Origin of the sequence: Vibrio sp. Isolate32, from assembly GCF_022397955.1 — a bacterium.
Taxonomy (GTDB): domain Bacteria; phylum Pseudomonadota; class Gammaproteobacteria; order Enterobacterales; family Vibrionaceae; genus Vibrio.
Genome location: NZ_JAKEUQ010000018.1, coordinates 1 through 57,671 on the forward strand (window position 1 = coordinate 1; position 57,671 = coordinate 57,671).

Here is a 57,671-nt window from a genome sequence, read left to right on the forward strand (position 1 = left end):
TCCCTTGGCTGTGCCTGATTTACCACTACACACTTCCCGTCGAGGCATTGGACTATTCTATCTATGGCTAGGTTGCCCAAGTTGTAATGGCCTACTATCAGATTTCTGTTCGTCACAACCAAGTTTTGCCATTTGCTTCCTTCAGATTTCACCTCACGGTGAACACCCTTGCATAGGCTAACGGTTCTCGCTCGACTGAGCCCGTAGAGGACTTTCACCTCCTAGATCAACGCCATGCTCGGCGCACCAAGTAAAAAGGCAGAGCGTGAACTCTGCCTTTTTGTTTTTTTTGTTTTTTGTATTCTCGTATCTTTAATCGTTTAGGCGAGGCACCTTGTGACTGCGCTAAGTGTGTTAAACAGCAAGGCTATTTCTCTGTGTCGAATTGGTACTTATGAAGCATCGCTTGTTGATGACCTGCGATTTCACCCACTTGCTCAGAGCTTTCAATCATAGATTCAAGTTGCAGCTTGGTGTTTTCTCCCTGCTCGGATACGCGCGTGATTGAGTGTGTCACATCAACAGTTGCACGAGCCTGTTGCTCAGTTGCGACCATAATTTGCTCGACACGGCCTTTAATCTGGTTAACTGCAACTTCAATCTTCTCAAAAGCTTGCTTCACATCACCGCTAGCTTGAAGTGCGTTCGCCATTTCGGCTCGTGATTCAGTAACCGACGTACGAGAACGATCCGCCGCAGCCACCAGCTCATTCATCATGTTTCGGATATTGGTGGTTTGTTGGGATGTGCCACTCGCTAATTTCCTTACTTCATCTGCGACTACCGCAAAACCGCGGCCCTGTTCTCCCGCTCGCGCTGCTTCTATTGCCGCATTCAATGCCAACAGATTGGTGTTTTCTGCAATACCACTGATCATGTCGACCATTTCACGAATTTGCTTCACTCGTCCATCAAGGTCAGCCATCGACTGTTCGTTCATGTTCAAAGAATGTTCTAACGCTTGTAAGCGCTCTTGGTTTAAACCAATAACTTGACTACCACTCACTGACTCATCTTCTGCGACTTGAGCATCATCATTCGATGCGTTTGATATACGAGCGATTTCGCCAATGGACGCTTCAAGTTGTGTGATCGTGGTGATCATATTCTGTAAAGATTCGTTCTGTTCATGCAGACTTAAGTTGGTTTGCTCTGCAGCGTCGTGACTGACTTCCGCGGTCTGATAAAGAGTTTCACAGTTTCGAGTAACTAAACGTATAGAATCCGCAGTCGAACCGACAACCGTATTAAGTTTAGAGCTGATGACTTGTAGCTCGAGTGGGCCAAACAAGTCGCTCTGTTTCGAGAAGTCATGCTCTGCGAGTGACGTTAACTGGCGTGTAATGTTTTTCAAGCCTTTATTCATCCAACTACGCAGCACTAACCATGATGTGATAATGATCATTGCGATCACTAAGCCACTAATAAACAGTACTCGGTCTATCGTCGCTATTGTCTGATTAACCACAAACTCGCTTTCATCAATTAAAATGGAAGCGGTATTCGACAGTTGATTTAAGATACCTATTACGGTGTTGGCCAGCTTAATGACTTTAGCTAGGTCAGCCTCTTGTTGCTCGGCAAGTTCTAGCTTTTGCAGGATTTGTTTCAATACACCGCTGTCTGCGAAGCCAGATTGAACCATCTCATAAGGTGCCGTTAAGCTTGCGAACTCAACGATGTCCGGATGCCATTCAGAAAAGTCGTCATACGCGAGGTTAATGCCTGCAATTCGATTTCGAAGCTCTCTGTATTCGTCTTGCGCTTTTTCTAAGTCCGATTGCATCATCAACATTAGGAAAGTGTTCGCCATTGCAGAAGCACTCGCTGTGAATCGGTTAGCCGCATCGGAGGCTTCTGGATTGTTCTGAACAAGGAAAGAACTGATACGGTTCATTTCAGGGCCGATGGAACTCACGCCATAGCGGAACTCGGAGACTTGTCTATCGATAAGGTTTTGTTTATTCTGAATTTCAATTTGAGACGACAACACTTGGCTAGCCATCAATTGTAAGTTCGCCATGTTCTCGGCTAAGTTTTGCTTTTGTTCAACAGAAATCGCGTCAGGAAAAGATTGGGATATAAAAAGGAGTTCCTCTAGCGTCTTGTTACTGTCGGCGAGCAACTCGTCGATTGAAATACGAGTCGCGTTAAGCGTATTTAGATCGGTTGATTGGGTGCTGTAAGTAAGAAGTTTCACCAGCTCTAACACGCTTTGTGTTAATTGAGCATTGTGTAATGCGAGGGGCAATGCTTGTTCTGAAAGTACATCAAAATGTCCCCCTACCCGTTCAACTCCCCGAATACTAACCATTGATAAAAAACTAACGAGTACAAGAATGGAAATAAATACAGCGGTGACAGTTTGAATGAGCGAGAATGTATAGCTTGAGGGTTTTGTTGTTAAATTTTTGTCAATCATGTTAAATCCAGTTTAACTACGAAAAGAGATATCCTAAAGTTAGTCGGTATACTAGAATTCCTTGATGACGTTTATATTTCATTTTTTTGGCAGAAGAGTTACATATGAAATTCAGAAAAATGGCTATAGTTCCAATAACTTTGGCAACATTGGCTGCTTGTAGCTCGACTCAACCCCCTTCTCAGCTTAGTCAAACCGCTCAAAAAACCTTATCAAAGTCAGAACAATTGACTACCAATGCTTATATGAATGTATATGAACAGTGGAAAGGTGTGCCATATCATTTTGGTGGGACATCATTTCGAGGCGTAGATTGTTCCGCTTTTGTTCAAATCGCCGTGCAAAATGCGACACAACAAGCCCTACCGAGAACCACAAAAGATCAGATTAAAAAGGGAAAAGAAATTGCGTATGAACAGGCAACAAGTGGCGATTTGGTGTTTTTCAAAACTTCGATAACGGTACGACACGTAGGTGTGTATTTAGGAAATAATCAATTCCTACATGCTTCGACATCGAAAGGTGTCATTATATCGAGGTTAGATAACCCTTATTGGGCGTCTAAGTTTTGGCACTTTAGGCGTTTATAACAGCTTAATAGATTAACCGCTAAACAAAGTCACTTTTAAGGTGCTGCTTAAACGCCTAGATCATTGTGGTCAATGGACTAGCGCGAGTAAATGGACAAACAGTTAGTCGTACTTAGCGACAGCAGTGTCAAACAGGTTCTTCACTAGCGCGATATACTCATCTAGAAATACAATTTGCTCGTTGGTCGCTTTCTTAGCCCAAACACCCGCTAACACTTCACCTAAATCGGCTACCACAGCATCGGCTTCTTTCAAAAGTTGAAAACGAACACTCGAATGCAATTCTGGATTTTGCTCAAACATTGCCATGATGCTTGTCGAAATCATGTCAGTGATAATGTCTTCAACACACTCATTACCTATATCGCCATTATTATTGGTAAAGACATCCAGATTAAATGATAAGTGCTCGATGAGAGCCAAATAGCCATCGGTTTCTACAACCACAATAAATCTCCGTTTTAAGCTCAAGAGCAGATTAATACGTACTTGCTTAATACTATGTAAATAAAGCGGTTTGTCATCAGTTTATTACCAAAAACCGCATTAAAATGATCCTAGTTATTATTTCAGCTTAAATTTAAATCCATATAACGCTATGTTTCACACCTGCCCGCCTTCAGAGACTAGTAAATCCAAGCCTAGCAAAGGCTAAAACAAACTTTTAATTAGTTTACTGTTCTAGTTAACAATAGCCCTTTCAACTTTCTTTAAAGCTCATTTATGTTGGTGCGCAGGCCATAACAAGCTCCCTCGACTTTCCAGTTTTAATGTCTCAAAACCGTTTCGACTGTGATACCAGTTCCAAACAATTTATGACGTTTGATTGGTAATTTCTGTTTGTATTTCAAAGATCTTGAATCAGTTTAAGTTCACAAATTGAGTAATTGACTCGGCATAAGGTGAATCAGAGATAAGAACATTGACGAGTGCGTTTATAAATTACTCAGATTTATCCTAAACTATTGCTAATAAACAAACAGTATTTCTAAACTTGAATCTTTTAACTTTCAGCCTTTGAGGATTTCCTATGTGGCAGGCCATTTCTCAACAACTTTCAGATACTCTTTTATTTAACTTTCAGATTACTGAACGTATTAAGGTTTCTGGGGGAGGCATTGACGATTGCTATATGATCAGCGATGGTAATGAACGTTACTTTGTCAAAGTTAACCAGCGAGAATTTTTACCTAAGTTTGAAATTGAAGCTGAAAACTTGCGTTTGTTAAGAGAGACCTCCACCGTTTATGTTCCTGAACTGGTACTCTTTGGTAAAACCAAAGGCTGCTCTTTCATTATTCTCAATTATTTGCCAATTAAGCCACTTGAAACGGGTAATAATAGTTTTGATTTCGGGGTTCAGCTTGCTCGCCTTCATCTGTGGGGTGAGCAAAAGGAGTTCGGCTACGACCAAGACAACTATATCGGAAGTACACTTCAACCTAACCATTGGCATAAGAAATGGGGGCGATTTTTTTCTGAGCAGCGTATCGGCTTCCAACTTCAGTTACTAAAAGAAAAAGGTATAGAATTCGGTGACATCGACGACATCGTTGATGTAATTAATATGCGTCTTGCAGGTCACAACCCTCGTCCATCTTTACTTCATGGTGATCTCTGGCATGACAATGTAGCAAATTCGGCTTTTGGACCGATCTGTTACGACCCTGCTTGTTACTGGGGTGACCATGAATGTGACTTAGCGCTAACCGAATTGTTCGATGGATTCCCCAAAGAATTTTATGAAGGCTATCAAAGCGTCCACCCACTTGACTCTGGCTATACTGATCGGAAAGACATTTATAACTTGTACCATCTTCTTAACCATTGCAATCAATTTGGCGGCGATTATTTAGCACAAACTGAGGCGTGCATTCAGAAGATACAGGCCGTTTAATACCAATAACAGCTGTTTACTAGAATGATACAAGTTACGACGTTCGATATAAGCTACTACGATTGATATCAACTACTTTGAGGAGAATTCGCCATGCATAAATACACCGAGAAACATGTCTCTTGCCCTCATTGTGGGCATGCCATTAGCATAACGCTCGACGCTTCCAATGGTAATCAAGACTTCTACGAAGATTGTCCCGCGTGTTGCAATGCTATCCATCTAGACATGCAGGTGGATGAAGTGAGAGACAAAATTTATCTCTCGATTGATGCAGACGATGAACAGGTTTTCTGACCAATCATTTTTCGGTTCAGCCACTATCAAAAAAGAGCACCTGATGTGTAATGCCGATTAGTTAAGACTTAAATGTTCGGTTGAACGATCCTTCCAAGGTGTCAAAATCCGAGTGTATTCCATGCACACGGATTTTTTATGTTTAAGCGCTTCGGTTTTAAATTCAGGAGTATGTTTGATTCGTGTTTTATTAGTTGTCATGTTCACATCGTTAGTGATTGTACTCACTTAACTCAGTGTCCAAACTTCTGGAGCGGATCATTGCTCACCCCATGAGCCTTTTCGTTCAGGTTATTTTTGATTTGCTAGTACGCGTTCAACGGTATCAACAATAGCCTGTGTTTGAGGATCAAACTCAATGTTTACTTGGTCGCCCACTTTACGGCCGCCAAAAAGAGTACGATTCAACGTTTCTGGAATCAAGTGAACAGAGAAACGGTTCTCTTTTACTTCACCAATCGTCAATGAACAACCGTCAACGCCAATGTAACCCTTGCTCAACACATACTTCATTGATTCTTGCGGTAGTTCGAACCAAAGCGTACGGTTGTTCTCAGTCTTAATCACTTCAACCAAGTTAGCCATCAGAGTAATATGGCCAGACATGCTATGCCCACCAATTTCGTCACCAAACTTTGCTGCACGCTCAACATTTACTTTGTCACCAACATTAAGTTGGCCTAAGTTCGTCAATCGCAATGTCGATTGCATTAAATCAAAAGCAATCTGGTTACCTGAAATTTCCGTTACCGTTAAGCAACAACCGTTATGAGCTAATGAAGCACCAATTGCTAATCCTTCAACGATTTCGTCACTTAGCTCAATGGTATGATTTTGAAACGACTCTTTTTTGTTTATAGCAACCAGTGTTGCCATACCTTGAACGATACCTGTAAACATAAGATTCCTATTTAGCATTTTAGTAACAGTTTTTCATAGCAGTTATTGTGACATTTATTTATGATTCGTCCAGTGGAAGCTTAAGATCATTGTCTCTGATTTCTTTAGAATGTCCTTTACTACACTATTATTCTAATTTTCCCTCTCATTTGGAGTTGTTTGTGCATCGTTACAAAGAAGAATCCTTTAATCTAATCAAACTTGCGACCCCAGTATTGATCGCATCTGTTGCACAAACTGGAATGGGTTTTGTTGATACCGTAATGGCCGGTGGCGTAAGTGCTATCGATATGGCGGCGGTTTCGATTGCAGCAAGTATCTGGCTACCATCAATATTATTTGGTGTCGGTCTATTGATGGCGTTGGTTCCTGTCGTTGCACAACTGAATGGTTCTGGTCGACAAGTAAAAATTCCATTTGAAATTCAACAAGGCGCATTTTTAGCGCTCGTCATCTCTCTTCCAATCATTAGCGTACTTTTTCAGACACAATTGATATTGGAGTGGATGGACATAGAACAACTCATGGCAGAAAAGACCATCGGCTATATGAATGCGGTGATGTTTGCTGTGCCTGCTTTTTTGCTGTTCCAAACCTTGAGAAGCTTTACCGATGGTATGTCTTTAACTAAGCCTGCAATGGTGATTGGTTTTATCGGCTTACTATTAAACATCCCGCTTAACTGGATGTTCGTTTACGGAAAGCTTGGTGCTCCTGCATTGGGTGGTGTTGGCTGTGGCGTTGCAACGGCTATCGTATATTGGGTGATGTTTACACTGCTATTCGCTTACGTTTTAACTTCAAAACGTTTAGCGAAAATAAACATCTTCGGTACGTTCCATAAGCCTCAACTTAAAGCTCAAATTCGCCTGTTTAAACTTGGTTTCCCAGTCGCAGCCGCTATCTTCTTCGAAGTAACCTTGTTTGCGGTTGTTTCCTTGTTGGTTGCCCCACTCGGCTCATTGATTGTTGCCGCGCACCAAGTCGCGATCAACTTCTCTTCGCTAGTCTTCATGATTCCGATGAGTATTGGCGCTGCCGTGAGTATTCGTGTCGGCCATAAGCTGGGTGAAAATAACACTGAAGGTGCAAAGATCGCGACACGCGTGGGTGTCATCGTTGGTTTAGTCACCGCATTAATGACAGCAACATTAACAGCATTGTTCAGAGAGCAGGTTTCATTACTGTACACAGAGAATACCGCGGTAATTACGGTCGCAATGCAATTGCTGTTGTTCGCGGCGGTTTATCAATGTACCGACGCCATTCAAGTTATCGCTGCAGGTGCTTTACGTGGCTACAAAGACATGCGCTCGATCTTCAACATTACTTTTGTGGCTTACTGGTTGCTTGGTCTTCCTATCGGCTACATCTTAGGGATGACAGATTGGATTGTTGAGCGTTTGGGGGCACACGGTTTCTGGGTTGGCTTCATTATTGGTCTATCTTCAGCTGCGATTATGCTTGGTATGCGCCTTCATTGGATGCATAAACAAGATGACGATGTTCAGTTGGAGTATAGTTCTCGTTAGATTCGCACTTGCTAAGCAGGTATACCTGATATTGAATACAAAATGAGCCCTGATTTCCAGGGTTCTTTTTCGTTTATTAGCAGGCGTATTATTTAGTCATACTGACTACTGGCCAGATAGATTTTATTTGTTTTAATATTCACTCTTCTCACGAACAAAGCGGGCAAACTTTGGTTTCCCGTTTTGAGTAAAGCCATTGTAGCGAAAAGTAATACGACTGCCGATCTCGGGTGGTGCGAGCCTCATTTGATCACTGAACCCACTACCAATATAGAACTCACCCCCCTCTTCTGTGTGAACCAGTATAGAGCCCATCATTCCCTTGTACTTTCCTGTTCCGCCTTTGTAACCAATGACCGTTGCTTCTGCATCGTGATGCCTTTTTAGTTTTAACAAGTCATTACTTCTCCCTGCTTGATAACGACTACTAATTTTCCTAAGCATCAAACCTTCACCGTTTCGCTCATCAACATTGTCGAGCTGATGGAACAATGCATCTTCATTAAGAATTGGTAAATGCTCTATGTAACTGATATGAGCTTCGTCAATCATACTTACCAAATGCAAAATATTGTAATAACGTTTTTGATAATCACCGGCAGCTCCTGGCATATCAAACAGCATGAAGTCTATTTGGCGCCATGCCGTATCATTAGGCGTATGATCGAGCACGGTAGATTGAACTAGATGAAACTTGCCTCTCCCCGCCCACAATTCCCCTTCGAGGTGTACCTTAGGCAAATTTGTGGTAAACCACTTTGGTGAGTAGATGCGATTTCCATTGCGAGTATAGAGGTGCTTACCGTCCCATAGAGCCCGAATCCCATCTAACTTCTCACTCTTCCAGTATTCGGTCACATCAATACCTTGCTGATATGTGTTTGCCAATACCAAGTGTTCTGACGGTAGATAGAATGAATGAGAAGAAAGCGAACACGCCCATAGAGTTGCTATAGCCAGTTTAGTTAATCTCATCATTTACTCCGTATTAATAATTCCCTTAAGCCTAAGCGTTCCATCGTACAAATAGAAGATCTATACCAGAAGATGCGACCCACACGCCAATCTTATTTATTTTCAATTTTCATTCACGAAATTAAAGACTTGTACATCTCAAAAGTACATCCATTTTTAGTTCTCATATTGAGAAACGGCCGTTCTCAATATGAGATAAAGATAAAACATAAAGTTAAGCTATTGAAAAATAAAAATATGGAAGTTGGCACATTCAGTGCAGCTGTCCATACAGACATCAAAGGAGATAACGCTATGGAACTACGTAAGATTGATTTGAATACAACGACGCTAACACTTTCTATCTCCGGTAATTTAGACGCAGCAGGTAGTCGCGAAGCCCAAGCTGATATAGATGATGTGATTTCAAACGATGGCCACCCTGTAATCGAAGTTGATTTTAGCCAAGTTGAATTTTTAGATTCATCTGGTGTTGGTGCAATTGTCTACATGTTCAAGCGTTTAACCGAGCGCGAACGCAACATGCGACTCGAAAATGTGTCCGGCCAGCCTCTTGAAATAATGAACTTACTCCGTATTGGCCATGCTATCCCAGTAAATTCAAAAAATCCTACAAATTCATGAAGGTCCACTAAGCTAGAAGTAACAAATAATAATAAAAAGTAAAAACATAGGACGTTGGCATGAAAATACAAAAAAACTACATAGCCTTATCTCTGTCTGCTCTGGTTCTCGGTGGCTGCACTAGCTACCCTGAACAAGGCACTGGAGGGTTAGGTAAAAGTTACAATGCTATCAATTATCAAAACTCAGATATTTCTCCAGTCATGCCAGACGAACCTCTTGGTCCAGAACATGGATTGCGTTTTGATTGGCAACTAGCTAAATTACATCTCGATGCATTGATTCAAGAAGGTGCTCGATGGTGTTTCCCGGCTGCCGTAGTACAAGCGATTGAAAAGCAAAGTCGTATTGCACGTGAACTTCAAGGCGGTTTACTTCTAGATGCAGCCAACGACCTAATGATCCAAAGAAAACGCCTGAACGAGCTTGAAGCCCAACTAGACTACGTGACCTCACAAGCCCATTGCGAGCCACCAACAAATGAGGACCAATTTAGAATACAATTGTCAGTTATCGAACAGTTGTATGACCTACTTAATGTTGATAATCAATTCGCAGAAGACTCTATCGAAGTCAATCCCAAGTACATGGGAAGATTGGCAGAAGCGACTGCGCTACTCAAAGAACACAAGTCTTTAGACCTAGTTGTTACAGGCCATACCGATGATACCGGTACTGAAGAATATAACGATGACTTAGCGCTTGGGCGTGCCAAGCAAGTTGAACGCTACCTGACTATTTTTGGCTTGAGTGCTCAACGAATCAAAGCTGTCTCTGTTGGTGGAACAGTCCCTCTGTTTAAAGGCGAATCAGACGGTACGCGTTTAACTAATCGTCGAGTCAGCATAGAAGTTATCTCGACTAAAAATGCCGAGAAAATGGGAGGTAGGCTATGAAATTATTGTTCGCTTTTTTCATCGCCTTATCGCTATGCTTTTCGAATGTCGTAAATGCTAGCGAAGAATTCTCTGATACTGTTCAAGTCGGTGATCTTATCCAAGTCAACGTTCCCGGAGAAAGTACTTTAAATACTGGGTTCCAAGTTGATAAACGTGGCCGTATTACCCTTCCTGAAGTTGGCGCTGTATTTGTGGCAGGTTATGACAGTGAGCAGCTTAACAAAGTCGTTTTAGAGTCACTGGCTAACGCTTATAAAGATCTTTCAAACGCTTCAGTATACGTAAAAGAACAGCAAATCATTATCTATGTTCAAGGATATGTACAACAACCTGGCGAATACACACTCGCATTGGGTTCTAGTATCCAAATGGCGCTATACGCTGCGGGCGGCTTACGTCCAGGGGCACAACTCGACAAGCTTATTCTTAAGCGGGGTGCTGACAAGGTAGAATTCAACTACAAACGTTTCCTAGATTCAGGTGATGAATCAACACTCCCCGCTTTGCAATCATTGGATTCACTGTTTGTGCCTGCTTCCCCATTAGTAGGCAATATCGAGCAAGAGTTTGACGCTGCGAAGCTTGCGAACTCCGGTGACAGTGCTGACTCTCGTAATTCAATCAAAGTGTTTGGTGAAGTAAACGCACCAGGCTCATTCACTTATAAAGAAAACACCGACCTCGTCGACGTATTAATGCGTTCTGGAGGCGTGACTCGTTATGCCAGTGTTGAGCAAATCCGTGTAATTTCAAACAACACACCAGCGCTATTCAATCTTAAACGTTACTTAGATTCTGGTGACGAAAGTCTACTTCCAACTTTACGTCCCGGGGCGACTATTTTCGTACCGAAGCAAGAAGAAGAGATTAAGTCTGGTGCGAATATGGTTTACGTAATGGGCGAAGTCGCTTCTCCGGGTGCTTTTGAAGGTAAAAGAGGCGCCACCTTTATGGATATCCTTGCTAATGCGGGCGGCCCGACTCGATTCGCTGAGTCACGACAAATCCGCGTACTCAAAGCCGACGGCAGAGTAGTTAAATTTGATTTAGCGGCATACACAGAAGGTTTACCTAACTCTAACCCTCCTAGCATCAAGGCTGGAGACGCGATTTTCGTTCCAGAGAAAACAGACATGAACGAAAAATCATGGCTAAAGATCTCGCCGGATAGAGCTGTAAATGTTATTGGTGAAGTTGTTCGACCGGGACGTATTGAATGGTCAGATGAAATGGATTTCATGGGCTTACTTGCTCATGTTGGAGGACCAACACTGCGTGCCGATACCAAAAAAATAGAAGTGGTTACAGGAAGAAAGCTAGTGGTTTTCGACTTAGACGAATTTATTAAAACTGGAGCTCCGCGTGACCAACTGCCCTTCATCCGTGCAGGCTCAATTGTGCGCGTACACGACTTACCTCAAGATCCTTCAGACAACAAGTCTCAATGGGTGCGTCAAAGCTCAGATGCATCAATTTACGTGTTTGGCCAAGTTCGTTCACCAGGCCGGTACCGATTTACAAAAGACATGCACTTTCTAGATATATTGTCAGCGTCAGATGGACCAACTAAAGACGCCGACATTCACAATATTCGCGTAACACACAGAGATAAGACCTACTCTAAAGTGAGCAAATTAAACTTATCTCTCTATTTCGAAACTGGTGATGAATCCATCCTACCAAACGTAACTGCCGGCGATACTATCTATATCCCGGAAAAAGATAAAAATTGGTTAGACACACCAAAAGAAAAAACGGTTCGTGTGCTTGGCGCAATTAATAATCCGGGTCGATATGTGTTCAATGACAACATGACGATTTTGGATATCTTGGCAGAGGCCTCCGGCCCTACTGAAAATGCTTATGTAGAGAAAATTACCATTGTGAACATGTCTTGCTGCCAAGGCCAAGCTCGTACCTTCGACCTTGTTGAGTTCAGCAAAACCGCCAACATCTACAACTTACCGGTTCTACGTGCCGGTGACACAATTTACATCCCAGATAGACGAGAGAGCTTTATGGAAAAAGCTCGTGTGGGCTTAGAAGACATACTTCGCCTAACGACAACCATAGTCCTAATAGGAGCTTTGTAATGGCTATTTCAGCAATTCAAGCAGAGATGGAACAACTGTATCTAACGTCTGAACTTAACGGCCAAAAGTCAATATGCGTGACCGCCTGCCATTCAGGTGACGGTGTAACGTCTGTCGCAACAGCATTAGCGGAACGTTTTCTTCTTGCCGGGCACTCTGCGCTTTATGTTGACCTCAATTTATACAACCCGGCTTTCAAAGATTTAAATATGTTAGAAGACAATCAACAGGGGCAGTTAATAGAACATGTTGAGTCTAAACGTCTGTTCATTGGTGTCCCTGCTCCTCAGGTGGCATCAACACAGCTCGCTTATAAAGATCCGGCAACGCTGCAAAACATAGTGCATAAATGGTTAGAAAAATACGATAGAGTTATAATCGATACTTCGCCGCTTCTCCACACTAACAAACGGAATGTCCCTGCGCAGTCTGTTGCGAGTGGGTGTGACAGCACACTTTTGGTTGTCGCTTATGGTGAAACATCAAGTCACCACTTAGAGCAAGCGAAAAAGCTGCTTGATGCGCAAAGTATCAACTTAATGGGTTGTGTGATGAATATGAAACAAACACCTAGCTTTGCGCAAGAGCTCATAAGGCAACTCAATCGATTGAAATTTATACCTTCTAAGTGGCGCGATAGCTTGGCAAAAAAACTGTATCAAAACGAATTTTTGAACCTGCCAATGTAAGTTTCTTGTGTTTATTTATGGCTGTCATTAAAACCCTGACAGCGATCTATGTTATTGAACTTAGTTCAATAGCTCTAATAAAGCTGTTTTTTGGCTAATTATCGAAAGACACAAGACTTTGAAGAATACTCAATCAATTTCATATAAAAAATATCGTTCTTATCACCTTCAAATCTCTCAAGAAATCAACAGTCACACGTCTAACTTTATCGGTAATGTGACAGAGACAGTTAAAGTGCCATGTAAACAGTATCAAAGATGGAATTCGTACGATTATTCCCTAAGATTATAAATAGAGGTGGTTTTTGACGAATTTGTAATAGTTTGACAAAGTTATCCGATGGCTGTTGAAACACAGTGGATGAATTGGCAAATCAAACTTCACTGACTTTGCACGTTTATCTATTCAAACTTCCCCCATCCCTCCTTCTGCTCAAATGGTTCAAATACACGGAAAGGATCACCATCGATCAATTTAGATAATCAATTTACCTTGGTTGTAATATTAAAGAGAAAGGAAACTCAATATGAAATACAAGTTAAGCTCCGTATTTTTGTTAGTAGCAGCAGCCAGCGGTAATGCTAACGCTGGAGAATGTGGCAGCGTAACAATTGCAGATATGAACTGGAACTCTGCAACACTGATCGCCAATATTGACCAATTCATCCTTGAACATGGTTATGGGTGTGATGCTGAACTTATCCCTGGCGATACTATGCCAACAGGCACGTCTATGATCGAAAAAGGCCAGCCTGATGTTGCACCTGAACTTTGGAGCAACAGCTTAAAAGACGCATTAGATAAAGGTGTTGAAGAAAAACGTCTTCGCTACGCAGGTAAAGCACTTGTGAACGGCGGCGAAGAAGGTTTTTGGGTTCCGGCTTACCTAGTTAAACAATACCCTGAAATGGCAACCATCGAAGGCGTACGCAAGAACGCTAGCTTATTCAAACACCCTGAAGACCCAGATACATCTGCATTCTACAGCTGCCCTGCAGGCTGGAACTGTCAGATCAGCGCCGGAAACCTGTTTAACGCTCTTGAGCTAGAAAACAGTGGTTTCACGATTGTTGATCCAGGCTCGAGTGCCGGTTTATCTGGCTCTATCGCAAAAGCTTATGAACGTGAAGAAGCTTGGTTTGGTTACTACTGGGCACCAACCGCTGTTCTAGGTAAATACGACATGGTTAAAGTCGACTTTGGCAGTGGCATTAATGAGGAAGAGTTCCTTAACTGTACCACCAAAGAAGGTTGTGAATCGCCAAAAGCGACCATGTACCCGCCTTCACCTGTTCACACGATTACCACTGAAAGTTTTGCGTCACGTGCACCTGAAGCTTACGACTACTTTACTAAACGTGGTTTCACAAACGACAAAATGAACTCGCTACTTGCTTGGATGGAAGACAACCAAGCTGATGGTGAGGAAGCGAGTCTTCATTTCTTGAGTGAATTCCCAGAAGTATGGCACCCATGGGTTTCTGAAGAAGTGGCTGAGAAAGTTGAAGCTGAGCTGTAATTACTTAACTAAATAACAAGTAATTACGCTTCAACAATAGAACAGAAATAACGTCGCTATACTTGATGTTATTCATGATTCGGAGCCCTTTTCATTGCCGATTTTCTTATCGCATGGACAAGTGGCTCCGAACTATAAGGATATAAAATGGCCGACAGCAATTGGTTATCAAGCTTTCCAGAGATGGAACGCGCTGATTTACGAACCATTAAAAAGACGCTAGATGGCGCATACCGTGAATTTTCCCGTGAATACGGTGAAATGATTGAATCTCTCTTTGACCCTCTTCTTTCATTCCTTGTTTGGTTTGAAAAACTACTCATCTCTACACCTTGGATTATTGTCCTCGCCGCTTGCACAAGCCTTGTCTACGCAGCAAGTCGTTCTTGGAAACTGGCTTTAGGCTGTGTCGTTTCGCTGCTTCTCATTGGTTACTTTGGAATGTGGGAAGACACCATGCGGACGCTCAGTATCATTACTGTGTGTACCTTGGTTTCGATATTCTTAGGCATTCCGATCGGTATTGCGATGGCCCGCTCAAACCGAGCGCAATCTATCGTTACACCGATGCTTGATATCATGCAAACCATGCCTGCATTTGTTTACTTGATTCCAGTCGTCATGCTACTCGGCATTGGTAAGATTCCAGGGCTGATCGCCGTAGTTATCTACGCGATTCCACCTGTAATTCGTTTAACTAACCTAGGCATACGCTTAGTCGATAAAGAAGTGCTTGAAGCCGCTACCGCATTTGGCGCGAGTAAAAAGCAACGCTTATGGGGCGTTCAACTTCCACTAGCGATGCCAACGATCATGGCGGGTATAAACCAAACGATCATGATGGCACTTTCTATGGTTGTTATCGCGTCCATGATTGGTGTGAAAGGCCTAGGCCAACCGGTTCTTAAATCCATTACAAACCAATACTTCACATTAGGCTTGATGAATGGTTTTGCCATTGTTGCCCTTGCTATACTTTTTGATCGCGCTTCACAAGCGTATGCAAAAAGAACCAATGCGCATTTAGGAGGATTCAAGCATGACTAAACCATTGATTGAAATTAGTGGTCTATACAAAGTGTTTGGACCAAAACCAATGTCTGTTATCAACCGAGTTCAGAACGGTGAACACAAAGACCAGATTCTCGCAGATACGGGTCATACCGTTGGTTTGAAAGAGATTAACCTCGAGATAAACCGTGGCGAAATCTTCGTTATCATGGGGCTTTCTGGCTCGGGTAAATCGACTCTAATTCGTCACTTCAACCGTCTAATCGACCCGACTCAAGGTAAGATTATGGTTGAAGGCATAGACGTAATGAGCCTGAACACCAAACAGTTAGAAGAGTTCCGTCGCCATAAAATGTCGATGGTATTCCAACGCTTTGGCTTAATGCCACATCGCACTGTGGTTGAAAACGTTGCGTATGGATTGGAAGTACAAGGCATCAAAAAAGAAGAACGTTTAGCAAAAGCCAATGAATGGTTAGAAACAGTAGGCTTGAAAGGTTATGGCAAGCAATACCCTGCCCAACTTTCTGGTGGTCAGCAACAACGTGTTGGCCTTTCTCGCGCTTTGTGTACCAACGCTGAAATCTTGTTAATGGACGAAGCCTTCTCGGCACTCGACCCTTTGATCCGAAGTGAAATGCAAGATCAGCTTATTGAACTTCAAGAGAAACTTCATAAGACGATTGTTTTCATCACTCACGATTTAGATGAAGCACTCCGCCTAGGCGACAGAATTGCGATTTTGAAAGACGGTGAATTAGTACAACAAGGCACACCACATGAAATTTTGCTGAATCCAGCCGATGATTACGTGGAAGCGTTTGTTAAAGACGTAAACCGCGCTCGTGCATTGACCGTTGAAACCGTCATGCAGCCGCCTCTTTACCGAATCACCTCAGAAACGATCGAAGGTGCTCTCGCGCAAATGAAGATGCTGAAAAACGATTACGCTTATCACGTAACGGACGATGGCTACCAAGGCTTAGTTACGCAAGAGAGCTTACAAGACGCCGTTGAAGATGCATCAGTGCATGACTTCAGTGAAGAGATATACGAAGAAGTTCCTGCCATTTTGCCTGATGCTGTGATTGAAGAAGTGTTACCTGACACTATGTCTTGTGACTATTCTCTTCCAGTTGTTGATGAAGACGGTAATCTAAAAGGTGAACTAGAGAGAAGCGCTGTTGCTGATATCTTCTCTGAAAGTAGCGAGGAAGAGGTAGAGGCCGACCTAAAGCCAAAGATTGATAAGGCTTCCTAGTTCGATTAGTGGTTATTTTTATCTAATCCAACTCACTTAACCCGCTCTAAGACCGCTGTTGTTATTTAACTGCAGTGGTCTTTTTTATTTGGATCACCCTAGTCTCTCCTGAAATTTTCGAGCACCTCACTTCATATAGGCACCTAAGCTTATATTTCATAATAAAAAATAAAATAAAATCAGTACGTTAACCATATCACAAACACAGTAGCAAGATGAATGATATGACAATTAATTACTCTATTTTTACGGCAACCAGTTGAAATTATTTTAGAAAATGACTAGTACTTAATAGTATGCATGGATAAAAGGCTCAACAAAAGGACTTAGTTTGATGAACTCTAATTTGGCTTCAGACACACCCGCAGATATCAGCTCACAAGAAGTTAGCAATCTTGTCGATGAAAGTGTTCTGGAGCAAATGATTCGAGATACAAGTGCGGATATCATCCCGATCTTGATCGACCACTACGTCGAAGAATCACAAACACGCTTAATCGCTATAAAAGATGCTGCCACTCAAAAAGACGTGCAAGCACTTGAACTTGAGGTCCACACTCTCGGCAGCACGGCGCTTTCATTAGGTAATCGCCCCTTGGGTGAGTTAGCTCGCGATCTAGAAAAACAATGTTTAAACCAGAATCATGATGCGGCATTTCTACAAGTTGACGAATTACTAGAACTCGCAAAACGCTCAATAAAAGCCTTACTTGAAAGGAAAGATGCTGGCTTTAGTTAACCTTGGGTGTTCATATCGGTATCAAATTCAAAACTCAACATAGTCGTTTATCAATATAGTCACCATTAAGATGAGTTCCGGCATGACAAACAATTCGGGAAAATATACCGCCCATTTTTATAAGATCGCATGCGGTAGATAACAAATACACAAGACTCGTATTGATGATTACATATCACTATGTTATTGATTGGTTAGGATAAAGTTTCAAAAGGAATATACAATGCGACCTAAGGTATTGTTAGTTGAAGACTCCAGCTCACTTGCCGTACTCTACAAGCAGTACGTAAAAGACGAGCACTACGATATTTTCCACGTCGAAACTGGCGCGGAAGCTAAGACCTTCATTGAAAGGCACTCTCCGCAGCTTGTCATCCTCGACCTTAAGCTGCCCGACATGCCAGGCGAAGAAGTCTTAGATTGGATTAATGCGAACGAAATACCAACCGCCGTTATCATTGCAACAGCACATGGCTCGGTAAACATAGCGGTGGACCTAATCCAACGCGGTGCTGAAGATTTCTTAGAAAAGCCCATTCAAGCCGATCGACTCAAAACATCTGTTCGCTTGCATCTAAAAAGAGCGAAACTTGAAAATCTTGTCGATAACATGCAAAGCAAGTTCGATCGTGATCGCTTTCATAGCTTCATCGGCTCTTGTCTTCCCATGCAGGCGGTTTACAAAATCATTGACTCAGTAGCACCAACCACTGCTAGCGTGTTTATTAACGGCGAAAGTGGCACGGGTAAAGAAGTATGTGCGGAGGCCATACATCAAGAGAGCCAGCGTAACGGCAAGCCCTTCGTTACCATTAACTGTGGCGCTATCCCTCGAGATCTCATTGAAAGTGAAATATTCGGCCATGTTAAGGGAGCTTTTACCGGTGCGACGGCCGACCGTAAAGGTGCAGCGATGCAGGCGCATGGCGGTACCCTATTTCTCGATGAGCTTTGTGAAATGGAACTGGAGATGCAGAAGAAGCTCTTACGATTTTTGCAAACTGGTACGTTTACCCCACTCGGTGGTAATCGCGAGATTAAAGTAGATGTCAGAATTATCTGCGCAACCAACCGTGATCCACTGGTTGAAGTAGAAGAAGGACGTTTTAGAGAAGACCTTTACTATCGTGTTCACGTCGTGCCTATTGAGATGCCACCGCTTCGCGAAAGAGGAAGTGACATTGTCACTCTGTCTAATTATTTCTTAAAGCTCTACGCAAAACAAGACAAAAAGAAGTTCAAATCAATAGACAAAGAAACGCAAAACCTACTTAAACGCTATGTGTGGCCAGGAAATGTGCGTCAGTTGCAGAACATCATCCGTAATATCGTAGTGCTGAATAATGAAACGAGTGTAACAATGGATATGTTGCCACCTCCGATTAATAAGATGGATGCAGTAACAACTTCAAAATCATTAATGCCAATTCGAGCATCGGCCCCCCAACCTGCTGTTGTAGAAACACCAAAAGCTAAGTTACCATCAACAACCCCGGAAGAGCTTGAACAAGCTGATGCGCCAAACGAGCAATCTGTTACGTCAAATGATCAATCAGCTTTGTTAGATGTTCCAAAGTTAATGACACCAGCCTTCACTACCAGCAACGGTAGTATTCGCCCAATGTGGCAGATAGAGCGCGAAGCCATTCAACACGCCATCAATCATTGCGATGGAAATGTGTTAAACGCTGCTGTGTTATTAGAACTTAGCCCTTCTACGGTATACCGTAAGAAACAGGCTTGGGAATCAGAAGATGAGTGCAATCAAGCCTAAGGAAGACGTATTCAACGTAAACCTCCAAGAGATTTGGCTGTTAATCGACAGCCAAACTTATGGAGGTATAGAAACGCATGTTTTAGAACTAGCGCAGGGCCTGATATGTGAAAGCACTCAGTATTCAGATGTTATTCGAATCGTTCTTTTAACTAGATTTTCCCCTGAAGCGATCATCGTTGAAAAGTTGAAGGTGCTGAACATCCCTTTTAGTTACCTCTCCGAGTTAGCCTCATGCTCTGGAAATTCAAGCCACAATAGCGTGACACAGCTCAAATGTGCTGTTGAGCATTTTCAGCCAAGGCTTATACATGCTCATGGTTACAAAGCCAGTTTAGTCAGCAAGATAATAAAGCTCCCACCTCGTTTAAACAACACGAAACAAATCACTACTTACCACGCAGGTGAAACCCCAACAGGCAAAGTATGGCTTTATGACTGGCTCGACCGTAACAGCAGCTTTCTTTCTGATCAGTCGCTCGTGGTCAGTGAGAAGATTAAAGCGAAAGTACCGAGTAAGACCTATCAATTGAATAACTTTGTTAAAGTTCCAAACGGATTAACAAACTCCACTTCATCAAGCCTATTCCATGTTGGATTTGTGGGTCGATTAAGCCATGAAAAAGCGCCGGATAGATTTGTCGCATTAGCTAAAAAGTTTCCCGATATTCAGTTTGACCTTTTTGGTGAAGGACCTGAAATGGATATGTTAGTAAACTCATATCCTAGTAATGTCACTTTTCATGGACACCAAACCAACATGGATGACGTCTGGAGTACAATCGATTTGTTAATCATCCCTTCTCGCTTTGAAGGTTTGCCCATGGCGGCATTAGAAGCCATGATTCGCGGCATTCCCGTTCTCGCCAACTCAGTTGGCAACTTGCCGCAACTCATCGAGCATCAAGTTAACGGCTACCTTGCCAATTCAAAAGCCGAGCTAGAACAGTTTTTGTCTTTGTGGATATCATTAACAAGCGAACAACGTGACTCCCTCAAGAGTAACGCGATAGAAACCGTCAAAAGCCAATACTCACCGCAAGCTGTTGTCCCGCAGCTGTTGGAGATCTATCAACTCGACCGCTAAAACGAGTCGTAGTCAGGAATTGGTCATTTTGGCTTAACGATTTGGCATCCTAGTCAGTTTTATAGTGATTCTCAAAATGAAAAACCTTAACTCAAAACTAACACCTCCCTCTGTAATATGATTTTAAATCAGCAACTTAAAAAATGCATAATTGGCACTCGCTTTGCAATATTTAACATCAGGCATCGCTACGCCTTAAAAAATTTGCCAGCCGAGTCATGAAGAGTTTATTTGCGAATAGAGATAACAATGATTAACCCTGAAGCCAATAGATTACCAGTCATCATTACGATCAGTACCTTGTGTGTTTGCCTTGGTGTTGTATGGTACTTTGTGCCTCGTCCTGCTGTAATTGTAGCGCTAGCTTTTGTGCCATTAGCCGGGTTATTCGTTTTAAACAAGACATTTTGGTTAGTTTTACTGTTCGTTGTCTTTTCATTTTTCCGAATTCACGAAGCGATACCTCAACTCTATTCGTTAAAAATACCGCTGATGCTCTCAATAAGCGCCCTGTCTGCCCTACTCTGGCATGCATTCATCAGTAAAGAACTTAAAATCTTCTGGCACCCGTGTTTAAATTGGCTTGCCATATTTTGGGTATTGGTTTTCATTGGTATTACTTTCGCGTCTAACAGGCCTATTGCTTTAGCAGAATTCAAAGGAGTGTATTGGAAAATAATTGTGATGACCCTTGCTATCGTTTGGTTAGTAAACAGTGCGGAGTATTTGGTCAAGACTTCGACCGCTATTATCTGTGCAGGGTCATTAGTCGCCGGCATCGCAATTAACAATTCAATCCATGGTATTGGCTTAGTTGAAGGTAGCCGCGTAACAATAGGTCGTGATTTTGGCTCAATGTTAGGCGACCCGAATGACCTATCTCTAGTGCTTATGTTCCCACTCGCCTTTGCTATCAGCCAAGTGGTTACGACGGGAATTCCACTTTCAAAGCGTATAATCAGTGTCGGTGTAACTGTACTTTTACTTGCTGCAGTCATTGCCACACAAAGCCGTGGTGGTCTACTTGGCTCGCTTGCTGTCATCGGGATATTTGCATTTAAAGTGATTCGTTCAAAATTACTGCTGATTACTTTAGGCGCAATAGGATCGATTGGTCTTTACTTCGTCGCCGGGATCTCAGATCGAGCATCAGGCGGCGCGGCTGAGCAAGGGGTCGACGAGTCTGCGATGGGGCGGATTTACGCGTGGGAAGCTGCCTTTAAGATGGCGCTAGATAACCCTTTAACCGGAGTCGGTTTGGATAACTTCTTTTCCAACTACTTTTTCTACAGTTCCCACTGGGATGGGTTAAACCATGCTGTTCACAGTACTTGGTTCGGCGTACTCGCTGAAACTGGATTTCTAGGACTGACCATATTTTTGATACTGATTACCTCGCTGATCAAAACAATACGCTCAACGCTCAAACAACTTTCAGAAACCACCAACACAGTAGACCCAAATCTTAATGCTGCTGCTTACGCTGTATATGCAGGGTTAATCGGGACCATCGTCTCTGGTACTTTCCTGACACAAGGCTTCAATTGGCCTATTTATATCCTCTCAGCACTGGTTGTTGCTATTGCGAACATCTCTCAAACTGCCTGTCAAAAAGAGAAAATCTAAAGGAAAATTCATAACCATTTGAAAACACGAAACTTATTACATGGCACAGTATATGAAAGTACTTCTATATAACAAAATTGAGGAGTTTCATTATGACGTCAGTATCTATAAATCAATTCAAACATTGGCTTAAGTTTCACCCTAATTCTCGAATTAGAAATGTGTTTTTCATTTTGAAAAATATAAGAAGCGCAGATCTACCAACTCCAATAGTGTTTAATCGCTGCCTATACCAAGGTCACAAGCTTGTCGTGAATATGGTGTCTGGCTTTACTCGATTCTTCTACTGGACACCGGCTTTCAAAGGTCGTGTCACTCAATGTGGCAAACGTCTCTATTTGTACGGTGGCCTCCCTTTCGTTAGCGGCCCCGTACAAATTTCGATTGGCGACAACTGCCGTATCTCAGGCCACACGACATTTTCGGGCTGTACACAGCTACACGAAGGATTGGAACACCCTTTACTGTCTATCGGTAATAATGTGGACATTGGCTGGCAATCCACGATTGCTGTCGGAGGTAAAGTCATTATCTCTGACAATGTACGCATCGCAGGCGGCGCTTTCCTATTTGGATATTCTGGTCACCCACTTGATGCAAAACGTAGAGCACGAGGCGACGGTGATGACCCTCAGCAAATAGGCGACATTATTCTTGAACCCGATGTTTGGCTCGGCACCAATGTCACCGTTAAAGGCGGCGTGACCATAGGCGAAGGAACGGTTGTTGCAGCCGGTAGCGTGGTTACCAAAAGTATTCCACCCTTTTCAATCGCTGCAGGTAACCCAGCACAAGTCGTCGGTCACATTAAGTCCCTAGAAATTACCGAATCTGATGTATTCAATTCATTTGAAACTCGCGGAGGTGACCATGCGTGATTTAATCGTATTTGGTGAAGACTTTGGTGGCCTACCTTCATCGACTCAACATTTAGTGCGTCACCTAGCTAAACAGCACAAAGTATTATGGGTGAACTCTATCGGCCTAAGACAGCCAAAACTATCATTTAAAGACATCACTCGCGCCTTTAACAAACTGATTGGTAGAAGTAATGCGGTTACTCAAAACATGTTAGATTCCCAAAACACCATTGATACTTCCAACCAAGGAAACATCACGGTCATCAATTTAAAGACCATACCTGCGCCTGCTTCTAAGTTATCGAGAAAGCTAGCTCAGCAAATGATGTTACACCAGTTGAAGCCAATTATTTCTGAATTAAACCTTCATGCCCCCATCTTATGGACTTCGCTTCCGACCGCTGTCGATTTGTGCGGGCATTTAGGCGAGTCATCTGTGGTTTACTACTGCGGTGATGATTTTAGCGCCTTGGCTGGCGTCGACCATGACACTGTAGCGCAACACGAATCTGAGTTGATCGATAAAGCGTCTCTTATATTCTCGGCTAGCAAAAAATTGATGGATAAATTTCCAAAACATAAAGCACACTTGCTACCACATGGTGTAGACGTCAACCTATTTTCAACACCAGTACTAAGAGCAAAAGATTTACCAAGCAATCATCGTCCCATAGCTGGTTTTTATGGAAGCCTATCTAAGTGGCTTGATTACGACATGATTGAGCATGTTGCCACTGCAATGCCCGAATGGGACTTTGTATTCATAGGCCCCAATGAACTTGATACATTATCACTACCTAAGCTTCAGAACGTTCACTACTTAGGCCCTCGTCCACACCATAAGTTGCCAAGTTATTCTCAACACTGGGATGTTAGCCTGTTACCTTTTGTTGATAATGAACAAATCCGCGCGTGTAGCCCATTGAAGTTGATGGAATACCTCGCAGCAGGAACGCCAATTGTCACGACCCCTTTCCCTGCAATAGCACCTTATAAAAGTTACGTAACATCAGTAGAGAGCGCTAGGCAGATGATCGAGGCTCTCGTTCAAGCTCGTCATTTTGAAAAATCGCCAGTATCTGTTGTCGCGAAAGACAGCTGGCAGAACCGCGGTAAATTCGTTCATTCGATGCTGGAGCTATTATGAATAATCTGAAATTGCGGTTATTGTCCATCTTGAATGCAATGTGGCGCCAGCGCTACGTAATTGTACTGCCTATTCTAATTTTGCCTTTTGTAGGCTTTGGGGTCAGTAAATTAGCCCCGACCAAGTATGACGCGCATACCAGTATGTTGATTCAAGAAACGGCCAAGATGAATCCATTTTTAGAAGACATTGCCGTTTCAACCATGCTTAAAGACCGACTCAACGCATTAAGAACACTGCTTCACAGTCGACATGTGCTTTATTCAGTCGCTGACGAATTGCAGCTAACCACACCAGATATGCCAGATTTAGAAAAAGAAGAAATCATCACCGACTTGTCTCAACGCTTATCAGTTACTCAGCTTGGAAAAGACTTTCTCAAGATCAGTTTAACCTCTCACACTCCAATTGGTATGGAACAAACCCTTCGCTCAGTTAGTGAACATTTCATTGAACAATTGTTGGCGCCTGAACGTTCTTCGATTGAGGATTCAAGTAACTTTTTGAAAATTCACATCGATAAGCGTCGTATCGAGCTTGAAAAAGCAGAAGAAGCATTGGCTCTATACATGAATGAAAACATGCAATCGACACCAGAAGTCCAAAGCCAAAGTCTAAACCGCCTAGCATTACTCAAACAAAACCTGGCTGAAAAAGAGGCAGAATTATCCGGTGTTGAAAAAAGCTTGGGATCTATCGATCAACAGCTTTCTAAAACCAACCCAGTAATAGGTCGAATAGAAGACCAGATCATAGACATTCGTAGTGAATTAACATTACTGCAAGCAAAATACACAAATAAACATAGTGCTGTTCAGGCCAAAGTCCGCGAATTGGACAGGCTAGAGAAAGAGAGAACGACCTTATTAGAAGTGACTCAGCCGACCATGAACAGTGACCAACTTTGGGACATCGCGAGTAGCACTCCACGGAACACACTATCGAATACTCAACCACTTTTAGTCACCCAACTACAAAGTCTACAACTCGTTCGTGCTCGCTTTGAGTCTTTAACTGAAGAGGCAAAAAGCCTTCGTTCTATGATCTTTGATCTAGAATACAAGGCCAATAACTTCGGTGAAAATGCAAAAGAGATGTATCGCCTTAATAGACAAGTTGAAACCAAGCGCCAGCTTTATGATGAACTTTCAGAGCGTTATGAAATGGCTCAATTAACGGGTTCATTGGGCGTTTTCGAACAAAACAAGCGAGTAAAGATTATCGATTTGCCCTTCACTCCGAGTATGAAATCTAATATGCCGACTTTTATTTTTATTCTGGCTGGATTCTTTGCAGGTATCGGGTTAGGTGTTGGTCTAGCCATAGTGTTTGAGCTGTTCGATTCTTCAATCAAGCGCAAAGACGAAATCGAAGACATCTTAGGTGTCCCTGTGATAACGGTGATTCCTAAAATGAGCTAGTCAGCCTTAAAACCATACTTTAGATTCCTAGTACCAAACGCCAACTCTTGATTGGCGTTTTGCTTTTATAAAGCCCCAAATTTAATACCACTTTTGATTTTCCCAAGCCCTATCAATCAAATAACAATTCATTCGTATTTTGTTTTGATTCCCATTTTGAGAGATGCAAGTCATCGATAAACATTACAGTGCAAGTCACTGATAAATAGTTAGTAATTATTTGGCACAACTCCTGCAAATATCCTGTGTAGTAAACGTTTTAAAGAATCGACTTCCAGAAAAACGTCAGTAAAAGAAAAGCAAGAATAACTAAGGCAGGGACCAAATTATGAATATCCAGTTAACAAAGCATGGTAAAAAAATCATACACGTTGTTCAGCACCTTGCTCCGGGTGGCATAGAAACCCTAACATTAGATTTGTTGCGTCATGCTAAACCAACAGACCAAGTGTTGATTGTAAGTTTAGAAGGCACAAAGCAAGAATCGATAAAAAATTGGCCCATGTTAGAACAGTACAAAAATCAAATCGTCTTTTTAGACAAAGCTCCGGGCATACAATTCAATATCATCATCAAATTGATAAAAATATTTAATGGGATTCGACCTAATGTGGTCCATACCCACCACATTGGCCCGCTACTTTATGCAGGCTATGCAGCTCGCATCACCGGTGTTCCAACTCGAATTCATACTGAGCATGATGCTTGGCATTTGAAGAATACCAAACGTCGTCGCTTACAAGCACTAGCGCTAATGGCTGCCCAACCAACGTTGGTTGCTGATGCAACACGTGTTTACAATCAACTGCGTTGTACCTTTTCATATAAAAACATCATCATCATTAAGAACGGCGTGGATTGTGAGAAGTTCAAACCGATGTTAAAAAAAGACGCGAGAACAAAGCTCGACCTGCCGACTGACAAACACATCGTAGGTTGTGCAGGTCGTTTAGAGCATGTGAAAGGTCAAGACCAACTGATTAAGGCGCTTTCCCTGCTTCCGACCAACACCGTTGTCGCATTGGCTGGTGATGGTTCAAAACGCGTACAACTGGAACAACTTGCTCACCGTTTGAATCTTAGTGATCGCGTAATCTTTTTAGGGCTACTTGAGGACATGACCTCCTTCTACGGCGCGTTAGATACTTTCTGCCTACCTTCTCGTCATGAAGGGTTACCCCTTTCTACACTCGAAGCCCAAGCCTGCAATATTCCGACCGTCGCGATGGACGTCGGCGCTGTCGACGAAACCTTATGCCCACTGAGTAGCACACTCGTTAAAAGTGGCAGCGTCATGGGATTAGCGAGTGCGCTATTAGAAAAGCAAAATGAACGCTTTTTATCACCTCGCCGTTACATACTCGACCACTTCGATATTGTGAAAATGGTTACCTCTTATAATGACATCTCAGAAGGAGCTTACGCATGATCGATTGGTTACTAGCGGGACTTTACTCATTTTCTTGTGCGCTGATTGTATATCATCACGCAGCCTACCCTCTATTATTGCGTTGGTACGCTATAAGCCACCCATCGCCCCACGTTGAAAAGAGTCATCGCTGTTACAAAGAGGAACAACAAGATTGCGCACTACCAACCATTACTATTCTTGTGCCGGCATGTAATGAAGAACAATGGATAGCGGACAAGGTTCGTAACCTTGCATCATTAGATTATCCCAAAAAGAAACTGCAAGTAGTTATTGCATGCGACGGATGTACCGATAACACGGTAGAAATCGCCCAGATGACTATTCAAGAAGCGATGTGCAGTGATACCTATTTTGAGATACATGACCACCAAGTAAATCGAGGTAAAGTCGCGACTATCAATGATGAACTGACACAAATTGCCAGTGATCTTACAGCACTAAGTGACGTATCAGCACTTATTTCACTAGATGCATTACTTATTGCAGCTGCTCACTTTAAAAGTGATAAGGTCGGTGTAGTAAATGCCACTTATCAACTCTATCCAACAGGAAACGAAGGAGAGAATACTTACTGGCAGTATCAAACGACTGTTAAAGAGTCAGAGGCTTCATTCGGCTCGAGCTTAGGGTCTCATGGCGCATTCTACTTGTTCAGAACACACCTGTTTGAACCGCTTCCCCTGAACACTATCAACGATGACTTCATATTGCCGATGCAAATTGTAAAACAAGGTTACATCGCTGAATACGAAACCCAAATGGTGGCATTAGAGTTAGAAGAAACGAACCTAGAAACAGACTTCAAAAGAAGACTCCGTATCTCAGCGGGTAATATGCAACAAGCGATTCTACTGTTTGGCTTATTTAGCCCTAAGTTCAAAGGCATAGCATTTACTTTCTTCTCAGGGAAAGGACTGCGTCTACTTACCCCATATTTAATGATTGCGTGTTTAATGTGCTCAATCTTGCTCAGGGACTACTTAGTATTTGAAGTCTTGTTATGGGCTCAAGTTGCCGTTTATACCATTGGTGTTCTGGGCTGCATCTTACCAAAGCGTCTAATAAACAAGCCTATTTCATTAGTCTCTTATTTTATAGTTGGACACTATGCCAACTTCATTGGTGGCATTCGTTACATAATCGGACTAGAAAACTCACCTTGGACAAGACGAGCTAATCATTAAGGACTTATTAGGATGAACATTGAAAAGCCATTTAACCAATACCAATACAAAATCTCACGTGCTAAACGCATTTTCGATTTCGTACTCTCACTGATTGCTTTGATTTTGCTAGGACCAGTATTTCCACTAATTGCGATGGCGATTGCGCTTACGTCTCGCGGTCCTATTTTCTATCGCCAACTTCGTGTTGGTAAATCAACACCAGAGAAAATGGAACTCTTTGAAATCATGAAGTTCCGTAGCATGTATGAAGATGCAGAAACTCGCTCAGGGGCAGTCTGGGCAACTGCGAATGACCCACGAATCACACCTGTCGGTCGATTCTTGAGAAAGACACGCCTCGATGAACTTCCACAACTGTTTAATGTATTAAAAGGTGAYATGTCTCTAATTGGTCCACGCCCTGAACGCCCTACCTTCTACACCCAACTAGAGAACGAAATTCCTTACTTTACTGAACGAACTTATGGTGTAATGCCTGGTATTACTGGGCTTGCACAAGTGAACCAAGGTTATGACACCTGTATTGATGATGTACGTCGTAAAGTGGGTTTTGACCACAGCTACGCACTGAGTCTATGTTCTGTAAAATCTTGGATTGCAGCGGACTTAAGGATTATTACGAAAACGATTGTTGTTATGGTTGATGGACGCGGTCGTTAACCCTAACGATATGTTTATCTTTAGAGCTCACAAATCTTCAGAGCACGTTAGCCTTGAGAAGCTTTAGTATCGAAACGCGTTAGTATTGATAATTATAACTATCTGGAAACAGAAGCATCAAAAAACAAAAGCTTCGAGAAACATAAGTATTGAGACGATCCCCCTAGGCAATAGTTGATTCAAATCCAACCAAAACCGATGAGTACACAATTACTCATCGGTTTTTTCGATTTTATGATCTGCTCCAGCCAGACTGGACACTTCATTAAGCGACATTTTGATTTTCAAAGTTAACTGGGCTTAGATACCCAAGAGCACTGTGCCTTCTTGTCCGATTATAATCAACCTCTATGTATTCAAAGATTGTTTGGCGCATCTCGTCTCGCGTCATGATCGGCTCATACTGGATCGCTTCAACTTTCATTGAATGGAAGAAGCTCTCAACACAAGCATTGTCCCAGCAGTTTCCTTTCCTACTCATACTTTGCTTTAGATTATAAGCGGTGATGATGTCTCGATAATCTTTTGAGCAGTRCTGACTACCTCGGTCACTATGAACGATAACCTGCTCAGGGAAACCTCGGCGGAACAAGGCCATTGATAACGCATCGCAAACCAGAGTTGCCGTCATTCTGGTATCCATAGACCAACCGACTACTTGCCTTGAATAAAGGTCAATGATTACCGCTAAATACAGCCAGCCTTCACTTGTCGCCACATAGGTGATGTCTCCCGCCCACTTTTGATTCGGAGCCTCAGCGTTAAAATCCTGAGCCAGCAGGTTCGGTGCCACTGGCAGTTTATGTTTGCTGTCCGTCGTACACTTAAACTTACGTGCCGCTTTCGGTGTTAAATCCTGTCGCTTCATACTGGCGGCAATGGTTTTAATATTACGGTTATCACCGTTCTCAGCCAGCTCTTTNCAGCAGGTTCGGTGCCACTGGCAGTTTATGTTTGCTGTCCGTCGTACACTTAAACTTACGTGCCGCTTTCGGTGTTAAATCCTGTCGCTTCATACTGGCGGCAATGGTTTTAATATTACGGTTATCACCGTTCTCAGCCAGCTCTTTTTGGATGCGCCTTGAGCCATCACGGCCTTTGCTATTGTCAAAAGCTTCTTTGACCTTTGTATCAAACTCTTGGCGAGTTACCTCGCGCTGGGCGGTCTTGTGRCGATSCTTAATCCAGTAATAAAACCCACTTCGTGAAACGCAGAACACCTTAGCCATGCGGATAACACTGAAGCACAGCAGGTGTTCGAGCATAAATTCGTAGCAATCTACTTTAGGTTTTTCGCGAAGTAGGTGGCGGCCTTTTTTACGATATCTAGCTCTTCAGCTTGCTCAGCCAATTGTCTTTTGAGTTTGGCCACTTCAGCGGCTAGATCTTTTTCTCGCTGACTGGTGCTGGTGTCGCTCTTAACTGCCACCTTAGCCATGCGGATAACACTGAAGCACAGCAGGTGTTCGAGCATAAATTCGTAGCAATCTACTTTAGGTTTTTCGCGAAGTAGGTGGCGGCCTTTTTTACGATATCTAGCTCTTCAGCTTGCTCAGCCAATTGTCTTTTGAGTTTGGCCACTTCAGCGGCTAGATCTTTTTCTCGCTGACTGGTGCTGGTGTCGCTCTTAACTGCCTTACGCCAACCATAGATCTGGGATTCGTGTAATGACAGTTGMCTCGCTGCCGCAGCTACTCCSACTTTCTCTGCTAGCTTCAGGGCTTCTGCTTTAAATTCAGGGGAATGGATAATACGTTTTTTCTTGCTTGTCATGGTTCACCTCGTTAGTGATTGTACTCACTTAACTCGATGTCCAAAACTGCTGGTGCGGATCATGGTTCTCTTCAAATACCTCGACACCCTTTTGACGAATACGATCAATCCAGTCTTCGGCCTTATTAACGCCGACACCAAAGTGATTAATCGCAGCCTCTTTTACCACTCGATGTTCATTGCGAATCGTAGTAGGCATTAATGCACTGTCATCAGTGTTTATGCATACAGGAGCTCGGAATAACATTTGAACTATCAATCACTCTTATTGAGTCAATACACAAGCATGTACCCTCACTTAAATACGTATACTTGTTTCAAAAGCAAACAGAAACTCTACACTTTCACTTTTCTAAGTTCCTTCAGATAAGACATTTCTTCATCAGAAAGCTTTATGTTACTGTGCTTAGGCTGTTTACTATGGCATTCCTTGCAAAGTGCCATCAGATTGGTAGGGTGACTATTAGATTTGACGCCATCTATGTGATGAGTATGTAGTAACGTCTTTCTCGAAACCAACGAAATACTACATTGTTCACAACAATATCGATGAATTTCTCTATAGGCTAAACTCATTGCCTGCCAATTTTCAGCGTATGAAAAAGAACTATACTCCGCATGACGTGATGGTAAGTATTCCTCTGGAAAGCTGCAATCACGCTCTTGAAGGAACTCCGAAAGGTTAAACTCCCGGCATACCTGTTCTTTTTCTTTTTCAGTAATCGCATCCAAATACGGCTTGTAGTCCAACTCTCTTAAGCAAGATTTACACACATGGAGAGTGACATCAATTTCTTCACCTTTTTCATTACAAATAGGCATCTTTCCATTTAAATATTTTAGTGCGACAAATCGATTAAAACGGGAAGCCTCTTTTTCATCTTTAACCGTTTTACAATTGGTTAAATGGTATTTCTTTCCCTTTTTGTAAGGATCTCTTTCAACTTTTACGAGATTTTTATGCTCCTTGATATATACAATCACTGCATATCCATCATAGTGGAAGAGGTCATCAAATAACTCTAAATCATCACTTGAGTCATTCATAACATCTGGCTTTCGATGTAATTGATACAACCTTTTAAAATCAATCGGTTTAAAGCGAATCGAAAAGTCGCTACTTTCTTTATCTGGTGAAGCGATACTATCAACTAACAGGTTAAATAGACTCAAATCAACGTTTAACTTCATAACTTCTCTAGAATTTCCTTCGCTTTAATTTCCGATTTAGTCACAACCTTAAATGAGATGCGACGAGAGCGACGAGAGTCTTCTTTACCCGTACTATAAATCCTAATCTGAGAGGGGCCATAACCAATCGCCGCAAGCTTCTTCATAACCCACACCCCATGCTTATCTAATGCCCCATCAAAGTTCACCACTTTTTTAAACACTGCATTTGCTCTGCGTTGAGATAAAGCCATATTTTCTTTATATGCTTCTAATTTATCTAGCCCATCCCAATTAGACGAAGTATGCCCTTCAATTTGAATCGCTTGGATATCCTCTTTATGTTGCTCTAACACGTTAAGGTAACGGGGAAAGAATGCCTTGAGTGTATTAAGTAATGCTGGGGGTAAATCGTTACTTTCAGAGTCAAAGTGGTAAGGTTTTGCGTAAAAATCAATACTAAGCGATTTGTCTTTGGCAAGCTCAACATGCCAATCAGAAAAATCCCGTGAAAACTCTTGCTGCAGAGCTATATGAATTCTGACTTGAGCTTCACTGACAGTAATATCCATCTCCTTAATAGCACGCTTCTCTGCATCAATTCTGTTCATCAACGCAACGCTAATAAGTAAAAATATAACCATTAGCCCTGCCATCAAGTCAGATACAGACAACCAATGATTTGACTCTGAACTTTCAGTCTCGTTACCAAATAAATCTTGAGACATACTAGGCTACTTCTTCATTCTGTGTTCTAGCCAATGACAGTTCATCATCAGCTTGTCGGTCACTATTTTTATCCAAGACTCTAACTATCTGCGCTAACCCATTACCCAGATCGGTGAGCACACGTTCAAGCTCACGCTGTATTCCCTCTTCAAACGTTACTGACTGTGCAACTAAACTATTTTCTATTTGCTTTCCAATATTTATTGCAGCTTTAGACTGGATTCTTACTGATTGTTCTATCTGGTCTTCTAATTTTTTATGCTGTTCTAAGGCAAACTGCCCACTCTTAGAGATCTGTTCTCGATGCTTTTCCATAAGTTCTTTGTCAACGTGTACTAATGTGTCACCAATGTTCTTAACATCACTCTTTGTACCTTTGACTAATGAGCTAAGCTGGCTATTTAGATCATCAACCGAATCTTTTAGCGTATTCTTAATCGACTCAGCAGCTGAGGAGAACTCGTGACTAATCGTCGCTACTTGCCTATGCGCATCGTTAATTTCACCCTTTATCTCATTAGAAACATTTGAAAAATCACTACTAAGCTGTTTCGCATTGTTTTGCAAAGTAGAAGAAGCTGAACGAGCACCACTTTCCATGCTAGTACACACCTTGTCTAAAGAGCTATTGACTGTTTTGCACAATTCATCCATCTTCCCCTCAATATCAGGTATAGCGGAAAGTGCATGTTGACGCATTTCAGCAAATACGGATATCCGCGCGTCTAGTTCATTCAATTGGTTCTGCCAGACATCCGTCGTATTCTCTAGGTTGCTCATCGCATTCGGTATGACTTGAGTGTGTGATGCAATATTCTCTAGCGCTACTTCTGTCGCACTTACACTCTCGACAGCGCTCTCAAACGCATCCGTCAGTTGCGCCACTTGTTGTTTATAGTTACTTTGCCATTCGAGTAGCTTTACAACCGAATCATCGAGCCTTTGGAAATTTGAACCAAACTGTCCTACAAGCCCTTTGTTAAAGTCTTTAATCGCTTCATTTAATGACTCAGCAATTTGTTGAGAAGTTTGCTGTGAAAGAGAGGAGGAAAAGTCGCGTAATTCTTGGCTGAGTAAGTCGAAACTCTGTTGACTCTCTTTATTTCCTTGCTCAGTCGCTCTTGTCATTTTTTTTAACTCAGACAAAATCGCATTTTGGCTAGAGTCATTATTTTTGTTTCCTTCTTTTAGTACCTGATGCATTTGCTTTGCTGTGACAACACTACGATTTTTATCAAGCTTTAAATGAATGAGCCCCTTCAATACTATTGAACCTAGCATACCAATAATACTGGACCAAAAAGCAAGGCTGAGGCCATCTAATAATGAAGAGATACTATTATTTAGATTATTCGGATCAAACGAAAGTAGTCCGATCGCAATTCCTAAAAAGGTAAAAAAGACACCACCTGTAGTCAGGTGGCTTGGGAACTGGCGAACTAAAATAGAGGCCTTCTCCCTATATATCAGAACAAGACCCTGAAAAAATATCCCCCCCAAAATAAAAAACGACACCTTTAATACGGTGTTTGGATCGAGGCTCGATAAGAACTCTGTAAACATAATACATCCTTGCCAAATTAACGTTTAGAGCTAGAAATGCTCCATTCTTAGTGGGTGATTAGTTATCACCCATTCTTCTTATAATTCTCAGCCTGCTCTAGCACGCCTTTGTAAACATCATCGTTGGCTACTGGTGGGAAGCCGTATTTGTGTAGCAGTAAGATTAAATCCACTTTCAATTTGGCTTTGATATCATCGCGCCCTGCCCAGTCTGGATATTGGGCGACATTGTCTACCGTAGTTTTCATCTCCTTCGCCAATTCGAGCATCTTGTCATCGTCGTAAGTGAAATCGTATTTCTTGCGCATGTGGTTCAAGATATCGAGGAACGCTTTCTCTTCTAGATCGATGCCTAGGTCTTCAAACGAGCCCATTTCTTTGACTATATCAAAGATAATGTCCGTCATTTCTTGAGAGAAGGTATCGAACTCCTCACCATTCAACACATCATTTTCACGACGTTCGTTGTATTGCTCCACCAGCGATTGGAAGCGCTTAGAGAAGTTCATCCCCTGTAGCTGGTTGACCTTTTTAAAGTCACTTATCGCCTTCTCTAGTAGTTTTTGAAGCAACTGAATCTTGGTGTTAGGCAACTTAATCTTGTTGATTCGAGCTAGGTAATCTTCGTCAAAAATATCGATAGCTTCGGCGTGCTCATCACCAATAGTAAAGATCTCTTCTACCCCATCGGCACGAAGTGCTTCTGCTACTAACTCACGAACACGCTTATTCATTTGTGCCATGTCTGGTGCATCACCTTTGGTTAGCTTAAAGATGATAGAGCGTACTGCGATATAGAAGTGAATTTGATCACGCTCTTGCTGAGATAACAATTCACTACCACAGCAAACATCGTAAGCCGCCTTCATACGGCCGACTAAAGCCATGAAACGGGTTTCGCCTTTCTTGGTTTGAAGAATGTATTCTGCCGACTGATTAAGGCACTCTAGCTGTTTACACGGCTTTCCTGTGTAATAACCTGACGTATCGAACTTGTGGAACATCTGTCTTAATAAATCGAGGTGGTTCTTCACCTCAATAACGGAAAAACGAATATCTTCAAAGTTAGTCTCATCAGCCTTTGAATACATCGCTAAGGCTTGATTCATACGCGACTTGATACCAATGTAATCGACAACCAGCCCTTTCGCCTTGCCTTCAAACTTACGGTTAACACGTGAGATAGTTTGAATCAGGTTGTGTTTCTGCAACGGCTTATCGATGTAGATAGTATCCAATTCAGGAACGTCAAAACCTGTTAGCCACATATCGACCACTATGGCTATTTTGAAGTTCGACTTGGAGCTCTTAAACTGCTGGTCGAGTGATTTTCGATATTCCTTTGTCCCTAGCAGGCTGTACTGATCAGGGTCATCGTCTTTACCGCGCGTCATCACCATTTGCACCATCGCAAGTGGCTTTAACTCTTCTTTCTCTTTATCAGTCAGCTCGACGCCATCAATTGATAGCTTTTCCTCGAACCATTCTGGCTTTAAGATTTTGACTTGCTTATAAAAATCAAACGCGATTTCACGACTCGCACAGACAAACATCGCCTTGCCCTTTATCGTAGAACCTTCTTTAACTCGCCCTTCATAATGTTCAACAAAGTCTTTCGCCAAAGCTTCAATACGGTCAGAGTCACCAAGGATCGCGTTCATATTGGCAGAAGCTTTCTTGCTCTCTTCTATCTGATGTTCATTAGTGCCAGCTTCTGCGCACGCTTGGTAGTATTTCTCTACCTCTTCTAGCTTGCTGTTATCAAGAATGACTTTAGCGGCTCGGCCTTCATAAACAATACGAACCGTAATTTCATCATTAACAGATTCTGTCATGGTGTAGCTGTCTACTGGATCACCGAATACATCAAGGGTGGCATCAATCGGTGTTCCGGTGAAACCAACGTAAGTCGCGCTTGGAAGAGAATCGTGCAGATACTTAGCAAAGCCGTATGTCTCTTTCACATCGACGGCTACACCATCTTGATATTTGATCACCACTTTCTTATCGAGGTTGACCTGTGAACGGTGCGCTTCATCGGAAATACAGATGATATTAGTACGCTCTGAAAGCAATTCGATGTCTTCGGTAAACTTATGAATGGTAGTCAGGAACACACCACCGCTTTTGATGCCTTGCAGTTTGTCTCTTAAGTCTTGGCGGCTTTTAACTGGCACTACCATCTCATCACCAATGTAATCAGAGGCGTTACAGAACTGCTTAGAAAGCTGGTCATCGAGATCGTTACGATCGGTAATAAGTACAATGGTTGGGCTTTCGAAATCGATGCTTTTCATCAGTAGGCGCGATAGAAATTGCATGGTAAAGCTTTTACCACACCCTGTTGCACCAAAGTAAGTACCGCCTTTACCACTACCGTATGGCTTACGTTCTTTGTCGATGTTGTAGTAAAGCTTACGCGCCGCGTAGTACTGCGGGTAACGGCAACAGATTTTTATCTCTTTCTTAGAGGTATCAGGGAAGAAGACAAAGTTCTTCACTACATCAAGTAATCTGGTTTGGTTAAACAACCCGGCAATCATGGTATAGAGGGAGTTAATACCCTCTTTTTCGGTAGACTCGTTGCCCGTTACTTTTCGCCATGCGTAGAAGAACTCATACGGCGCAAACAGGTTGCCCATTTTGTTGTTCACACCATCACTGATGATGCACATCGCGTTGTAGACGAACAGCTTGGGAATATCACGGCGATAACGAACGCAGATTTGCTTCCACGCATCAAAAATGGTCGCGTCTTTCTCTCGCACGGCACTTTTGAATTCAAACACCACTAGCGGTAAGCCGTTCACATAAAGGATGCCATCAGGTATTCTTACCTGTTCATCGACACCCTCAATCTCTAACTGGTTAACGATTTTGTAGATATTGGTGTCAGTCGCTTCTAACCGATTTGTTTCTAGGTACGTAACCTTACCTTCAGCAACTTTTGTTTCAGAGTTATCTGGTTTAGATTTATTCTCTAGCAACGGCACAAACATCAAGCGTAAGGCTTGTGCCAAATGTCTTGTATCGATTAACTCAATATAGAGGTCTTTCTTTGAGCGATCTTCACGCTTAAACAAGAAGCCATTAGTCAGCCATTGGCAGAAGGTTTTATTGCTGTGGTACAAATCACTGGCAGGCAACGTTGAGATCATACGCACAATGGTGTCGATTTCGCTCTCGGTTATACCATCGCCTCGATACTGCTTAGCAAGGTAGCGTCGTAAGTCATCTAAAATGAGCACTTGTTCTTTGTCTTCACGCGCTATTTGTTCACCCACTACGTGTGGGTAGCCTTGCTCACCCAATAGCTCAATAATGGCCTGTTCGAGTTTGGCTTCAGTAAATTTTAAGCTCATCGCCTTTTCCTACTGCTGTTTGACGTTGTTTGTTGTTTTCTAGATTGAGTTATTTGAGTTTTATTTTGGTGTAAATCGGTTTTGTTCTGTCATCTGAGGTGTGTTTGATTCGCCACCTTAGAACTTCACCTTCGTCATCTCAGAACCGAGGGACGAGGTATCTGAGATCTCGCTTTTCATCACCACCAAAAACGAGATTCCTGATAAGTTCGTCCCTCACTTTCTGGAATGACGAAAGGTTACTCCGCCAGCGCTTTAGCTTGTTCTACTTGTACACTTTCTAAGTCGATTTCGCCGGAAAGCAATTTCGGAAGCAAGGTGTCACGAAGCTTAGCTAACTCCAAACTTTGAAGGTCATTGGCATATAGACGATCGAATAATGGCCTTACAAGGTCACCAAAGTTCTGCATTAAATCATCGCATGGGATGATAAACTCCATTTCCTTAATATGGTTTGTATTGACATACTTTTGGACTGTGCCCAACGCCCGAACTTTCAAGAAGTGAAGTTGGTGTTTGGAGTTTAGATTTGTAAGCATGAAATTTACGTCAATGTTTGACTTACACCTAATGCGACCAACCCTCTGATTTAGTATATATTTATCAGATTCAGTGATTATACCTGTCTTTCCCAATATACCCATCGCTTGAGTCATATCAGTCATAGCCATAACCAAGTCATCTTTGTTTAAATGATGTTTTTGGTGTTTTGGCAAATTGTAAATTTCTTCAGAGACGTATTTATCATGAGAAGTTTGAATAAATTTCCCCTCTGTACTGATGTTCCCCAAATCAACGACCGAGAATCCTTTATCTGAGTAACCAGTTGTATAGAAGGCAAATCCATTTTGGAATTCAGCTACTTCTTCCAGAGATCTAACATTCCACCCCTCAGGAATCAAACCCACCTCAGACTCAACGAACTTTTCTGGGAAAAGCGAGGCAGTGGCGGCATCCATCCCTTTTGGCTGTTCGCCATTCATTTTGGCTTTTACAGGGTCGAAATCGACAAACCAAGACTTGAAGATGGCTTGCGCCATTTGCTCTAGGGTTTGGTTGATTTGGTTGTTGAGGGTGATTTTTTTATCTAGATCTCGTAAATGAGTAGCTAACTTATTCTGATATTTAGGGCACTTTGGAACAGATACCTTAGCTCTGTGAAGGTCATTCCTATTTACCCCGGGCACAGCACCTTTGTCCGTATAGTCTTTATAAGATACGGTTTTCAAATAGTAATAGATAAATAATGGATCATTCCCCTTAAAATCTTTTACATAAAGCGTTGTATTTAGAGGCCAAAAATCTTCTTCTATATAAAACACCTGCCCAATCGTGCCATATCGACCAGTTACAACACCCGGTGATTTTATTTTCACTTCATTATGTAAACCGGAATGCCCAGAAGATGAAACAACAGGTACACTTCCATTTATCCGCTTTGTTTTAGGAAGGTCATATCCACGTTTCAGCTCAATGACATCACCTAGCTCAGTATTTATCCATTCATTCCCCATAACCCAACGCCTCCAAATTACGGCGAATCGCTTTATCCAACTCATGTGATTGATTCATTTGGCTGTATAAGGTTTGTGAAAGCTCACTCATCTTGGCTTCAAACGGAATGCCATCATCTTCCACGTCGGCTGCGCCAACATAGCGCCCCGGAGTCAGTACAAAGTCGTTAGCCTTAATCTCAGCAGTGGTTGCTGATTTGCTAAAGCCTGCTTGGTCTTGATACTTCTCTACTTTGCCATCACCACGTTCAATACGCGCTTTAAGTTCTGCTTTATCACAGCGCCAAGCATGGTATGTATCGGCAATCAGCGCGATATCATCTTTAGTTAGTTCTTTATTGGTGCGGCTAATCATGGTGCCCATTTCACGGGCATCAATAAACAGCGTCTCTTTTTGGCGGTTACGGAAACCTTTGGTGGTGTTCTCGGTTTTGTCTTTTGTGATAAACCAGATACACACAGGGATTTGCGTAGTGAAGAACAACTGCCCCGGCAAAGCGATCATACATTCAACGCGATCGTTCTCGATTAGCTGCTGGCGGATCTCGCCTTCACCAGACGTATTTGAACTCATAGAACCATTGGCCAATACAAAACCAGCCGTGCCTGTTTCACTTAGCTTAGACAGCATGTGCAAAATCCAACCGTAGTTGGCGTTGCCTGTTGGCGGTGTGCGATAGCCAGCAAAGCGCGCATCATCGGTTAGCTCTGCTTCATTACGCCAACCTTTAAGGTTAAACGGTGGGTTAGCCATGATGTAATCGGCTTTTAAGTCTTTATGCTGGTCAGCAAAAAAGGTATCGGCTGCACGCTCACCTAAGTTGCCAGATAAACCGCGAATGGCTAGGTTCATCTTCGCCAGTTTATAAGTGGTCGAGGTCAGCTCTTGGCCATAGATAGCGATGTCCTTGGTGCGCCCTTCGTGCTCTTTAATGAACTTTAAAGACTGAACAAACATACCGCCGGAGCCACAAGCCGGGTCGTAGATCTTACCTTGGAAGGGTTCTAGCATTTCAGCTAACAGTGTTACCACAGATTTAGGCGTGTAGAACTCGCCACCGCCTTTACCTTCGGTTGCTGCAAACTTACCTAGGAAGTATTCGTAAACACGACCCACTAAGTCTTCTTCGCTCATGTCGCATTCGTTCGCTTTTCCTTCACGAACTAAGGTATCGATGTTTTCAATGCTGTCGATAAGTGACGCCAGCTTTTTCACTTCCAAACCTTGGCGCGAGAAGTAGTTATCTGGCAAAGCGTCTTTTAAGCTTGGGTTGTTTTTTTCGATAGTCGATAAAGCGGTATCAATGATGATAGCGATATCGTCTTGCTTAGCGCGCGCTTTGACAAACGACCAACGCGCATCTTCTGGTAAAAAGAAGATGTTGTCTTGTTGGTAGAACTCTTTCATCTCAACAAAAGCTTCTTGCCCGTCGTCTATCATCTTCTGACGGCGTGCTTCAAACTTATCGCTGATGAACTTTAAGAACACAAGGCTTAATACCACGTGTTTGTATTCAGATGACTCAACACTGCCACGCAGCTGATTAGCGGTATCCCAAAGGGTCTCTTCAAAGCCTTTGGTTGCTTTTTTAGCTGTTGAAGCAGCTTTCTTGTTAGCGGGTGCTTTTGCCATGTTGTTAATTACTCGAATAATGTAGGACTCTGCTTTCAAGCGCAGACTATTGAGGGCGATTATATATGAAATTGAATGAGTTGAATTGATAAAGCTCCAATTTTAGGCGCTTTTTACGTGCCTTAAGATAAGGAAATATCCAAATGATCGAGCATTTTAAAAAAGCCACAAAATTCGTTTAATCTTTATAAATAATTCAGTGGCTAGATCAGCAGCACCTAACAGTCTTGTAGGCACTCTGCATGAGCTTCACAACATTTGATTGATTACCCCAGGGTAAAGGTGACTAAATTTGATGTAACCTTACGGCTATTTGATTTGCCATGATTGACTCTTGGGTTATCCCTTTTTCCAGTTCAGACATTATGGACTCTAACTTAGGGGGGATAATTTTTGAGACTCGATTCCAGTCTTGGTATTGGTCCGCAAATAGCTCTGAGCGGCCATGTTCTTTGAGAGTATCTGTTGATAAATTAGGTAGCAGCATATAAGTCGCTCCCGATGATAAAGCTAAAGAAATACCTTTAGGATCGGTATCAAACCAAGCTATAAGCTCTACGCCTGGAAAAGCCAACGCAATTTCTTTTGATATTACTCCCGTGTCCTTGTCTCCTCGGTAAACAATAAGAGGATTAGGCTCTATGTCGGTTTGTACTAATCTAAACTTAGAGAATGCTTCATAGTTTTCAACAATTACAATTTGGCTGTGCTCAATGCTCGTCAAATGGCTTAGAGCTACCTCAATGTTCATACCCTCTTGTAATTCATACGATTTGCCATTTATGTTCGTGGACAAAATCCCATAAACTTTAATGACCTTGTCTTTGACAGGACTTGAGCTTAACTTCTCGTTAGGAAAGAACTGAGCCATATCCGTTCGAGAATTAGGGATGAGATCAGTTAAAAGATCAAAACCAGATTGCTCTTTAATCACCTTCCTAATTTGACGTATATCTCTAGGCGTCAGCTGCAAATGTTCTCCTCTGGCGCTCCCAACACTAAAGTCGCGATGAAAAGTATCAAACACGCCACTCAGCGCTACACTGGCACCTTCATTAACCTTCGCAGGAGAGAACAGTTGCTTTAACCGATTTAAATCACTACCCGTTATATCATCAATAATTCTACTCACACTTTCCTCGCTATAGACACATCTTCTAAGTGAAGGTTGCCGTAACCTATATTGCTACCTTTTGCTAAATAGGTATAAGACCCGATAGGCTCAACGGTAAAGCCTTTGCTATCTTCGGGAAGCATTGAACTATGGAAATTAAGCACGCTAAATAACCACACGTCTTTAGCGCAAGTGAGCTGGTCAAGATCTTCCGGTAAGTCACTATTGATTTGCTCGTAATACTCCAAAGCGGAAATGCTGGTTTTTCCCTTACCAATAAAGGCTTCAGCAAAAAAGGTATCGCAATGTGAATCAATGTCCGCTTCAATCAGCTCTTGTATTTCAACATCAAGAGTTAATTCTCGGCGCTCAGCTTCTTCAACAACCGGAAGCTCTTCTTGTTCGGCGGGCTGTGCCGTAATTTTTTCAACAATATCGGCCAATTCCGGCTCTTGGTCCATATCATCAGGATTTGGGTGATGCGCAAATTGTATAGGCTCAGAAAGCCAAAACATCGGTATACCATCATGCTTTGCTACCTCATCAGGCAAGATCAAATCGTCACTTGGTGTCCAGTGTGGTTCTTGATCAATAAACCGATCAAAGGCATTGATCAGGTCCTTATCACGCTCGCGGTTACGATACTTCAGCATCAAAGCTCGGAGTTGAATTAGGATAGATCCGAGCTCTTGTTGGCAACTACGAATCGCACTGTGCATTTCAGCACAAAACAAGGTGTTGAGCTCTGAGTTATCTCTAGCCATTTCACTCAACAACTTAAAAGAGAAAGCTTTCATGCCAGTAACAAGCTTTTCAGCTTGCTCTATAGCAACTTGGTTCTCTTTTTGTTTTTGAGCGAGCGTATGGCCATAGCCAAAATCATAACTGATACGGTTTCTTAAGCGGCGACAAGACTCTTGCAAGTCCATTGTGATTTCATAAACCACACCTTCAAGGCTATTAAACCTATCCGCCTCTTGTTCTCTTTTGCCATTTAATTTAGCTTCCAGGTATTCTTGCGCTAAGCCCTGAATTTCTGGAATGCGCTCAGCATGTTGAGTCCCGAGAAATGAACTTGCTTCCGTTTCAAGGAAGTAGTTCATCAATGCTTCCATCTTAGGGTGCACGCGGTAGCCGCGGCTTGTCACGATAACAACACGGGCTTCTTTTAATTTACGTAGGTCATTGGCGTTTTCATGAGTTTCACGTATCGTGCCATTTTCAAAAACATGCGTTAATGTGTCCTTTGCTTGGCTGATTAAGCGAAGCATGTGGTTAATGCCACCATGTTTCCCATTGTTTTGAGGACTCATCAAAAGTTGAACTCCCCTTGGTTCTCGTTTGCTTTGTTAACTGTCTCAACGATCTTTTCATGCGTATCGATGAAATCGAGCACCTCGTAAACAAAGTCTAATTTTCCCGTCATCACATAGAGTTGGCGCTCTTTGTTTACTAAATGAGCCACCCCTTCTTTAACCAGAAATTCAACAACCACATTTAGTTTATCAGCTGCACTGTCACGCACTTTTTTTCGACTCACTTTTGGAAGTCGATAAATACTATCGAGTTTCTCCATCAAGCTAGGAGACGATTGGATTTGCGCACTCAGCACAGGCACATTTAACTCATCACCACCAACCATCACTGCTTCAACTTGAGCAGCCTCACTGACTGTCGCCACGAACTTAACCACAGGTCGAATGATACCGTGTACATTACTCATCAACGCGGTGACCTGACGACGATTGTGGTCGTCGATATTTTTATAAGTCACATAATAAGCGCTGGTTCTGCTCGTACATTGGAGCTCGCGGCCCATAAAAGTCAACGCTTGATTGATTTCTCGGCGTGTACGATCCTCTTTAAGCGTCTTGTAAGCTTCACGATCCGTTGCTGGGCAGATAAAGCAACCACTAAGTAGAGATTCTAGGACTTGTGATACTGGCTTCATGCTTCTACTCCTGTGCTAGTTTCAGCGGCTTTAGCTAACGCAAGTTTGCTTACTTTAGGTTTGTTGAAAATGTTCTTGTAAGGCGTTAAGTGATACAGATACTTAAATAGGTTGGCCGTACGATTATTGCCATCGGGTTGAGCCGCAATAACATTGAAGTTATGTGCCCCCATCATTTTGAGCAGTTTGGCTTGGTTTTCTGCCGTCAGCTTACCAATCTCGTCGGTTGGGTAAGTTATTGATAGTCGACTTGCTCCACGTTGTTGTGTCAGTAGTGCTAAATACAACATGGATTGAATGAGCAAGTTCGTACCATTACTGGCCAAATCACGCATATCTTTATCTGTTTTGGCCGTTTTACGCTGGTTGTTCTCGATGACTTCAAATTTGATATCAAACAGCTCAGTAGGCTTCTTAACTTTCTCGGCACTAATATGGTACGTCAGTGTATTTAAAGCGTTGAAAAACTCTTTGGTTGGTAGCTCAGCAGATCCCGTTTTGTCCCACTCTTCGTAAATCTCAGAGAAGTTGATAATATCTTGCCAACCTTGCAGTTTGGAAAGTGAACTCTCAACGTTAATGTCAATAGAACCAACCACCGAGAACGTGTTATTGAGTTTTACTTGTTCAGAGATATTACGACCAAGTTTTTTAATATCACGATCGAAGCCAAGTAACCGATGCTTGAAGTCAACGAGCATACGGCCCATGTTGACCGCGCTTTCAATTGTTATGCTGGTCACCTGAGGAATAATGTCATTCATGATGATTTCTAGAACATCTATTCGCTTAGAGTCACTAGCAACAATATCCTCTGTAATGGTGTTTCGGCTGCTTTCATTCCAGAAACGATACAGCTCCCCGTCACCAAGGTTGAGAGTGATAGTTTCCATCTGTTGTATATCTTTTTTACGTAGCTTAGTAAGCCTCTCTAACTCCGGGAGTTTGCTCTCCACATCACTCAATAGTGAATTTAAATCGCTGTTATAATCGAGCGCTTCTTGGCTGCCTTCTTCGCCCTCAAACATCACATAGTTAGTTAGGCGAGAGATTGCACTGTCAGCTCGCTGTTTGTGGTTTCTCAAGATAGAAAGCTTCTCATCAAACTCTTTTTTGGTTCGATGTGCTTTGGCTCTCAACTCTTTCAGTTTAATTTCAAAAGATTCAATCTCTTGATGCTCCGTTTCAAGTTCTTTAACCTTAGTATTGCGATCGTCACGTCTCTTAGGATCATCCACTTCATAAACAGCAAGCCATATCTCGTATTCTTTGATTTTATGAGACTTCACTTTTAAGTTTTTGATCTCATTATCAAGCAATTCAATTTCTTCTTTGTAGCGTTGATAGATTTCACCGCTAATACCTTGATCACTCAACCGCTGTTCATATTCCGTTTTGATGCGCTGTTTGTCCTCGCCTAACGTCAGAGTACTTTTTTCCAGTAATTCATTTATAGCTCCGATCGTGAGATCAAGTGATGATTCAACATTGCTAATTTGAGTAAGCCTGTCGTTGTTTAGCTCTAATTTTGCCTCTTCAAAACGTTCAAGCGTCACTGAGATTTCCTGCTCAATCAGGGCTATAGCTTTCTCAATCGATTTGATGCTTATATTAATTTTTTCGATTAAGCCCTCTTTTGCACGGGCAATCTCTATTTTCTTGTTATAAAGGTTAACCTTCGTTTGTGTTAGGTCACCCTCAGTGTTTCGCAGCTCATTGCGTTGTCGTGACAACTCAAGCGCTGACTGCTTAACATCAGAGTCATTTTTCAAAATGTGCTTATTGAAATCGGCCTCTGCGTCTTCAAGCTCACCGATAAGGTCCATCAATTGAGCCTGCTCTTCCACATCAGCTTTGTTGGTGACACTACAATCAGCTAGGTTGCTCGTATCGATGTATAAATCGTACATAGAACCCGAATCTTCAGTCATCGATGGTGTGAGTGTCGTGTCCATCAAAAGCTCATCGGTAAGAACACGACCAAGTGGAGAGCTTTGCCATCCCTGTCGATTAGCTTCCAAGAACGAGTACAAGGTTCCTGAGTCTGGGTCTAATCGGTTACTGACCACTTTGAATCTGGCTTCGGCATCGCGCATATTTCGACGAGTGGCCTCTAACCTTTCGAGTAGCTTCTCACGTTTAGTTTGTAAGTTGGCTCCTGCCTTCTCGCTCACAGTTGTCGTGTGTTTTAGCGTGTCTACTTGTTCTTGCAATCTGTCTTTCTCAGACTCCAACAGCTCTCTCTGTTCAATGAGAAGCTCATCAATATCTGGGTTCTTTAGTCGCTGTTTTTGAGTGGCAAGTTCAGCTTTATGTTCCATGAGAGCCTGGGATTTATCCGCTGTAAAACTCGTATGGGTTTGGGTCAGTTCCTTTAACTGTGGCTGATATACATCGTCTATCTTGTCTTTTTTAACCTTGCACTCTTTTTCGGCATCAAGTTTTTGCTCTGTTAGGTCAGACTTTTCTTTGTTGAACTTACTAACAAGGCTTTGTTTGTCTTTCTCATACTTTGCTTTGGCATCATTTATCTTAGTTTCAAGATCGGCGTAACTTTGTCTTTGTTGTGCCACCCTGTCTTCCATTTCTGGCAATTGCTTAAGCTTAACGGACAGCTCTGGATAACCACTATTTTCGTATGTTAGAAGCTTGCTGTGATGTACTTCGATCTCAGAGTTAATACTTGTGATAGAGCGTTGAAGAGCGCTCTTTTGAACCTCTTTATCAAGCTTATCTTGATTAATTTCGCCAATCTGCTTGTCGCTGTTTTCAAGAAAATCTGAGCGCTCGAGTTCGGTTTTCTTAAGAGATTCATCAAGGCTTTCAGACGCATCACGAATGGTTATTAAGGCACTTGCGAGCTGAGTGGTTAGATAGGCAATCTGCTTATTGTTCGCAATAGCTTCAATGAACGCTTCTTTTTTGGCTAGGAACGCTGTTAGGCCGTTGTAGTCATCACACCATTGTTCAATTCTGTTTGCATCCACACCAAACTCTAATGTGCTATTTCCTTGCTCGAGGATATCCAGGAAAAGCGCCTTTGTGTCGGCCATATTGAATTCACCTTGAATCAACGCCGCTGTGATTTTTTCAATGTGACGGACATCATGACGACCAGAGCACAAAGAGTAGCTCAGGAACTGGTTGCTCAAATTCCCTGCATTAATGTTTTGGATAATTTCGCGGTACTCTTTGACGCTAGTAATACGCGACTCGTAATCCAAACCGTTGGCGTTCAGCTCCCCAGCCAGCTTTGCACAGCCGATTGCATAAGGCTTTTCTTCGCTATCTTGTTTAATGATCACTGACTGCTCAAACTGACCTTTAACGAAAAGGTACACAATGCCACCTTTAGTACTAAGGTTTCGATAACAAATGACATGAGCAACTTGACCACGAGCAGTAATGTACTCGAAAACAATATAACTGTTGTTGTGTGGTAAATACCATTCTGCAAAGGGCTTATTGACATTCGATTTCCTGACGATCTGCGTGCCAGTCGCTCCATAAAAGAACGGAATGAGCCTTAAAAGTGATGTTTTGCCTTCTCCGTTACCGCCAGTGATCTGAGTGGGAGCGTCAAAAGAATACTCAGAAAACATCTTGTTTTTCTGATAAGAATTTATTGCGATAACTTTGGTCAATCCGGCATACATCATCGTATCTATCTCTAGTTATGTTGTTTTTCTTGACTGAAAATCAACCAGTTTGAATTTGTGGCCACTAAATCAGGTTACAGCTTTCAATACCATCGACTCTCTCACAGTAAAGATTCCTGACTTTTCCTGCCCTTCTCAATATCCATAATAAATATATGTACTTTGTTACTACATGTATATACTGTATACATCAACATGTAACATTTATGAGCACGAACATGAGTCAAGCAGATATCAAATGGGACCAACAAGTACGATTTCGACTAATTGAGATAATTGCTCTTTGGGAGGGTCGACTGACGACAAATCACCTATGTGATGCTTTTCACATAGGGAGACAACAAGCTTCAAGGGATATCAACAAGTACATTAGCTTAACTGACCAAGGTCAATTGATACTGGATAGGACAATTAAAGGCTATAGACCAGCAGACAACTTTAAGCCTTTGTTTACTCAAGGTACTGCTCATGAGTATCTAATCATGCTTCATCAGCAATATAACCAAGAAGAGACCTTTGAGTTCTTTAATTGGGGGGAAGCTCAATCGACCGTATTGAACGTCCCTGAAAGGGCTATATCACCAAGCATTGTTCGAGGATTAATCGCGGCAGCAAGGGCTAACCTTCGCGTCGATATTGACTATGTATCGCTCTCTACACCTGAGGTTCGAGGTCGAATTATTGCGCCTCACAGCTTAGTCTATGATGGGATCAGGTGGCATGTAAGAGCATATTGTGAAGAGAAAAATGAATTTCGAGATTTCGTGTTAAGTCGCTTTAGGAACGAACCTGACTTAATGGATAAGTCACCAAAAATGCGAGAACATGATCATAACTGGAACCATCAAGTTAAGTTAACGATTACACCTAATCCTTACTTGTCTGAACAACAGCAAGTTGTTGTTGCAGACGACTACGCTATGAAAAGCAAGAAGATGGAAATAGTAACTCGTGGAGCTTTAGTCAATTATTACTTGCGACGTATGGGCGTCATACAAGACCAAAAGCTGCTAAAAGAACAACCAGAAGCCTATCAATTGACTGCTCACTTTGACGAAAGTCTACCTAGATAAATCAAGGTTCGTTCGAGACAGCCCGATAAGATTGGTGATGTTCTAGATGGAATATTACCTGTCTACTCGAAACTAGGGCTGACTGTATTTATGGTGTAAAGATCCATGGATAAACGCTCTTTGCTGAATGCTTTAAAACAGCAGCCTACATCTATTGTAAAGTGACGACTAAAAACACCCTACATTTCACTCGATAAGTTTTTAGCTAATATTCCTTTTCTGATACCAAATAACCTCTGACACATCACAATCAAAGTACTGACACAAGGCATCAAGAGTTTTTGTGGTTGTAGTGTACCCTTCATCTCGGATCATTTTCGCCATGGCCGAACGCTGAATACCTATTTCGGCAGCAATTTGAGCTCCAGAGATCTTCCGTCCCTCTTCCGCTGATTTTTTATCTATAAGTTCCTTTAAGTTATATCTAATCACACATCAATTCCTAAAAGATATAATAATGTGTCTTGATAAAACACAAAAGTATGGTTAAGCTGATTTTGTGTCTTGTTAAAACACAAACAATGGAGGTCAAATGGACCAATTATTACTTACAGCAAAAGAGCTTGCAGGTCGTATCAAATTTAGCGCCAACTATATCAATTCGACTCTGCGAGATTCAATTTTCATCGAAGGTAAGCACTACATTCGACCATTCAATGGTAGAAAAATTCTCTACATTTGGGAAGAGGTAGAGGCAGAATTATACCAATCTGCATCACGTAACCTTCAGTATATTCCAATGGCTGGCGGGAGGGTGTGTCATGGGTAGTATCAATTCACGTAGCGGTAAGCTCTATCTCGACTTCCGATATGAAGGTATGCGTTGCCGTGAGCAAACTGCACTGCCTGCAACTCAAGTAAACCAACGCAAGCTACAGAAACTGCTAAATCAAATTGAAGCGGACATTCGCCTGAGTTGTTTTGTATATAGTGAGTACTTCCCTGAGTCTAAGAAAGCTCAAACATTTTTGAAACAAGACATCCAAGCTCAAAAACGCAAACAGGAAGTACTTGGTAATTACAAAACGGCAGTACAAGAGCTACAAGGAATTGAAACTGTCTTGTTCGAAAGCTTCGCACAGGAGTGGTATGACGAAAACGAAGTGCGTTGGAAAGAGAGCTATAAGGACAGTGTGAAGATCTACTTATGGTCGTACCTTGTACCCCACTTCGGGCATTTAGACGTCGCGAAGATCTCTCGACCTGACATCTTAAAGTACCGTGCTTCTTTAGTGAAACCGCGTAACAACGGCAAAAAATTATCTGCCGAGTTCATTAATCATGTCATGACACCACTGCGCATGATTTTGAGCGAAGCCGCAGATCGCTACGATTTTCGTTCGACGTTTGAAAACATCAAACCACTACGTGTTGAACGCACTAATGTAAACCCGTTTGATTTTAACGAAGTGAACTTGTTTTTATCATCGGTACGTTCCGATTTTAAAGATTACTTCACCGTTCGTTTCTTCACCGGAATGCGCACCTCAGAGATCGATGGTCTGAAATGGAAGTACGTAGATTTTGAGCGTGGTTTAATTTCAGTTCGAGAAACGTTTGTACACGGCCGTTCAGACACAACGAAAACGGTGGGTTCAACAAGAGACATTCAAATGTCATCTGTTGTACTTAAAGCTATAAAATCCCAATACAAAGTGACTGGTACTAAGGAGTATGTGTTCTGCAATGCAGCTGGAAACCCTTTAGATAAAGGTAACGTCAGAGACCGAATCTGGAAGCCGACACTTAAAAACTTGGGAATGGAATATCGCCGCCCTTATGAGACTCGACATACGGCTGCAACATTATGGTTAGCAGCCGGAGAAGCACCTGAGTGGATAGCTCGCCAAATGGGCCATACCACTACAAAGATGCTATTCACAGTTTACAGCCGATATATACCAAACCTAACCAGGCAAGACGGCAGTGCTTTTGAAAAGTTATTAGATGCTAATTTAAATGGAGGGAAGTAAATGGCTTATTCACCTCTAGCTATTCACTGCACCAGTTTGTGCTGTGACATTCTTCAGGCTCAGCGTTTTCAGAAAATCTCTCATCAAGATATTGATTAGCTATACGATGAAATTTACGAACTTATCAAGCAACGTACTGAACTGTGGCCAGATAAATTCCATCATGAACATGTCTTTATTGATTCAGTCACGCGCGGTGTACTAAAAGCACTACATCTATGTAAAGACAAACCAAATAATCGAGATGCCAGTTGGCTGTTGATTGCAATGCAATCACGGATCAGTTTTTCTTTGAAGCAATTGCATTAATGAGAGCTACTAAAAAAGGAGCCAAATGAACCCATGTTTATTTGGCTCTTTTCTATTTCCCATTTTTGAACATTTCCATACTCTTCTTGAATCTACCCTCACCTACAACTGGCGCCTAGTTCACCTTGAAATAACTCATCAGCCATCACCCGTTAACAAGAACACTATAATTTATTGCACACCCACTTCACTGGCCGCACAAAGTTAACGTTGATAACTTGAGCCTAAGTTCTATAGTAGTTTTGCATTAACCGTAGTGCTGGACCCTTCAAACCGCACCAGACTCAGATTAACGAGAGCACTCTTTTTAAAAATGTGCTGATGACTATTTCTTAAATGTTCTGTTACTCCCAATTGTAGATGCTTAGAAGGTTGTCACAGCATGGTCACCACGCGGTCACAAATCGAGTTTGAGAGATATGAGTCACTTAGCTCATCCAATAATTATTCAACGGGGAGGCAGACAAGAATGATGCTATTTAAGGTACTTTCCAGAAACTCAGACACAAAAAAGCCCACGCTAGGTGGGCTTTTTGCTTGTTCAGAAAGAACGAATTTGGTGCCCGCTACTGGACTCGAACCAGTGACACCTTGCATGTCATGCAAGTACTCTAACCAACTGAGCTAAGCGGGCGATGTTCTAATTTTTTATTACTACCATTGTGACAAACTCAATAGTTATGCAATAAAAACTAAAGAAGGAATGGTGCGTCCGAGTGAACTCGAATCACCGACCCCCGCCATGTCAAGGCGGTACTCTAACCAACTGAGCTACGGACGCATTCCTTTAGAACGAGGAAGATATTAACGACTGATTTATTGTGGCGCAAGTAGAAATTACACTTGAATCAACCGTTTGCTCTTATTCGCACCAATGCGTTGAATTTTTATACGTGAAACGCAAATAAAGTTGAGTTACATCACACTAAGTAATAAGTATTACTTGACGTTATTCCTCATCTACATCGAATACAACGTTGTAATTTTCGGTATAAGTACAATTGGACTGACGGCTACAAGTGAAGAATCGTCGGCCTTTGTAATCACCTTGGCTTGCCAGTTTAATGATCATCGGGCTGCCACACTTTTTACAGAATCGAACTTCTTTCGATGGCTCGATCAAATCAATGTGCGCTGCCAACAGCCTCTTCAAACGACTCACTTGATAGCTGTGTTTAATTGAAGCACCAATCAATGGTAGGCCTGCTGATTTGCAAACGTGAATCAACAGTTTCTCGCGCTCGACTTTTCCTTTATTGAGCTCTTTACCGTTATCAAGTTCGATGATCACTCGGGGCTCTAACGTTCGCGGGTCGCAAACAACAAAGTCGAAATAGCTACGTGAGATCTTGTTATTGGCGATAAACCAATTCTTCTTGTTGTTCGTCTTAGCAGGAACAAGCACGCTCGACATGCTGACTTTCGCAAACACTTCCCCATGGTTACCCACAGCGGATTTTAGCGCATTATAGAATGTCGCCTGTTGCGCCGACATCAACGCCCCTTTCTTCTGATAAGCATAGTCTTTGGTGTCATCGTGTTTCACCACATACTTTTGAATAAAGTAAAAGAACACAACCAGAACAATTACAACGATAAAGATATTAGTCATTTTCCAACACAATCAAGTCTGTATAGGGATTAAGAGAGTGGCTAGCGTATGTAGAAAAGCATGACCTGGCAAGCAAAAGAGCAAGAGTTGCCAACCAGAATCACGACCTTTGAGCGCATCGCTCAGCGAGATGTCGTTCCTTCGCTAGACACACCTCTCCTATTTTGAGAAGCAAATCATCAATTACACTCTAGATTCATTTACCTAGATTTATGATCAACTAGTCTAAAAAACGTTAGGAAAATATTAATAAGGAAATTGATATGGAACTTAAACAAGACTCCAAGATGTTATACCGATGTATGTGTAGACGGTAAGTGGTTCCACTATGAACACTGCGGAACTCGAGCTTACATGTTAAAAGGTGGGGCTTACGCTGTTATTGAACTAGCAAGAGAACCTTCTATACAGAGGACGAACTGGTTGAAATGCTGCAAGGCGTCGCTAAATAACCCATATAGATAAACTCGATATATTGCTAAGTAAACCGCATCACCAATATCATCGATGTTTTTCAAAGCGATTAAAAATTAAACCCGACAGATATACAGATTAAAATCCTGCTCACTGGTGGATCAGAGTTGATTATTTCTCATTAATTAGAATAATCAGGCAACTTTCTTGATTTAACTCAGACAATCATCTAGCTCATTGGCGTTATAGTGATTTTCCTGTTCCTACCTCCGCGGCGCCTTTTTGAACAAGCGGAAGCATAATGAGAATTAACAATGACCCAAATTAATGAACAACGTCTTGTAGAACATTTCTGCGATCTAGTGAAAATTGATAGTGAATCTCGTAACGAAAAAGCGATTGCTGAAGCTTTGGCTGAGCAACTCGGTGAACTAGGTTTTGAAGTTCACAAACTGGCGGTTCCTGAAGAAGTGTCTAACGGTTTCAACATCTACGCTCGTCTAGATGGCACTCTTCCAGGTAGCACTGTGTTCAGCTGCCACATGGACACAGTAACGCCAGGTATCGGCATTGAGCCAATCATCGAAGACGGTATCATCCGTTCAAAAGGCAACACAATTCTAGGTGGTGACGACAAGTCTGGTATCGCAGCTATCATGGAAGCGGTTCGTTACATCAAAGCTGAAGGCCAAGAGCACAAAACTATCGAGATTGCGTTCACTGTATTCGAAGAAGGCGGTCTGTTCGGCTCTTTGAACTTCGATATGTCTTACATTCAATCTGAGCACGCAATCGTACTTGATACAGGCGGTCCAATTGGCACTATCGTAAACGCGGCGCCTGGCCAGCAGAAGATTGTTGCTAAAATCAAAGGTCGCCCTGCTCACGCTGGTTTAGCGCCAGAAGAAGGCATCAGCGCAATTCAAGTTGCTGCAGACGCAATCACCAAGATGAACCTACTTCGTATCGATGAAGAAACGACAGCAAACGTTGGTATTGTTGAAGGCGGTCAAGCAACTAACATCGTAATGCCAGAGCTTAAAGTCGTGGCTGAAGCACGCTCTCTAAACGGCGAAAAGCTAACGGCTCAAGTTGAACACATGATCTCTACATTCCAAGAAAGTGCTAAGCAATTCGGCGCTGAAGTAGAAATCGAATCAACTCGTGCTTACGATGCATTCGTTATTGCAGACGATCATCCGCACATTCTTTCTATCAAATCGGCGTTTGAGAAGCTTGGCGTAACAGCGAACACTAAACGCACTGGCGGCGGTAGCGATGCAAACAACTTCAACGCAAAAGGCCTGACAACAGTTAACCTTTCTACTGGTATGGCGAAAGTTCACACCACTGAAGAGTACATTGCAGTGAAAGACATGGTCGCAATCACTGAGTTTGTTGTGGCTTACGTAACGCAATAATCGAATCCATTAGTTGGGTCGTCACTTCTATCTAGCACAATGAAAAAAGCCGAGACATCAACACGATGCTCGGCTTTTTGCTATTTAGGTGAACATAGAAGGTCGAACCTAAAACCCTCTACGCTTCCAGAATTGGCCTTCGTCTTTTGCTACCAGGTCGAATGTCTTATCTGCAATGATGTTGCCTTTGAGCTCGACCGTCATACGCCATTTACCAATCTTGTTTGATACTGGCGCCCAGATGGTGTCACCTAAGTAGAAATCCCAGTCGTTGTTACCGACATACTCTTCGCCATCGAACGGTTCGAGCACTTCACCTTCGTCCGTAGTGATGTTCGGGTGATAAATGCAGTAACGGATCTTCTCACCTTTGGCTTTTTTGATATTCAGGATATAGCCAAATTCCACGTCGATTTCAGCATCAACCGTGGTGGTGAACTCTTGGATTTTTGGAAGGTCTTTAGATTTGGAATCCCACGTTGTGTAGATCCCATAAGAAGTCATGTCGACCACAACAGAACGCTTTGCCATTTCAATCGTTACCTTGGAGTTGTTCTATTAATTTAATTCTATTTACCATTCAGCCACGCAAGCAGAGGAAGAACGAGGCTATTCTTGCCAATCTTTCGCCATTCGTTTAATCACCGAAGGTTCAATGTCGTGAATAGTGCCATATTGCTCTCGGCAGACTTCGATAATCAAATCTGCTTTATATTTACGTGCAAGGTGACGGTAAGCCTTCATTTCCCATTGTTTAATAAAGGTATTCGAGACAACAACGTCAAGCCCTTGCTTTAAGCCGTTTTCAGCCGAGTTTTGACACCACTCATGTGCTTGTTGCAGCTGCCTAGGGTCAAAATGGTACTCACCTTGCTCATTCACATAATACATATCGGCTTCAACATGCAATGCATCGTAGGTTTTTGCTTTTGTTGATTTACCAGAACCGGGCAACCCTCGAATGAGTATTAACTTCATCTGTCACTTTATTAGCTAATTCGAAAACATGAGTTTATCGTAAATAGTAAAGAGTTTCTGTGATAACTGCCTTTGCACAACAACCGAAAACCAAGTACTTACACTCGACTCAGACAATCACTGAATACTATGAGACTCCCTTAGATGCCTGTGGATTGCTTCTGATAGAAAACACAAATAATTTACATCTATCCATTTTGCATATCGACAAGCGTATCAAACTACTATAGATTTAGATGTATAGACGTCTACATATCTAGCTTAGGGAGAAAGCTGTGCCTATTCGCATTCCAGACCAATTGCCAGCATCCGATGTTCTTCGTGAAGAAAACATCTTCGTTATGCCGTTATCAAGAGCATCGACACAGGAAATTCGTCCACTTCGAGTCTTGATCCTCAACCTAATGCCGAAGAAGATTGAAACCGAAACTCAATTCTTACGCCTACTATCAAACAGCCCATTGCAAGTGGACGTAGAGCTGCTGCGCATTGATGACCGACCAAGTAAAAACACACCGACTGAACACCTAGATAACTTTTACCGCCAATTTGAAATGGTCAAAGGAAGAAACTTTGATGGATTGATCATCACTGGTGCGCCGCTTGGCTTGGTTCAATTTGAAGATGTTATCTACTGGGACCATCTGAAAACCATCATGGAATGGGCAAACAAACACGTTACTTCAACTCTATATGTATGTTGGGCGGCTCAGGCTGGTTTGAAGTTATTGTATGATTTGCCTAAACGAACTCGTAAAGAGAAGCTGTCTGGTGTTTATAACCACGAGATACATAACCCATACCACCCTATTTTACGTGGCTTCGACGATACGTTCTTAGCTCCGCATTCTCGTTATGCAGATTTTTCTCAGGAGTACTTAGCCGAGCATACCGACCTTGATGTTCTTGCGACTTCTGATGTTGCGGGTGTATACCTAGCGGCGACCAAAGATAAGCGAAACGTGTTTGTAACGGGCCACCCTGAATACGACTCCCATACACTTCACAATGAATACATTCGTGATTTAGGTGAAGGCATGGAGCCTGTTATTCCAATCAATTACTACCCGAACAACAATCCAGACAACAAGCCTGTTGCAAGCTGGCGTAGTCATGGCCACTTGTTGTTCTCTAACTGGCTAAACTACTGCGTTTACCAACAAACGCCTTACGACCTGGATCATTTCAGCGAAGAAAATTTCACTAAAGACGATTAAACGATAAGTCATTTAACTAGTAAGGCATTTGGTTAATCAGATAAAGTCCAATAAAGCCGTGTTCAGTAGATTGTTGATAAAACGACGAATTGGACGCGGTTTTTTTATGGTGTGTGGGTCGCATTCCATAATAGATTTACCACTTCAATGGGTTTGTTTTCATATGATGGGTTGGTGTTCATAAGGAGCTTCACATGCCTGCCAAGCTGTTATTCTCAAATCCGATTTCGTTGTCCCGCCCTCTTTCGTTATCAAGTCTGCTACTACTCGCCTCGCTTTCGTTGGTCGGTTGCGTCTCTGTCACTGAAGGTCCGCCAAAAATTGAAAGCGACCCTATTGCGATGTCTGAATCTAGAATCGAATTAGGTTTAGGCTATATGGGACAAGGCAATATGGTGAGAGCGCGTGAAAACCTTGAGCTCGCCATTAAACACGCACCTAGCTACTACCGTGCTCGACTTTCAATGGCGCATTACTACGAACAAGTGGGCGAAATTGAAGAAGCAAGAACGACTTATCGCAAAGCTCTCAGTCTCGATTCAAGAAACGGCAATGTGTTGAATAACTACGGTACATTTTTGTGTAAACAGGGCGAATACGAACAAGCCGATAAGTACTTCAATCGCGCCATTGATCAACCCTACTACTACTTGGTGTCTGCCAGTTATGAGAACGCCGCGTTTTGCGCATTTAAGGCTGGCAATACCGACCAAGCGAAGTACTACTTCAGCAGGGCGATTGACCACGATCCGAATCGAGTAAAGTCGATATTACAGCTTTCTAAAATCGAAGTAAGTGAAGCGGATTATAATGACGCGAGACTGCGTTTATTCAAATTCCACCAGCGTTATGGATATCAAATTCCATCGCTTAAAATCTTGGTCGAGCTTGAACAAAAAGCAGGTAACAGTGCTCTAGAGCAGAAATATCAGAGTAAGTTAGATGAGTTGCTTTCTGCCTAGCGAATATGAAAAACATAAAAAACGGGCTTGTTGCGTTAACAACAAGCCCGTCCGTATTTCAGCTTAATGTCTTAACTAAGCGCAGCCGCTATTTTAGCGCAATCCACTCTTGTCTTTGCTCATCGTCCATGAAGGTCCATGCGATAAAGCGACTTACCTTCTGGCCTTGCGACATCTCTACCACTTTTACTTGTTTAGCTCGTAGCTTACCCAATTCTGAACGAACCATATCGACGTTGTCTTTCTTAGAAATCAATGTCGTAAACCACAAAACTTGAGTAGCAAAAAGTTGACTCTCTCTCGCCATCTTCATAATGAAAGCGGCTTCGCCACCCGGGCACCAAAGTTCAGCTTTTTGACCACCAAAGTTTAAAGTTGGTTTATCTTGCTTACTTGATTTATTTTGCTTGGCTGGCTTCTTGTTCGTTTCTGGCTTGAATGGCTGGCCGGCTTTCTTAGCACGGTTCGCCGCTAGATTATCCAATTTACGTTGTGACCCCTTTTCCGCTTCTTCAAGAGAGCTGTGGAATGGAGGATTACAAATAGTGACATCGTAACGTTCATTATCCTTAATCACGCCCTTAAAGATAGATTCAGAGTC

Annotated in this window: 47 protein-coding genes, 2 tRNA genes and 4 pseudogenes (1 of these 53 running past the window's edge); 28 read left to right on the plus strand and 25 right to left on the minus strand. The window is 42.3% G+C overall.

The features are described from left to right. Window positions 1–367: 367 nt before the first annotated feature. Window positions 368–2,422, minus strand: a complete 2,055-nt coding sequence (locus tag L1D11_RS13970) for a methyl-accepting chemotaxis protein (protein ID WP_239862580.1) — start codon at window positions 2,420–2,422, stop codon at window positions 368–370. 104 nt (window positions 2,423–2,526) lie between these two features. Here L1D11_RS13970 and L1D11_RS13975 point away from each other — a divergent pair, with 104 nt between their 5' ends. Further along, window positions 2,527–3,012: an NlpC/P60 family protein gene (locus L1D11_RS13975; RefSeq protein ID WP_239862582.1), complete on the plus strand. Its 486-nt coding sequence runs from the start codon at window positions 2,527–2,529 to the stop codon at window positions 3,010–3,012. A 102-nt stretch (window positions 3,013–3,114) separates the two neighbouring features. Here the strand turns inward: L1D11_RS13975 and L1D11_RS13980 are convergent, their stop codons facing one another. Then, the gene (locus L1D11_RS13980) at window positions 3,115–3,459 is read right to left on the minus strand and encodes a DUF3802 family protein (protein WP_239832456.1); all 345 of its coding nucleotides are present in this window, start codon (window positions 3,457–3,459) and stop codon (window positions 3,115–3,117) included. 583 nt (window positions 3,460–4,042) lie between these two features. On the opposite strand from L1D11_RS13980, the gene L1D11_RS13985 reads away from it, so the two are divergent. Together L1D11_RS13985 and L1D11_RS13990 are read left to right on the plus strand one after the other, a co-directional pair. Continuing rightward, complete coding sequence (locus L1D11_RS13985) at window positions 4,043–4,909, plus strand: fructosamine kinase family protein (protein WP_239832455.1); 867 nt, start codon at window positions 4,043–4,045, stop codon at window positions 4,907–4,909. 93 nt (window positions 4,910–5,002) lie between these two features. Further along, window positions 5,003–5,206: a CPXCG motif-containing cysteine-rich protein gene (locus L1D11_RS13990; RefSeq protein WP_239832454.1), complete on the plus strand. Its 204-nt coding sequence runs from the start codon at window positions 5,003–5,005 to the stop codon at window positions 5,204–5,206. Between the two features lie 291 nt (window positions 5,207–5,497). Here the strand turns inward: L1D11_RS13990 and L1D11_RS13995 are convergent, their stop codons facing one another. After that, the gene (locus tag L1D11_RS13995; RefSeq protein ID WP_239832453.1) at window positions 5,498–6,106 is read right to left on the minus strand and encodes a riboflavin synthase subunit alpha; all 609 of its coding nucleotides are present in this window, start codon (window positions 6,104–6,106) and stop codon (window positions 5,498–5,500) included. A 161-nt stretch (window positions 6,107–6,267) separates the two neighbouring features. On the opposite strand from L1D11_RS13995, the gene L1D11_RS14000 reads away from it, so the two are divergent. After that, a complete protein-coding gene (locus L1D11_RS14000; protein ID WP_239862584.1) occupies window positions 6,268–7,638 on the plus strand; it encodes an MATE family efflux transporter in 1,371 nt (456 codons plus the stop codon). Between the two features lie 132 nt (window positions 7,639–7,770). On the opposite strand, the gene L1D11_RS14005 is transcribed toward L1D11_RS14000, so the two are convergent. Then, complete coding sequence (locus L1D11_RS14005) at window positions 7,771–8,616, minus strand: DNA ligase (protein WP_345779309.1); 846 nt, start codon at window positions 8,614–8,616, stop codon at window positions 7,771–7,773. Between the two features lie 291 nt (window positions 8,617–8,907). Here L1D11_RS14005 and L1D11_RS14010 point away from each other — a divergent pair, with 291 nt between their 5' ends. The 17 genes from L1D11_RS14010 (at window position 8,908) to L1D11_RS14090 (ending at window position 28,643) form a co-directional block, all read left to right on the plus strand. Then, a complete protein-coding gene (locus tag L1D11_RS14010; protein WP_239862588.1) occupies window positions 8,908–9,237 on the plus strand; it encodes an STAS domain-containing protein in 330 nt (109 codons plus the stop codon). A gap of 59 nt (window positions 9,238–9,296) precedes the next feature. Beyond that, window positions 9,297–10,133 carry an OmpA family protein gene (locus L1D11_RS14015; protein WP_239862590.1) on the plus strand — a complete coding sequence of 279 codons (837 nt, stop codon included), beginning with the start codon at window positions 9,297–9,299 and terminating at the stop codon, window positions 10,131–10,133. Next, on the plus strand, window positions 10,130–12,229 hold the full coding sequence (locus tag L1D11_RS14020; RefSeq protein ID WP_239862592.1) for an SLBB domain-containing protein: 2,100 nt from the start codon (window positions 10,130–10,132) through the stop codon (window positions 12,227–12,229). The genes L1D11_RS14015 and L1D11_RS14020 overlap by 4 nt, the downstream gene beginning before the upstream one ends. After that, complete coding sequence (locus L1D11_RS14025) at window positions 12,229–12,918, plus strand: chromosome partitioning protein ParA (RefSeq protein WP_239832448.1); 690 nt, start codon at window positions 12,229–12,231, stop codon at window positions 12,916–12,918. Before L1D11_RS14020 ends, L1D11_RS14025 begins: the two co-directional genes overlap by 1 nt. 527 nt (window positions 12,919–13,445) lie before the next feature. Further along, window positions 13,446–14,438 carry an ABC transporter substrate-binding protein gene (locus L1D11_RS14030; protein ID WP_239832447.1) on the plus strand — a complete coding sequence of 331 codons (993 nt, stop codon included), beginning with the start codon at window positions 13,446–13,448 and terminating at the stop codon, window positions 14,436–14,438. Between the two features lie 147 nt (window positions 14,439–14,585). After that, a complete protein-coding gene (locus tag L1D11_RS14035; RefSeq protein ID WP_239832446.1) occupies window positions 14,586–15,485 on the plus strand; it encodes a proline/glycine betaine ABC transporter permease in 900 nt (299 codons plus the stop codon). Then, window positions 15,478–16,710: a glycine betaine/L-proline ABC transporter ATP-binding protein gene (locus L1D11_RS14040; RefSeq protein ID WP_239832445.1), complete on the plus strand. Its 1,233-nt coding sequence runs from the start codon at window positions 15,478–15,480 to the stop codon at window positions 16,708–16,710. The genes L1D11_RS14035 and L1D11_RS14040 overlap by 8 nt, the downstream gene beginning before the upstream one ends. 334 nt (window positions 16,711–17,044) lie before the next feature. Next, entirely contained in the window at window positions 17,045–17,449 is a 405-nt protein-coding gene (locus tag L1D11_RS14045) for an Hpt domain-containing protein (RefSeq protein ID WP_239834197.1), read from the plus strand. Between the two features lie 223 nt (window positions 17,450–17,672). Continuing rightward, complete coding sequence (locus L1D11_RS14050; protein WP_239834196.1) at window positions 17,673–19,223, plus strand: sigma-54 dependent transcriptional regulator; 1,551 nt, start codon at window positions 17,673–17,675, stop codon at window positions 19,221–19,223. Continuing rightward, window positions 19,204–20,310: a glycosyltransferase family 4 protein gene (locus L1D11_RS14055; RefSeq protein ID WP_239834195.1), complete on the plus strand. Its 1,107-nt coding sequence runs from the start codon at window positions 19,204–19,206 to the stop codon at window positions 20,308–20,310. Before L1D11_RS14050 ends, L1D11_RS14055 begins: the two co-directional genes overlap by 20 nt. A 249-nt stretch (window positions 20,311–20,559) precedes the next feature. Continuing rightward, a complete protein-coding gene (locus tag L1D11_RS14060) occupies window positions 20,560–21,936 on the plus strand; it encodes an O-antigen ligase family protein (protein ID WP_239834194.1) in 1,377 nt (458 codons plus the stop codon). Window positions 21,937–22,028: 92 nt separating this feature from the next. Continuing rightward, on the plus strand, window positions 22,029–22,814 hold the full coding sequence (locus tag L1D11_RS14065; protein WP_239834193.1) for an acyltransferase: 786 nt from the start codon (window positions 22,029–22,031) through the stop codon (window positions 22,812–22,814). Further along, window positions 22,807–23,943, plus strand: a complete 1,137-nt coding sequence (locus L1D11_RS14070; protein ID WP_239834192.1) for a glycosyltransferase — start codon at window positions 22,807–22,809, stop codon at window positions 23,941–23,943. The genes L1D11_RS14065 and L1D11_RS14070 overlap by 8 nt, the downstream gene beginning before the upstream one ends. Continuing rightward, on the plus strand, window positions 23,940–25,364 hold the full coding sequence (locus tag L1D11_RS14075) for a Wzz/FepE/Etk N-terminal domain-containing protein (RefSeq protein WP_239834191.1): 1,425 nt from the start codon (window positions 23,940–23,942) through the stop codon (window positions 25,362–25,364). The genes L1D11_RS14070 and L1D11_RS14075 overlap by 4 nt, the downstream gene beginning before the upstream one ends. A 328-nt stretch (window positions 25,365–25,692) precedes the next feature. Beyond that, on the plus strand, window positions 25,693–26,793 hold the full coding sequence (locus tag L1D11_RS14080) for a glycosyltransferase (RefSeq protein WP_239834190.1): 1,101 nt from the start codon (window positions 25,693–25,695) through the stop codon (window positions 26,791–26,793). Beyond that, on the plus strand, window positions 26,790–27,980 hold the full coding sequence (locus L1D11_RS14085; RefSeq protein WP_239834189.1) for a glycosyltransferase family 2 protein: 1,191 nt from the start codon (window positions 26,790–26,792) through the stop codon (window positions 27,978–27,980). The genes L1D11_RS14080 and L1D11_RS14085 overlap by 4 nt, the downstream gene beginning before the upstream one ends. Before the next feature lie 12 nt (window positions 27,981–27,992). Beyond that, a complete protein-coding gene (locus L1D11_RS14090; RefSeq protein ID WP_239834188.1) occupies window positions 27,993–28,643 on the plus strand; it encodes a sugar transferase in 651 nt (216 codons plus the stop codon). Between the two features lie 265 nt (window positions 28,644–28,908). Here L1D11_RS14090 and L1D11_RS14095 read toward each other — a convergent pair. From L1D11_RS14095 to L1D11_RS14160, 14 genes and pseudogenes are all read right to left on the minus strand, one after another. Beyond that, a pseudogene (locus L1D11_RS14095) lies at window positions 28,909–29,565 on the minus strand (IS3 family transposase); the annotation flags it as partial. Window position 29,566: 1 nt separating this feature from the next. Continuing rightward, a pseudogene (locus L1D11_RS14100) lies at window positions 29,567–30,081 on the minus strand (IS3 family transposase); the annotation flags it as partial. Then, window positions 30,070–30,416 (minus strand): annotated as a pseudogene (locus tag L1D11_RS14105) (transposase); the annotation flags it as partial. The pseudogenes L1D11_RS14100 and L1D11_RS14105, both read right to left, overlap by 12 nt. A gap of 28 nt (window positions 30,417–30,444) precedes the next feature. Then, window positions 30,445–30,615, minus strand: coding sequence for a hypothetical protein (locus L1D11_RS14110; RefSeq protein WP_239831834.1), 171 nt, complete (start codon window positions 30,613–30,615; stop codon window positions 30,445–30,447). Window positions 30,616–30,752: 137 nt separating this feature from the next. Next, a complete protein-coding gene (locus L1D11_RS14115) occupies window positions 30,753–31,607 on the minus strand; it encodes an HNH endonuclease (RefSeq protein ID WP_065612406.1) in 855 nt (284 codons plus the stop codon). Continuing rightward, a complete protein-coding gene (locus L1D11_RS14120) occupies window positions 31,604–32,314 on the minus strand; it encodes an OmpA family protein (protein ID WP_239831833.1) in 711 nt (236 codons plus the stop codon). Before L1D11_RS14120 ends, L1D11_RS14115 begins: the two co-directional genes overlap by 4 nt. A gap of 1 nt (window position 32,315) precedes the next feature. Continuing rightward, window positions 32,316–33,878 (minus strand): hypothetical protein, encoded by a 1,563-nt coding sequence (locus L1D11_RS14125; RefSeq protein ID WP_239831832.1) that lies wholly within the window; start codon window positions 33,876–33,878, stop codon window positions 32,316–32,318. Between the two features lie 65 nt (window positions 33,879–33,943). Further along, window positions 33,944–37,240, minus strand: coding sequence for an HsdR family type I site-specific deoxyribonuclease (locus L1D11_RS14130; RefSeq protein ID WP_239831831.1), 3,297 nt, complete (start codon window positions 37,238–37,240; stop codon window positions 33,944–33,946). A gap of 239 nt (window positions 37,241–37,479) precedes the next feature. Continuing rightward, window positions 37,480–38,754: a restriction endonuclease subunit S gene (locus L1D11_RS14135; protein WP_239831830.1), complete on the minus strand. Its 1,275-nt coding sequence runs from the start codon at window positions 38,752–38,754 to the stop codon at window positions 37,480–37,482. Continuing rightward, window positions 38,744–40,387: a class I SAM-dependent DNA methyltransferase gene (locus tag L1D11_RS14140; protein WP_239831829.1), complete on the minus strand. Its 1,644-nt coding sequence runs from the start codon at window positions 40,385–40,387 to the stop codon at window positions 38,744–38,746. Before L1D11_RS14140 ends, L1D11_RS14135 begins: the two co-directional genes overlap by 11 nt. A gap of 286 nt (window positions 40,388–40,673) precedes the next feature. Further along, window positions 40,674–41,519 (minus strand): hypothetical protein, encoded by an 846-nt coding sequence (locus tag L1D11_RS14145; protein ID WP_239831828.1) that lies wholly within the window; start codon window positions 41,517–41,519, stop codon window positions 40,674–40,676. Further along, window positions 41,516–42,814 carry a hypothetical protein gene (locus tag L1D11_RS14150; protein ID WP_239831827.1) on the minus strand — a complete coding sequence of 433 codons (1,299 nt, stop codon included), beginning with the start codon at window positions 42,812–42,814 and terminating at the stop codon, window positions 41,516–41,518. The genes L1D11_RS14145 and L1D11_RS14150 overlap by 4 nt, the downstream gene beginning before the upstream one ends. Next, on the minus strand, window positions 42,814–43,452 hold the full coding sequence (locus L1D11_RS14155; protein ID WP_239831826.1) for a hypothetical protein: 639 nt from the start codon (window positions 43,450–43,452) through the stop codon (window positions 42,814–42,816). Before L1D11_RS14155 ends, L1D11_RS14150 begins: the two co-directional genes overlap by 1 nt. Then, window positions 43,449–47,111: an ATP-binding protein gene (locus L1D11_RS14160; RefSeq protein WP_275666899.1), complete on the minus strand. Its 3,663-nt coding sequence runs from the start codon at window positions 47,109–47,111 to the stop codon at window positions 43,449–43,451. Before L1D11_RS14160 ends, L1D11_RS14155 begins: the two co-directional genes overlap by 4 nt. Window positions 47,112–47,329: 218 nt before the next feature. Here L1D11_RS14160 and L1D11_RS14165 point away from each other — a divergent pair, with 218 nt between their 5' ends. After that, window positions 47,330–48,184 (plus strand): WYL domain-containing protein, encoded by an 855-nt coding sequence (locus L1D11_RS14165; protein WP_239831824.1) that lies wholly within the window; start codon window positions 47,330–47,332, stop codon window positions 48,182–48,184. Window positions 48,185–48,385: 201 nt separating this feature from the next. On the opposite strand, the gene L1D11_RS14170 is transcribed toward L1D11_RS14165, so the two are convergent. After that, window positions 48,386–48,616 (minus strand): helix-turn-helix transcriptional regulator, encoded by a 231-nt coding sequence (locus L1D11_RS14170; RefSeq protein WP_102393890.1) that lies wholly within the window; start codon window positions 48,614–48,616, stop codon window positions 48,386–48,388. 100 nt (window positions 48,617–48,716) lie between these two features. Here L1D11_RS14170 and L1D11_RS14175 point away from each other — a divergent pair, with 100 nt between their 5' ends. Beyond that, window positions 48,717–48,953, plus strand: coding sequence for a hypothetical protein (locus L1D11_RS14175; RefSeq protein WP_102321027.1), 237 nt, complete (start codon window positions 48,717–48,719; stop codon window positions 48,951–48,953). Further along, window positions 48,946–50,157, plus strand: coding sequence for a DUF3596 domain-containing protein (locus L1D11_RS14180; protein WP_239831823.1), 1,212 nt, complete (start codon window positions 48,946–48,948; stop codon window positions 50,155–50,157). The genes L1D11_RS14175 and L1D11_RS14180 overlap by 8 nt, the downstream gene beginning before the upstream one ends. Before the next feature lie 866 nt (window positions 50,158–51,023). Here L1D11_RS14180 and L1D11_RS14185 read toward each other — a convergent pair. The 3 genes from L1D11_RS14185 to L1D11_RS14195 all read right to left on the minus strand — a co-directional run bounded on the left by L1D11_RS14185 (window position 51,024) and on the right by L1D11_RS14195 (window position 52,078). Beyond that, a tRNA-Val gene (locus L1D11_RS14185) sits at window positions 51,024–51,100 on the minus strand. A gap of 70 nt (window positions 51,101–51,170) precedes the next feature. Further along, window positions 51,171–51,247, minus strand: a tRNA-Val gene (locus L1D11_RS14190). Between the two features lie 168 nt (window positions 51,248–51,415). Beyond that, the gene (locus tag L1D11_RS14195) at window positions 51,416–52,078 is read right to left on the minus strand and encodes a DUF2726 domain-containing protein (protein ID WP_239831822.1); all 663 of its coding nucleotides are present in this window, start codon (window positions 52,076–52,078) and stop codon (window positions 51,416–51,418) included. Between the two features lie 261 nt (window positions 52,079–52,339). Here L1D11_RS14195 and L1D11_RS14200 point away from each other — a divergent pair. Next, window positions 52,340–52,530: pseudogene (locus L1D11_RS14200) on the plus strand (hypothetical protein). 276 nt (window positions 52,531–52,806) lie between these two features. Continuing rightward, on the plus strand, window positions 52,807–53,913 hold the full coding sequence (locus tag L1D11_RS14205; protein ID WP_239831821.1) for a M20/M25/M40 family metallo-hydrolase: 1,107 nt from the start codon (window positions 52,807–52,809) through the stop codon (window positions 53,911–53,913). A gap of 108 nt (window positions 53,914–54,021) precedes the next feature. Here the strand turns inward: L1D11_RS14205 and L1D11_RS14210 are convergent, their stop codons facing one another. Further along, window positions 54,022–54,444, minus strand: a complete 423-nt coding sequence (locus L1D11_RS14210; RefSeq protein ID WP_239831820.1) for a DUF3859 domain-containing protein — start codon at window positions 54,442–54,444, stop codon at window positions 54,022–54,024. 78 nt (window positions 54,445–54,522) lie between these two features. Further along, on the minus strand, window positions 54,523–54,891 hold the full coding sequence (locus L1D11_RS14215) for an ATP-binding protein (protein ID WP_239831819.1): 369 nt from the start codon (window positions 54,889–54,891) through the stop codon (window positions 54,523–54,525). A 275-nt stretch (window positions 54,892–55,166) separates the two neighbouring features. On the opposite strand from L1D11_RS14215, the gene metA reads away from it, so the two are divergent. Both metA and pilW read left to right on the plus strand, forming a co-directional pair. After that, the gene (metA, locus tag L1D11_RS14220; RefSeq protein WP_060981869.1) at window positions 55,167–56,108 is read left to right on the plus strand and encodes a homoserine O-succinyltransferase; all 942 of its coding nucleotides are present in this window, start codon (window positions 55,167–55,169) and stop codon (window positions 56,106–56,108) included. 194 nt (window positions 56,109–56,302) lie between these two features. Further along, entirely contained in the window at window positions 56,303–57,070 is a 768-nt protein-coding gene (pilW, locus tag L1D11_RS14225) for a type IV pilus biogenesis/stability protein PilW (protein WP_239831818.1), read from the plus strand. An 88-nt stretch (window positions 57,071–57,158) separates the two neighbouring features. On the opposite strand, the gene rlmF is transcribed toward pilW, so the two are convergent. Further along, window positions 57,159–57,671 carry the end of a 23S rRNA (adenine(1618)-N(6))-methyltransferase RlmF gene (gene rlmF / locus L1D11_RS14230; protein WP_239831817.1) on the minus strand. It continues 792 nt past the right edge of the window, so only the last 513 of its 1,305 coding nucleotides appear in the window; its start codon lies off the right edge, out of view; it ends in the stop codon at window positions 57,159–57,161.

What these genes read in the sequence shown, in the direction of transcription:
- L1D11_RS13970 (WP_239862580.1), bottom strand. Translation starts at nt 2,422, where the DNA reads ATGATTGACAAAAATTTAACAACAAAACCCTCAAGCTATACATTCTCG.
- L1D11_RS13975 (WP_239862582.1), top strand. Translation starts at nt 2,527, where the DNA reads ATGAAATTCAGAAAAATGGCTATAGTTCCAATAACTTTGGCAACATTG.
- L1D11_RS13985 (WP_239832455.1), top strand. Translation starts at nt 4,043, where the DNA reads ATGTGGCAGGCCATTTCTCAACAACTTTCAGATACTCTTTTATTTAAC.
- L1D11_RS13990 (WP_239832454.1), top strand. Translation starts at nt 5,003, where the DNA reads ATGCATAAATACACCGAGAAACATGTCTCTTGCCCTCATTGTGGGCAT.
- L1D11_RS13995 (WP_239832453.1), bottom strand. Translation starts at nt 6,106, where the DNA reads ATGTTTACAGGTATCGTTCAAGGTATGGCAACACTGGTTGCTATAAAC.
- L1D11_RS14005 (WP_345779309.1), bottom strand. Translation starts at nt 8,616, where the DNA reads ATGATGAGATTAACTAAACTGGCTATAGCAACTCTATGGGCGTGTTCG.
- L1D11_RS14010 (WP_239862588.1), top strand. Translation starts at nt 8,908, where the DNA reads ATGGAACTACGTAAGATTGATTTGAATACAACGACGCTAACACTTTCT.
- L1D11_RS14015 (WP_239862590.1), top strand. Translation starts at nt 9,297, where the DNA reads ATGAAAATACAAAAAAACTACATAGCCTTATCTCTGTCTGCTCTGGTT.
- L1D11_RS14020 (WP_239862592.1), top strand. Translation starts at nt 10,130, where the DNA reads ATGAAATTATTGTTCGCTTTTTTCATCGCCTTATCGCTATGCTTTTCG.
- L1D11_RS14025 (WP_239832448.1), top strand. Translation starts at nt 12,229, where the DNA reads ATGGCTATTTCAGCAATTCAAGCAGAGATGGAACAACTGTATCTAACG.
- L1D11_RS14030 (WP_239832447.1), top strand. Translation starts at nt 13,446, where the DNA reads ATGAAATACAAGTTAAGCTCCGTATTTTTGTTAGTAGCAGCAGCCAGC.
- L1D11_RS14035 (WP_239832446.1), top strand. Translation starts at nt 14,586, where the DNA reads ATGGCCGACAGCAATTGGTTATCAAGCTTTCCAGAGATGGAACGCGCT.
- L1D11_RS14040 (WP_239832445.1), top strand. Translation starts at nt 15,478, where the DNA reads ATGACTAAACCATTGATTGAAATTAGTGGTCTATACAAAGTGTTTGGA.
- L1D11_RS14045 (WP_239834197.1), top strand. Translation starts at nt 17,045, where the DNA reads ATGAACTCTAATTTGGCTTCAGACACACCCGCAGATATCAGCTCACAA.
- L1D11_RS14050 (WP_239834196.1), top strand. Translation starts at nt 17,673, where the DNA reads ATGCGACCTAAGGTATTGTTAGTTGAAGACTCCAGCTCACTTGCCGTA.
- L1D11_RS14055 (WP_239834195.1), top strand. Translation starts at nt 19,204, where the DNA reads ATGAGTGCAATCAAGCCTAAGGAAGACGTATTCAACGTAAACCTCCAA.
- L1D11_RS14060 (WP_239834194.1), top strand. Translation starts at nt 20,560, where the DNA reads ATGATTAACCCTGAAGCCAATAGATTACCAGTCATCATTACGATCAGT.
- L1D11_RS14065 (WP_239834193.1), top strand. Translation starts at nt 22,029, where the DNA reads ATGACGTCAGTATCTATAAATCAATTCAAACATTGGCTTAAGTTTCAC.
- L1D11_RS14070 (WP_239834192.1), top strand. Translation starts at nt 22,807, where the DNA reads ATGCGTGATTTAATCGTATTTGGTGAAGACTTTGGTGGCCTACCTTCA.
- L1D11_RS14075 (WP_239834191.1), top strand. Translation starts at nt 23,940, where the DNA reads ATGAATAATCTGAAATTGCGGTTATTGTCCATCTTGAATGCAATGTGG.
- L1D11_RS14080 (WP_239834190.1), top strand. Translation starts at nt 25,693, where the DNA reads ATGAATATCCAGTTAACAAAGCATGGTAAAAAAATCATACACGTTGTT.
- L1D11_RS14085 (WP_239834189.1), top strand. Translation starts at nt 26,790, where the DNA reads ATGATCGATTGGTTACTAGCGGGACTTTACTCATTTTCTTGTGCGCTG.
- L1D11_RS14110 (WP_239831834.1), bottom strand. Translation starts at nt 30,615, where the DNA reads ATGCCTACTACGATTCGCAATGAACATCGAGTGGTAAAAGAGGCTGCG.
- L1D11_RS14115 (WP_065612406.1), bottom strand. Translation starts at nt 31,607, where the DNA reads ATGAAGTTAAACGTTGATTTGAGTCTATTTAACCTGTTAGTTGATAGT.
- L1D11_RS14120 (WP_239831833.1), bottom strand. Translation starts at nt 32,314, where the DNA reads ATGTCTCAAGATTTATTTGGTAACGAGACTGAAAGTTCAGAGTCAAAT.
- L1D11_RS14125 (WP_239831832.1), bottom strand. Translation starts at nt 33,878, where the DNA reads ATGTTTACAGAGTTCTTATCGAGCCTCGATCCAAACACCGTATTAAAG.
- L1D11_RS14130 (WP_239831831.1), bottom strand. Translation starts at nt 37,240, where the DNA reads ATGAGCTTAAAATTTACTGAAGCCAAACTCGAACAGGCCATTATTGAG.
- L1D11_RS14135 (WP_239831830.1), bottom strand. Translation starts at nt 38,754, where the DNA reads ATGGGGAATGAATGGATAAATACTGAGCTAGGTGATGTCATTGAGCTG.
- L1D11_RS14140 (WP_239831829.1), bottom strand. Translation starts at nt 40,387, where the DNA reads ATGGCAAAAGCACCCGCTAACAAGAAAGCTGCTTCAACAGCTAAAAAA.
- L1D11_RS14150 (WP_239831827.1), bottom strand. Translation starts at nt 42,814, where the DNA reads ATGAGTCCTCAAAACAATGGGAAACATGGTGGCATTAACCACATGCTT.
- L1D11_RS14155 (WP_239831826.1), bottom strand. Translation starts at nt 43,452, where the DNA reads ATGAAGCCAGTATCACAAGTCCTAGAATCTCTACTTAGTGGTTGCTTT.
- L1D11_RS14160 (WP_275666899.1), bottom strand. Translation starts at nt 47,111, where the DNA reads ATGATGTATGCCGGATTGACCAAAGTTATCGCAATAAATTCTTATCAG.
- L1D11_RS14165 (WP_239831824.1), top strand. Translation starts at nt 47,330, where the DNA reads ATGAGTCAAGCAGATATCAAATGGGACCAACAAGTACGATTTCGACTA.
- L1D11_RS14175 (WP_102321027.1), top strand. Translation starts at nt 48,717, where the DNA reads ATGGACCAATTATTACTTACAGCAAAAGAGCTTGCAGGTCGTATCAAA.
- L1D11_RS14180 (WP_239831823.1), top strand. Translation starts at nt 48,946, where the DNA reads ATGGGTAGTATCAATTCACGTAGCGGTAAGCTCTATCTCGACTTCCGA.
- L1D11_RS14195 (WP_239831822.1), bottom strand. Translation starts at nt 52,078, where the DNA reads ATGACTAATATCTTTATCGTTGTAATTGTTCTGGTTGTGTTCTTTTAC.
- L1D11_RS14205 (WP_239831821.1), top strand. Translation starts at nt 52,807, where the DNA reads ATGACCCAAATTAATGAACAACGTCTTGTAGAACATTTCTGCGATCTA.
- L1D11_RS14210 (WP_239831820.1), bottom strand. Translation starts at nt 54,444, where the DNA reads ATGGCAAAGCGTTCTGTTGTGGTCGACATGACTTCTTATGGGATCTAC.
- L1D11_RS14215 (WP_239831819.1), bottom strand. Translation starts at nt 54,891, where the DNA reads ATGAAGTTAATACTCATTCGAGGGTTGCCCGGTTCTGGTAAATCAACA.
- pilW (WP_239831818.1), top strand. Translation starts at nt 56,303, where the DNA reads ATGCCTGCCAAGCTGTTATTCTCAAATCCGATTTCGTTGTCCCGCCCT.